Origin of the sequence: Paraburkholderia fungorum, from assembly GCF_046026025.1 — a bacterium.
Lineage (GTDB): Bacteria > Pseudomonadota > Gammaproteobacteria > Burkholderiales > Burkholderiaceae > Paraburkholderia > Paraburkholderia fungorum_E.
Genome location: NZ_JAQQFL010000049.1, coordinates 1 through 54118, shown reverse-complemented (window position 1 = coordinate 54118; position 54118 = coordinate 1). Strand labels below are relative to the sequence as shown.

Annotated in this window: 54 protein-coding genes; 37 read left to right on the top strand and 17 right to left on the bottom strand. The window is 62.9% G+C overall.

Features of this window, described 5'->3' with window-relative positions; translation table 11 throughout:
- Positions 1-10: 10 nt before the first annotated feature.
- Complete coding sequence (locus PQR67_RS35375) at positions 11-1159, bottom strand: flagellin (RefSeq protein ID WP_408467432.1); 1149 nt, start codon at positions 1157-1159, stop codon at positions 11-13.
- 268 nt (positions 1160-1427) lie between these two features.
- On the opposite strand from PQR67_RS35375, the gene PQR67_RS35370 reads away from it, so the two are divergent.
- Both PQR67_RS35370 and rpsU read left to right on the top strand, forming a co-directional pair.
- Positions 1428-2369 carry an aldo/keto reductase gene (locus PQR67_RS35370; RefSeq protein ID WP_408467431.1) on the top strand — a complete coding sequence of 314 codons (942 nt, stop codon included), beginning with the start codon at positions 1428-1430 and terminating at the stop codon, positions 2367-2369.
- A gap of 358 nt (positions 2370-2727) precedes the next feature.
- Positions 2728-2940 carry a 30S ribosomal protein S21 gene (gene rpsU, locus PQR67_RS35365; RefSeq protein ID WP_006050883.1) on the top strand — a complete coding sequence of 71 codons (213 nt, stop codon included), beginning with the start codon at positions 2728-2730 and terminating at the stop codon, positions 2938-2940.
- Positions 2941-3127: 187 nt separating this feature from the next.
- Here the strand turns inward: rpsU and PQR67_RS35360 are convergent, their stop codons facing one another.
- Positions 3128-3724, bottom strand: coding sequence for a DNA-3-methyladenine glycosylase I (locus tag PQR67_RS35360; RefSeq protein WP_408467430.1), 597 nt, complete (start codon positions 3722-3724; stop codon positions 3128-3130).
- Positions 3725-3864: 140 nt separating this feature from the next.
- Here PQR67_RS35360 and PQR67_RS35355 point away from each other — a divergent pair, with 140 nt between their 5' ends.
- Together PQR67_RS35355 and PQR67_RS35350 are read left to right on the top strand one after the other, a co-directional pair.
- Entirely contained in the window at positions 3865-4746 is an 882-nt protein-coding gene (locus PQR67_RS35355) for a glucosamine kinase nucleotide-binding domain-containing protein (RefSeq protein ID WP_408467429.1), read from the top strand.
- Between the two features lie 87 nt (positions 4747-4833).
- Positions 4834-5655: a Cof-type HAD-IIB family hydrolase gene (locus tag PQR67_RS35350; protein WP_408467427.1), complete on the top strand. Its 822-nt coding sequence runs from the start codon at positions 4834-4836 to the stop codon at positions 5653-5655.
- A 51-nt stretch (positions 5656-5706) separates the two neighbouring features.
- Here PQR67_RS35350 and PQR67_RS35345 read toward each other — a convergent pair whose 3' ends face one another.
- On the bottom strand, positions 5707-6402 hold the full coding sequence (locus tag PQR67_RS35345) for a histidine phosphatase family protein (RefSeq protein WP_408467426.1): 696 nt from the start codon (positions 6400-6402) through the stop codon (positions 5707-5709).
- Positions 6403-6558: 156 nt separating this feature from the next.
- Complete coding sequence (aqpZ, locus tag PQR67_RS35340) at positions 6559-7299, bottom strand: aquaporin Z (protein ID WP_408467425.1); 741 nt, start codon at positions 7297-7299, stop codon at positions 6559-6561.
- Between the two features lie 290 nt (positions 7300-7589).
- On the opposite strand from aqpZ, the gene PQR67_RS35335 reads away from it, so the two are divergent.
- A complete protein-coding gene (locus tag PQR67_RS35335) occupies positions 7590-7892 on the top strand; it encodes an H-NS histone family protein (RefSeq protein WP_120346544.1) in 303 nt (100 codons plus the stop codon).
- Positions 7893-8197: 305 nt separating this feature from the next.
- Here PQR67_RS35335 and PQR67_RS35330 read toward each other — a convergent pair whose 3' ends face one another.
- Positions 8198-9262 carry a glycosyltransferase family 4 protein gene (locus PQR67_RS35330; RefSeq protein ID WP_120346543.1) on the bottom strand — a complete coding sequence of 355 codons (1065 nt, stop codon included), beginning with the start codon at positions 9260-9262 and terminating at the stop codon, positions 8198-8200.
- Positions 9263-9954: 692 nt separating this feature from the next.
- Here PQR67_RS35330 and flhD point away from each other — a divergent pair.
- The 20 genes from flhD (at position 9955) to PQR67_RS35230 (ending at position 32362) form a co-directional block, all read left to right on the top strand.
- Positions 9955-10275, top strand: coding sequence for a flagellar transcriptional regulator FlhD (gene flhD / locus PQR67_RS35325; RefSeq protein ID WP_006050893.1), 321 nt, complete (start codon positions 9955-9957; stop codon positions 10273-10275).
- 51 nt (positions 10276-10326) lie between these two features.
- Complete coding sequence (gene flhC, locus PQR67_RS35320) at positions 10327-10887, top strand: flagellar transcriptional regulator FlhC (RefSeq protein ID WP_106355136.1); 561 nt, start codon at positions 10327-10329, stop codon at positions 10885-10887.
- A 239-nt stretch (positions 10888-11126) separates the two neighbouring features.
- Entirely contained in the window at positions 11127-11987 is an 861-nt protein-coding gene (motA, locus tag PQR67_RS35315; protein WP_408467424.1) for a flagellar motor stator protein MotA, read from the top strand.
- Positions 11988-12008: 21 nt separating this feature from the next.
- Positions 12009-13016, top strand: coding sequence for a flagellar motor protein MotB (gene motB, locus PQR67_RS35310; protein ID WP_408467423.1), 1008 nt, complete (start codon positions 12009-12011; stop codon positions 13014-13016).
- 83 nt (positions 13017-13099) lie between these two features.
- Positions 13100-13477, top strand: a complete 378-nt coding sequence (locus tag PQR67_RS35305; RefSeq protein WP_030102387.1) for a response regulator — start codon at positions 13100-13102, stop codon at positions 13475-13477.
- Positions 13478-13585: 108 nt separating this feature from the next.
- Positions 13586-15895 (top strand): chemotaxis protein CheA, encoded by a 2310-nt coding sequence (gene cheA / locus PQR67_RS35300; RefSeq protein WP_408467422.1) that lies wholly within the window; start codon positions 13586-13588, stop codon positions 15893-15895.
- A gap of 51 nt (positions 15896-15946) precedes the next feature.
- A complete protein-coding gene (cheW, locus tag PQR67_RS35295; protein ID WP_408467421.1) occupies positions 15947-16483 on the top strand; it encodes a chemotaxis protein CheW in 537 nt (178 codons plus the stop codon).
- 49 nt (positions 16484-16532) lie between these two features.
- Entirely contained in the window at positions 16533-18395 is a 1863-nt protein-coding gene (locus PQR67_RS35290; protein ID WP_408467420.1) for a methyl-accepting chemotaxis protein, read from the top strand.
- 204 nt (positions 18396-18599) lie between these two features.
- Positions 18600-19616: a CheR family methyltransferase gene (locus PQR67_RS35285; RefSeq protein ID WP_408467419.1), complete on the top strand. Its 1017-nt coding sequence runs from the start codon at positions 18600-18602 to the stop codon at positions 19614-19616.
- Complete coding sequence (cheD, locus tag PQR67_RS35280; protein ID WP_408467418.1) at positions 19613-20380, top strand: chemoreceptor glutamine deamidase CheD; 768 nt, start codon at positions 19613-19615, stop codon at positions 20378-20380. Before PQR67_RS35285 ends, cheD begins: the two co-directional genes overlap by 4 nt.
- 5 nt (positions 20381-20385) lie before the next feature.
- Positions 20386-21474: a protein-glutamate methylesterase/protein-glutamine glutaminase gene (locus tag PQR67_RS35275; protein WP_408467417.1), complete on the top strand. Its 1089-nt coding sequence runs from the start codon at positions 20386-20388 to the stop codon at positions 21472-21474.
- A 114-nt stretch (positions 21475-21588) separates the two neighbouring features.
- Positions 21589-21984 carry a chemotaxis response regulator CheY gene (cheY, locus tag PQR67_RS35270; protein WP_408467416.1) on the top strand — a complete coding sequence of 132 codons (396 nt, stop codon included), beginning with the start codon at positions 21589-21591 and terminating at the stop codon, positions 21982-21984.
- Between the two features lies 1 nt (position 21985).
- Positions 21986-22696: a protein phosphatase CheZ gene (cheZ, locus tag PQR67_RS35265; protein ID WP_408467415.1), complete on the top strand. Its 711-nt coding sequence runs from the start codon at positions 21986-21988 to the stop codon at positions 22694-22696.
- A 311-nt stretch (positions 22697-23007) separates the two neighbouring features.
- The gene (locus tag PQR67_RS35260) at positions 23008-23562 is read left to right on the top strand and encodes a DUF2844 domain-containing protein (protein WP_408467414.1); all 555 of its coding nucleotides are present in this window, start codon (positions 23008-23010) and stop codon (positions 23560-23562) included.
- A gap of 15 nt (positions 23563-23577) precedes the next feature.
- Positions 23578-24864 carry a DUF3443 domain-containing protein gene (locus PQR67_RS35255; protein WP_408467413.1) on the top strand — a complete coding sequence of 429 codons (1287 nt, stop codon included), beginning with the start codon at positions 23578-23580 and terminating at the stop codon, positions 24862-24864.
- A 262-nt stretch (positions 24865-25126) separates the two neighbouring features.
- Entirely contained in the window at positions 25127-26350 is a 1224-nt protein-coding gene (gene flhB / locus PQR67_RS35250) for a flagellar biosynthesis protein FlhB (RefSeq protein WP_408467412.1), read from the top strand.
- Complete coding sequence (gene flhA, locus PQR67_RS35245; protein WP_408467411.1) at positions 26347-28449, top strand: flagellar biosynthesis protein FlhA; 2103 nt, start codon at positions 26347-26349, stop codon at positions 28447-28449. The genes flhB and flhA overlap by 4 nt, the downstream gene beginning before the upstream one ends.
- Before the next feature lie 353 nt (positions 28450-28802).
- Positions 28803-30731: a flagellar biosynthesis GTPase FlhF gene (gene flhF, locus PQR67_RS35240; RefSeq protein WP_408467410.1), complete on the top strand. Its 1929-nt coding sequence runs from the start codon at positions 28803-28805 to the stop codon at positions 30729-30731.
- On the top strand, positions 30724-31593 hold the full coding sequence (locus PQR67_RS35235; RefSeq protein WP_408467409.1) for a MinD/ParA family ATP-binding protein: 870 nt from the start codon (positions 30724-30726) through the stop codon (positions 31591-31593). Before flhF ends, PQR67_RS35235 begins: the two co-directional genes overlap by 8 nt.
- Before the next feature lie 28 nt (positions 31594-31621).
- Positions 31622-32362 carry an RNA polymerase sigma factor FliA gene (locus PQR67_RS35230; RefSeq protein WP_408467408.1) on the top strand — a complete coding sequence of 247 codons (741 nt, stop codon included), beginning with the start codon at positions 31622-31624 and terminating at the stop codon, positions 32360-32362.
- 64 nt (positions 32363-32426) lie between these two features.
- On the opposite strand, the gene PQR67_RS35225 is transcribed toward PQR67_RS35230, so the two are convergent.
- The 5 genes from PQR67_RS35225 to flgA all read right to left on the bottom strand — a co-directional run bounded on the left by PQR67_RS35225 (position 32427) and on the right by flgA (position 35929).
- Positions 32427-32837, bottom strand: a complete 411-nt coding sequence (locus tag PQR67_RS35225) for a type II toxin-antitoxin system HicB family antitoxin (RefSeq protein WP_408467407.1) — start codon at positions 32835-32837, stop codon at positions 32427-32429.
- Positions 32834-33016 (bottom strand): type II toxin-antitoxin system HicA family toxin, encoded by a 183-nt coding sequence (locus PQR67_RS35220; protein ID WP_408467406.1) that lies wholly within the window; start codon positions 33014-33016, stop codon positions 32834-32836. The genes PQR67_RS35225 and PQR67_RS35220 overlap by 4 nt, the downstream gene beginning before the upstream one ends.
- A gap of 323 nt (positions 33017-33339) precedes the next feature.
- Positions 33340-33786 (bottom strand): flagella synthesis protein FlgN, encoded by a 447-nt coding sequence (locus tag PQR67_RS35215; RefSeq protein ID WP_408467405.1) that lies wholly within the window; start codon positions 33784-33786, stop codon positions 33340-33342.
- A gap of 94 nt (positions 33787-33880) precedes the next feature.
- Positions 33881-34234 carry a flagellar biosynthesis anti-sigma factor FlgM gene (gene flgM / locus PQR67_RS35210; RefSeq protein ID WP_408467404.1) on the bottom strand — a complete coding sequence of 118 codons (354 nt, stop codon included), beginning with the start codon at positions 34232-34234 and terminating at the stop codon, positions 33881-33883.
- 216 nt (positions 34235-34450) lie between these two features.
- Complete coding sequence (gene flgA / locus PQR67_RS35205; protein ID WP_408467403.1) at positions 34451-35929, bottom strand: flagellar basal body P-ring formation chaperone FlgA; 1479 nt, start codon at positions 35927-35929, stop codon at positions 34451-34453.
- Between the two features lie 217 nt (positions 35930-36146).
- On the opposite strand from flgA, the gene flgB reads away from it, so the two are divergent.
- From flgB to flgL, 12 genes are all read left to right on the top strand, one after another.
- Entirely contained in the window at positions 36147-36641 is a 495-nt protein-coding gene (flgB, locus tag PQR67_RS35200) for a flagellar basal body rod protein FlgB (protein ID WP_408467401.1), read from the top strand.
- Positions 36642-36866: 225 nt separating this feature from the next.
- Positions 36867-37292, top strand: a complete 426-nt coding sequence (flgC, locus tag PQR67_RS35195; protein ID WP_074281879.1) for a flagellar basal body rod protein FlgC — start codon at positions 36867-36869, stop codon at positions 37290-37292.
- A gap of 67 nt (positions 37293-37359) precedes the next feature.
- Positions 37360-38049: a flagellar hook assembly protein FlgD gene (locus tag PQR67_RS35190; RefSeq protein ID WP_408467433.1), complete on the top strand. Its 690-nt coding sequence runs from the start codon at positions 37360-37362 to the stop codon at positions 38047-38049.
- A gap of 43 nt (positions 38050-38092) precedes the next feature.
- Positions 38093-39637: a flagellar hook-basal body complex protein gene (locus PQR67_RS35185; protein ID WP_408467400.1), complete on the top strand. Its 1545-nt coding sequence runs from the start codon at positions 38093-38095 to the stop codon at positions 39635-39637.
- A gap of 19 nt (positions 39638-39656) precedes the next feature.
- Positions 39657-40415, top strand: coding sequence for a flagellar basal-body rod protein FlgF (gene flgF, locus PQR67_RS35180; RefSeq protein WP_408467399.1), 759 nt, complete (start codon positions 39657-39659; stop codon positions 40413-40415).
- Positions 40416-40456: 41 nt separating this feature from the next.
- Positions 40457-41245 (top strand): flagellar basal-body rod protein FlgG, encoded by a 789-nt coding sequence (gene flgG / locus PQR67_RS35175; RefSeq protein WP_028198511.1) that lies wholly within the window; start codon positions 40457-40459, stop codon positions 41243-41245.
- Between the two features lie 36 nt (positions 41246-41281).
- A complete protein-coding gene (flgH, locus tag PQR67_RS35170; RefSeq protein WP_408467398.1) occupies positions 41282-41980 on the top strand; it encodes a flagellar basal body L-ring protein FlgH in 699 nt (232 codons plus the stop codon).
- Positions 41981-41982: 2 nt separating this feature from the next.
- On the top strand, positions 41983-43143 hold the full coding sequence (locus PQR67_RS35165) for a flagellar basal body P-ring protein FlgI (protein WP_408467397.1): 1161 nt from the start codon (positions 41983-41985) through the stop codon (positions 43141-43143).
- A gap of 12 nt (positions 43144-43155) precedes the next feature.
- Positions 43156-44151, top strand: coding sequence for a flagellar assembly peptidoglycan hydrolase FlgJ (gene flgJ, locus PQR67_RS35160; RefSeq protein WP_408467396.1), 996 nt, complete (start codon positions 43156-43158; stop codon positions 44149-44151).
- Positions 44152-44600: 449 nt separating this feature from the next.
- The gene (locus PQR67_RS35155; protein WP_408467395.1) at positions 44601-45374 is read left to right on the top strand and encodes a flagellar brake protein; all 774 of its coding nucleotides are present in this window, start codon (positions 44601-44603) and stop codon (positions 45372-45374) included.
- A gap of 97 nt (positions 45375-45471) precedes the next feature.
- A complete protein-coding gene (gene flgK, locus PQR67_RS35150; protein WP_408467394.1) occupies positions 45472-47454 on the top strand; it encodes a flagellar hook-associated protein FlgK in 1983 nt (660 codons plus the stop codon).
- A 10-nt stretch (positions 47455-47464) separates the two neighbouring features.
- Entirely contained in the window at positions 47465-48685 is a 1221-nt protein-coding gene (gene flgL, locus PQR67_RS35145) for a flagellar hook-associated protein FlgL (RefSeq protein ID WP_408467393.1), read from the top strand.
- Positions 48686-48757: 72 nt separating this feature from the next.
- Here the strand turns inward: flgL and fliR are convergent, their stop codons facing one another.
- The 7 genes from fliR to fliL form a co-directional block, all read right to left on the bottom strand.
- Positions 48758-49540: a flagellar biosynthetic protein FliR gene (gene fliR / locus PQR67_RS35140; protein ID WP_408467392.1), complete on the bottom strand. Its 783-nt coding sequence runs from the start codon at positions 49538-49540 to the stop codon at positions 48758-48760.
- A 46-nt stretch (positions 49541-49586) separates the two neighbouring features.
- Positions 49587-49856 carry a flagellar biosynthesis protein FliQ gene (gene fliQ, locus PQR67_RS35135; protein ID WP_028198519.1) on the bottom strand — a complete coding sequence of 90 codons (270 nt, stop codon included), beginning with the start codon at positions 49854-49856 and terminating at the stop codon, positions 49587-49589.
- 80 nt (positions 49857-49936) lie between these two features.
- Positions 49937-50779, bottom strand: a complete 843-nt coding sequence (gene fliP, locus PQR67_RS35130) for a flagellar type III secretion system pore protein FliP (protein ID WP_408467390.1) — start codon at positions 50777-50779, stop codon at positions 49937-49939.
- A complete protein-coding gene (gene fliO, locus PQR67_RS35125) occupies positions 50779-51471 on the bottom strand; it encodes a flagellar biosynthetic protein FliO (protein WP_408467389.1) in 693 nt (230 codons plus the stop codon). The genes fliP and fliO overlap by 1 nt, the downstream gene beginning before the upstream one ends.
- Positions 51468-51932, bottom strand: coding sequence for a flagellar motor switch protein FliN (gene fliN, locus PQR67_RS35120; protein ID WP_408467388.1), 465 nt, complete (start codon positions 51930-51932; stop codon positions 51468-51470). Before fliN ends, fliO begins: the two co-directional genes overlap by 4 nt.
- On the bottom strand, positions 51925-52923 hold the full coding sequence (gene fliM, locus PQR67_RS35115; protein ID WP_408467387.1) for a flagellar motor switch protein FliM: 999 nt from the start codon (positions 52921-52923) through the stop codon (positions 51925-51927). Before fliM ends, fliN begins: the two co-directional genes overlap by 8 nt.
- Before the next feature lie 50 nt (positions 52924-52973).
- Positions 52974-53480, bottom strand: a complete 507-nt coding sequence (gene fliL, locus PQR67_RS35110) for a flagellar basal body-associated protein FliL (RefSeq protein ID WP_408467386.1) — start codon at positions 53478-53480, stop codon at positions 52974-52976.
- Positions 53481-54118 lie beyond the last annotated feature (638 nt).

Sequence of the window (54118 nt, the reverse complement as noted above, 5' to 3'; positions counted from 1 at the left end):
ACGTCAGCTCTTATTGCAGGAGCTTCAGAACTTGCTGCGGGTTCGAGTTAGCTTGCGCCAACACCGAGATACCAGCTTGTTGCAGCACTTGCGCCTTGCTCAGGTTCGCCGTTTCTTGTGCGAAGTTGGCGTCCGTGATTTGCGATTGTGCCGACGACAGGTCGGTCGATTCAGCTTGCTGCGACGATGCGATTGCCGTGAAGCGGTTTTGCGCGGCACCCAGCGATGCTTGCAGGTTGTTCACCGTTTGCAGTGCATTGTCGATCGAGACCATCGCTTCGTTCGCGCCGGTGACCGTGCTGATGTTGAGGCCCGACACCGTCGGCGGAACGTTGATCGCGTTGATTTGCGCGACTGCCGATGCCTGAGCGGCGGAACCCGCACCTGCCGTTGTGTAAGCAGCGGCCTGGAGTGCCAGCGGTGCGACGGCGACGCCGGTGCCCGATGTTGCGCCCGCGCCGAAAACTGCGGCTGCGACGGTCTCTGCGATTGCCTGGTTGTTCTGGTCGGTGAACGTGTAGCCGCCTTGGCCGTCCGACAGCACGTTGATTGCCGTGATTGCCGGGTTGGCAGCCGACGTGTAGACACCTGCCGTCGTCAGGCTGACGTTGACCGAGCCGACCGTTTGACCCGTTTGCACCAGGCCGCCACCGATCTTCGCTGCCGACATCGATTGGCTCAGGTTCAGGCTGATGGTCTGGCCAACGTTCGCGCCGACCTGGAACGTCACGTTACCTGCCGAGCCGTCCAGAATGTTCGTGCCGTTGTACGTCGTTTGCGACGCGATACGGTTCACTTCCGAGATCTGTGCCGAAACTTCCTGTTGCAGTGCGGCCTGGTCGCTCGACGACAGCGTGCCGGTCGATGCCTGCACAGCCAGCTGACGAATACGTTGCAGGCTGGAAGTCAGCGAGGACAGTGCGCTCGATGCGGTTTGGATCATCGACACGCCGTCGTTCGCATTCGACACGCCCTGGTTCAGGCCGTTGATCTGCGTTTGCATACGCGTCGAGATCGCCAGACCTGCTGCGTCGTCCGCTGCGCTGTTGATGCGCTTGCCCGACGACAGACGGGTGATGGCTTGCGAAAGGGCGCTTTGCGAGCCATTAAGGTTTTGCTGTGCAACCAGCGAGTTGATGTTGCTATTGATTCCGAGCATGGAAAATCTCCTAAATAAGCCTTGAGCCCAATACGCCACGTTGGCATCGGCGGAAGCACTCGTTCATTGCTGGCCGCCTCAGTGAAGGTTGACGGCGCGTCTAAAAAAAACTTGAGGGACTTTGTGCTATAGCGACCCAATTGTTTTTACGGCGGGTTACGCGTTCACTCGTCTGCAAGCCGCTTGCAGCCTTGTTCGGGCGCTCCGCTGCACGTATTGAAAAGACGGCGTATTCTCCTTTTCTCTTGAGGCAAACCCTGGAAAAATCATGCAAAAGCGCCGGATTGGACGTTCCGAATTAGAGGTCGCGCCGCTTATGTTCGGTGGCAATGTATTTGGCTGGACCGCCGATGAAGCCACCTCGTTTTCGATCCTCGATGCATTTGTCGATGCGGGACTCAACTTCGTCGATACCGCCGATGTCTATTCCGCGTGGGCGCCGGGCAACCAGGGCGGCGAATCGGAAACCATTATCGGCAAGTGGTTCAGGCAGAGCGGCAAGCGTGACAGGATCGTGCTCGCCACCAAGGTTTCCAAGCATCCGCAGCGCAAGGGTTTATCTGCTGCGAATATTCAGGCGGCAGTCGAAGATTCGCTGCGACGCTTGCAGACCGATTACATCGATGTCTATTTTTCTCACGACGACGATACTGAAACGCCTTTGGTCGAAACGCTTGGTGCCTATCAGAAGCTGATCGAGGCGGGCAAAGTGCGGGTGATCGGTGCGTCGAACTATAGCGGGGCGCGTATCGAGGAAGCGCTCGCCGTATCCCGGCAGCACGGGCTGCCTGAGTATCAATTGCTGCAGCCGGAGTACAACCTGTACGACCGTGCTGAGTATGAGCGCGACACCGAGCCGGTGGCGCTCGCCAATCAGCTCAGCGTGGTGGTGTACTGGAGTCTTGCAAGCGGCTTTCTGTCCGGCAAGTACCGGTCACAGGCCGATCTGGCCAACAAGGCACGTGGCAGCCGGGTCGAGAAATATCTGAACGAACGGGGTTTACGGATTCTGGACGCGCTCGAGCGGGTCGCCGAACGGCACGGCAGCACGCCCGCCACCGTCGCACTGGCATGGCTGATTGCCCGCCCAAGTGTAACGGCCCCAATTGCCAGCGCGACCTCGGTCGACCAGCTCAAAAGCCTGGCCGCCGCCGTCCATCTGATGTTGACCGGCGCGGATATCCGCGAACTGGACGAGGCGAGCGCCTGAGCGCGCAAGGGACCTGGCGCAATCGCTAAACCCCTGGTAGGATGGTGTGTTTCCTGATATCATCGAGAGTGAATTGAGATCTTTGCCTGTTTCGTCAATGTTTTTCATTGATGAAAGGTTGGCGAAACGGCAGCAGGCGTGGCTTTGGCATTACGTCTGTCCGCGTTCCGCGGTGAACTCCCCACCTCTCTTTTCCGGCCTCCGTGGCCGTTGTGCCTTTCGTTTCATTCGTGGTTTGGCCGGGTTTTTCCCGCGTTTGCCTGTTACTGGCCATGAATCGAAACGACCGGAGGGCCGGCGCGTGAGCGGTATCCCGCCACGCAATTTACCCCTATCAAGTGATTGAGTTAGGAATTACATGACGACGATTCTTCTGAAAGAAAATGAGCCGTTCGAAGTGGCGATTCGCCGCTTTCGTCGCGCAATCGAAAAGAATGGCCTGATCGCTGAACTGCGTGAACGTCAATCGTACGAAAAGCCGACCACGGCACGTAAGCGCAAGAAGGCTGCTGCTGTGAAGCGCCTGCACAAGCGCCTGCGCAGCCAGATGCTGCCGAAAAAGCTGCACTAAGCACGCTTTTCCGCGCTGCATTTCGCGCACTGTACGCCGAACGGCGGTGTGAGCTTCGAAAGAAGCCACATCGCCGTTTTGCTTTTGGGGTGCCGGTTGGCTTTGGGTCCTGGCGGTTGAGCGGGTTTGGTTTCGGTCGCCGGTGTGTTGCGTCAGGCGCCGGCGAGCGGCGGCGACCGCTGCCGCCTCAGCCCGCTTTGCGATTGCGTCCCTTCTTGCCGAGCGCCGCGCATCGCGCGCGGCACATGCAGCTCGCCTCGTGGTCGTTCACCAAGCCGACCGCCTGCATAAACGCGTAGCAGATCGTCGAGCCGACGAATTTGCAGCCATAGCGCTTCAACCCCTTGCTGAGCGCGTCCGAAATTTCCGTGGATGCCGGCGCCTGTTTGTACGATGCCCAATCGTTCTGGATCGGCGTCTGATCGACGAACGACCATATGAAGTTGGCGAGCGAGCCATGCTCGGCCTGAATTTCCTGCACTGCGCGTGCGTTGGTAATGGCGGATTCGATCTTGCCGCGATGACGCACAATGCCTTCGTCCAGCACCAGCGCGTCGACCTGTTTGGGGGTAAAGCGCGCGACCTTATCGATGTCGAAATCGGCGAATGCACGACGATAGCCGGTCCGTTTGTTGAGAATCGTCGACCATGACAAACCCGCCTGAGCCCCCTCCAGCACAAGCATTTCGAACAGATGCTGATCGTCGCGCGAAGGCACGCCCCATTCGGTGTCATGGTAGTGTGCGAGCGATTCGCTCGATACCCAGTTGCATCGCTGTGTCACTTTCGCGCTCCCGTGTGGTCATGTCGCTCGTCAGCATAGCCGAAGCCGGGAGTCCTGCAAGCTGGCCATTCGGCCGATTGCAGGATCGAAACTGACCTGCCACGCTATGCGGTATTCACCACCTGAACTCACTCAATTCGATGAATAAAGACCTCTTTCTGATCGGCATCGACGGCGGCGGTAGCGGTACGCGCGTCGTACTCGGCAACGCGCAAGGCCGCGAACTTGCACAGGCTGCGGGCGGGCCATCGGGGTTGGGTCTCGGTGTGGAGCGCGCGTGGCAGGCCATCGGAGACAGTTGCGCCCAAGCATTTGCACGTGCCGGCGTGCCGCTGGATTGGTCGCGCTGCGTACTCGGTTGCGGCTTGGCTGGGGTCAATAATCGCGACTGGCTGGCCGCCTTTCGTGCGCATGCGCCGGCGCTAGCCGGGCTCGCGGTGGAAAGCGATGTGTACACCACCTTGCTCGGCGCGCACGGCGGCGCGCAAGGCGTGGTCGTCGCGCTCGGCACGGGCAGTCAGGCGGCCGTTCTCGACGCCGATGGCGAATGCCGGGTCGCCGGCGGCTTCGGCTACCCATCCGGTGACGAAGCGAGCGGCGCCTGGCTCGGATTGCGGGCCATCGTACACGCGCAGCAGGCGCTCGACGGGCGTGTGCCCAATGACGATCTGGCCCAGGTGCTGCTCGCCCACACCGGCGCACATGATCGCGACAGCCTCATCGTCTGGCTGTGCGAAGCCAATCAGACCGCTTATGCGAAGCTTGCGCCGCTTGTCATCGCGCACCGTACGCACCCTTTCGCGGCGCATTTGCTTGGCGAGGCCGGCGTGGACGTGGGCAAGATGATTGCGGCGCTCGACCCTTCGGCAGGCCTGCCGGTCGCGCTGTGCGGCGGCCTCGGTGCGCCCTTGCGTGAGTACGTGCCACAGATTTATCAGGCCCGTTTGCGCGAGCCGCTGGCCGACTCGGCACATGGCGGGTTGCAGCTAGCGCAGCGCGAAGCGGTTCGCGTCGCCGGTTAAGACTGCTGGAGCGCGCGGGTCGCGATCTCGCGGATGCCGCGCACAACGGTAAAATGTAATCTTTGACGCTGCCCGGCTGCTCACATTATGTACAAAGTCATTGCCACAGACCTCGACGGCACCCTGCTCAACGCCGATCATCAGGTGGACCCGTTCACGATCGCGACCGTGCGTAAGCTCGAAAGCGAGGGGCTGCACTTCGTGATCGCGACGGGGCGCCACTACTGCGACGTTGCGGCTATTCGCGATCTGCTGGGCATCAACCCGTATCTGATCACGTCGAACGGCGCACGCATTCACGCGCCGGACAACACGGTGCTCCACGCCGACGACTTGCCGCCGGCCATCGTGCAACGCCTGGTGCTGCCGGAAATCGTTGGCGCGCATGGCCGTGTGATCGTCAACCTGTTCGCCGACGAGGCGTGGTTGATCGACCGGGATGCGCCAGACCTGTTGAAATTCCACCAGGATTCCGGCTTCACGTACGAAGTGACCGATCTGCCCAGGCACGACGGTGCCGACATCGCGAAGGTCCTTTACATTGGGGACCCCGCAGATCTCGCGCAGATCTCGGTCAATCTGGCGCGCGAATTCGGCGACGCGTTGTATGTCACCTATTCGTTGCCGGATTGTCTGGAAGTGATGACGTCGAACGTATCGAAGGGGCGCGCGTTGCAAATCGTGCTCGAACGCCTCGGCGTCGCCGCCTCGCAATGCGTGGCGTTCGGCGACAACATGAACGATATCGATCTGCTTGAGACAGCCGGCCATCCGTTCATGATGAACAACGCCAATCCCGATCTCATCACGCGCCTGCCGAACGTGCCGCGCATCGGCAACAACTTCGAAGCGGGCGTCGCGCGTCATCTGCGCAAACTTTTCTCGCTCGACGACGAACTGATGTCCTGAAAACGGACTGCCGCGCCGGTAACCACGCCTTATATCATCTGCATTGCCCGATTAATCGGCGGAGCTCGCGGAAGCCCCGGCCGCAGCCGCTGAAGGGGCACCCGGCAGCGCGGCGCAAGGGCAATCCGTAGCGCGGCCGTTCAGTCCCTGGTGGTCAAGCTTGAAGCTGGCGCGGGCCGTGCCGTTTTGCCAGTTGAGGCGAACAATGTAAATGCTGTCGAAGTCGTCGCTGTGCCAGTTGGGGACATCGGCGGCGTTGCCGCCGTGCGCGCTCATCATCTGACGCAACAACTTCACAATCAGCTTGTGCTCCCACGCAACGACAATCAGCTTATTGCGATTGGACGGCTCGACGAGTGCCGTGCCGAGTTGATCGATCTGGGCGAACCCGTACGGGGTTTGCACCGGCATCTGAAACTGGATGGCGGTCGGCTCGATGGTCGCTAGCGGCCGAATATAGTAGTAGGGGTGGCCGCTGTCGTCCTTTTGCTGGCCGGGATCGGGCGCATAGATCGCATCCGGCTTGCCGAACTTGGCGGCGATGACCGCCGGCAGCGCCAGCGCCCGGTTGAGCCCCTGGCAATTGAGCTGGCCATAGCCCTTGGCGGGTTTCTCGCCGTGGCGTACGAATACGAGCGTTTCAGTATTGCTGTCCGCCGCATGGGCCGCGGGGAGTGCCAGTGCGCCCACACACAAGCCGCCGATGGAGAGTGCGACGCCTTGCAGGAATCCGCGGAAACGGGTCATGGGTAGAACCTGTGCGAGCTTGGAAAGTCGCACGATTCTAGCAGCGGACCGTTGGTACACCACTGGGTTGCCCGTCTGGTGCGTACAAAGTCAGAGCGGGCGCCGTAGCCCCCGCTCTGACTGTTCCGGATACGCACACCTGGCGAACCCGTTGACTCAGTTGAGCACCGGCTCCTGCGAATTGCCGCGGCGGCTTTCGGCAATGACCGGGTACAGCACGCCTGCGATCACCGCGCCGAGAATCGGTGCGAGCCAGAACATCCACAGTTGATCGACCGCTGCGCCGCCAACGAACAGCGCCGGGCCGGTCGAGCGCGCCGGGTTGACTGACGTGTTGGTGACTGGAATCGAGATCAGGTGAATCAGCGTCAGGCACAGGCCAATGGCGATCGGTGCGAAACCGGCCGGCGCGCGCTTGTCGGTTGCGCCGAGGATCACGAACAGGAAGAAGCCGGTCATCACCACTTCGCAAATGAACGCGGCCGCGAGCGAGTAGTGGCCCGGCGAGCGATCACCGTAACCGTTGCTGGCGAAACCGCTGGCGACGAGGTCGAAACCCGGCTTGCCCGATGCGATCAACGACAGCACCAGCGCACCTAGCACCGCGCCGATTACCTGCGCGACGATGTACGGCAGCAGGTCGCGCGCCGGAAAGCGGCCGGCGACGGTCAGGCCGACGCTCACCGCCGGATTCAGGTGGCAGCCGGAAATGTGGCCGATCGCATAAGCCATGGTCAGCACGGTGAGGCCGAAGGCGAACGCGACACCCACGAAGCCGATGCCGAGTCCGTGGACCGGGCCCGCGAAGTTAGCGGCGAGGACGGCGCTGCCGCAGCCCCCGAGCACGAGCCAGAAGGTGCCGAACAACTCGGCCGCGAGACGCTTTGACAATTGCATGATTGGTAATCCTAAAATGTTTGGCGCTTGGAGTGGCAGGAGCGCTAAGCGCAGATGCATGCCATTGAGCGCGCAATTCTAGGGAAAGACTGCCGGATTAGGTGTCAAGAATTGTCAATGTGGAGTCTCCTTTACCTATTATTCTGCGATAAAGATGCCGTTTTACAATTCATCGACGCTTAATAATTATCAGATGATTTCTTCATAAATCGGTATTATTATCCATTGCGAATTTTTATAATTGCAGCTAGTCTGCGAGCGAATGAGTTCTAAAAAAGGGGAGAACCGAAATGTCTCAATATGCAGACCTCAAGGCGCAGATCGCCAAATTGCAGGCACAGGCTGACGAAGCACGGCGTACTGAAATCGATAACGTTGTCGCTGACATCCGCCAAAAGATCGCTGAATACGGTCTAACCGCGCAAGATCTCGGTTTTGCAGTTGCCGCACGGCGCGGACGCCCGCCGAAGAAGGCGCCGCTGCCGGCCAAGTACCAGGACCCGAAATCGGGTAATACCTGGAGTGGGCGCGGCAAACCGCCAAAGTGGATTGTCGGCAAGAACCGCGAACGCTTTGTGATTGGCGCAGCTTGAATATCCCGCCGGCCCAGGTGAAAGCCAACTGAAGGTTGATTGGTGCGGGGTTGTTAATTTTTGCTGCGCTAATCCGGGATGGAAGCGTATCCACGTCGGCATTAAAAAAGCCGCCTCTGAAGGGCGGCTTTTCCGAAGCGGAAGCGGGTTAACTCACGCTAACCACTCGCGCAAACGATTCACAAGAAAAATTTACTCACGATTGGCGTGCAAACTGGAAACCGGCGTAAGCGCTGGAAGTACGGCTTAAGCGGCTGGGCGCATAAATACGCCAGTCGCTTAAGCGCGTCGCACAGCCCCAGCCCTTATCCCATTGCTACCTGGCGCAACACCGGGCGGCGCGTCGCATTGATCAGCGTCGAATAGCCGTCAACGTAATTCTGAGCCATCGTTTTCGAGCTGAAGCGGCGTTCGAACTGGGCGCGGATCTCGGTGCGCGACAGTTCGTCCAGGCGCTGCAGCGCGGCGACCGCGCCTTGAACGTCCTCGACAATGTAGCCGGTCACGCCGTGGTCGATCACTTCAGGCACCGAACCGCGGTTGAATGCGATCACCGGCGTGCCGCACGCCATGGATTCGATCATCACGAGGCCAAACGGCTCCGACCAGTCGATCGGGAACAGCAGCGCCTTGGCGCCCGACAGAAACTCGGGCTTTTGCGCCTCGTTGATTTCGCCGACGAACTCCACGTGCGCCATGGAAAGCAGCGGTTCGATTTCCTTCTTGAAGTATTCCTGGTCGACCTTGTCCACCTTGGCGGCGATCTTCAGCGGCAAACCGCTCTGTGCAGCGATCTTGATAGCTGTATCGACGCGCTTCTCCGGACAGATGCGGCCGAGAAACGCCAGGTATTCCGGCTTCTTGTGCGTTTGCGGCGTGAGCAGTTGCTCGGGCAGGCCGTGGTAAATCGTGTTCAGCCAGTTGGCCTGAGGCAGCGGCGCGCGCTGTGAATCCGAAATCGACACGACCGGCACATTCGAGAATGCGTCGAACACCGGTTGGAGTTCCGGTAAGTCCAGGCGGCCGTGAAGCGTGGTCACGAACGGCGTGTCCATGGTGGTGAAGAGCGGGAACGGCAAGTAGTCGAGGTGAAAGTGCAGCACGTCGAACTCATGGGCGACCTTGCGCACTTTTTCCATCATCAGGACATGCGGCGCCAGCGCATCGCGGATCGTCGGGTCGAGGCGCAACGCACGAGGCCAGCAGGCGTCGAGGTTCGCGGAGGTGACCGAGTCGCCGCTCGCAAACAGCGTGACGTCGTGGCCGAGGTCGACCAGCGCTTCAGTCAGATACGAGACGACGCGTTCGGTGCCGCCGTAGAGTTTCGGCGGGACAGCTTCGTATAAGGGCGCAATCTGTGCGATTCGCATGCGTTTCTCCTGTTCAAAACGGCTTCGCACAGCGACGCTCGGGTAGAGCGGGGAGCGAATGCCTGACGGACGGTTGGGCGCGGTAGGCCGCCGCCCGGGGGTGCTCCGAACCTGCATCGGGTAATCCCTGAGCCTCATTATCGGGATCGACCACGTTAATTCGAGTTATTTTTCAAACGCTTAATGTTGTTACAGCGCGAAACATGATGCGTTACAGGTCGGCAGGAGGGCTCCCCGGAGAGCCGGGAAGCACGACTGGTGGATTTTCAAACGCTGAAGAAGCCCAGCAAGGAGCGGTCCCGGAGCACCTGGGAGGCGCGTTGCGCAGAAGTGAAAACGTCTTATAATTCTTCCTCACCGCTGCAAGGTGCGGATGGCGAGTCGCTCAAAACTCACCATTTGGTTCACATTTCCGCCGAAGAATCATCCATAACGCATCGCGAAGTCCAAGCTGCGCGGCGTCTCACCTGCCTCAGCCATTTTCCAGACAGCCTCCGTGTAGGAAAAATTCCTACACGAATGACGGATTAATCCGTCAGATAGGCAGGGTGTCTGTCCGATTTTCGTCCGCTCCCCCTTTCGACACAATGCTCGCAAGACCAGAAACGAGCCGATTCGTGCGGTTTAAGTGCGCGCGTTCGAGCAAACGTTTCCGTAACGGCCTGACCAGCCAGATACACCCCGGGGGAATCATGAGCGCGACAAGCGAAATGCTCAATGAGATCAGAGAAGTCAACCTGTCTTATCTCCTGCTCGCACAGCGTCTGCTGCGCGAAGACAAGCCGATGGGCATGTTTCGCATGGGGATTTCGGACCAGTTGGCCGACGTGCTCGCCAATCTGTCGTTGGCGCAGACCGTGAAGCTGGCGGCGTCCAATCAGGTGTTGTGCCGTTTTCGTTTCGATGACCATGCCGTGCTGTCCGCCCTTGCGGACAAAGGCAAATCCAGCGCCGTGGCTCAGGCGCATTCCGCGATCCTGATGGCAAGCCAGCCAGTCGAGCAACTCGGCTGACGGCAGCTTTTAGTTCAAATAAAGCGATCAGGACCGGGGAAATGCAAACGCATGGCGTACAAAAGTGTGGTGCAGGAAGTCAGGGAAATCACCCTGGCCATCGAGCTGATCGAACTCGGCGCGCGGTTGCAACTGCTGGAAGCTGAAACCAGCCTGTCGCGCGACCGGCTTATCAAGCTGTACAAGGAACTGAAAGGGGTGTCGCCACCCAAGGGCATGTTGCCCTTTTCGACCGACTGGTTCATGACCTGGCAGCCGAACTTTCACTCATCGCTGTTCTATAACATCTACCGTTTCATGGCCGGCCACGGCGGCTGTCTGACGATCCAGTCGATCGTGAAGAGCTACCGGCTCTACCTCGAACACGTCCAGATGCACGACGACGAGCCCGTGCTCAGTCTCACGCGTGCCTGGACGCTAGTGCGTTTCTTCGACTCCGGAATGCTGCAAATGACCGCCTGTTGCCGGTGCGGCGGACATTTTGTCGCGCATGCGCACGATCCGCAGCACGCCTTCGTCTGCGGGCTGTGCCAGCCCCCTTCGCGCGCGGGTAAGACAAAGAAATTTGCCGACGCCCGGGCTCGCGAAAGCCTTGCCGCGCTTGAGGTTTGACCTATAAAGCGGCATCGGCCCAAGGCTCGCAACCCGGTGCAGATGCCGTCATACGCGTTCAAACCGCCATCCGGCGGGCATTCCGGCCCCATTGGCCCGCGCCAGGCCTTGGCGGCCGGGTTTAACCCGCCTCTGGTTTACACCGGAGTGACGCGCCGCTTTTCCGTCAAAGTTTTCTGCTCCGTTGCCGTAAACCAGATTAACGACGGTCACCGTCGCTTCTTTGTGAGGGCTCGGCAGTGCTGATTTTCGTGGGAACACTCGTGACGCTATTGTCCGTTTTCGGCGGTTACGCGCTGGAAGGCGGCCATCTCGGCGCGCTGCTGCAGCCTGTCGAAGTGCTGATGATCGTCGGCGCCGGCGTTGGCGCGTTCATTCTCGGCAACGGGATGAAGACGATCAAGGCGACACTGCGCGTCATTCCGACCCTGTTCAAGGGCGCGAAGTACAACAAGGACGTGTATATGGAGCTGATGGCGCTCCTGTACGTCCTGCTGGCCAAGGCGCGCAAAGAAGGCACGCTGACGCTGGAAGCCGACATCGACGATCCGGCAAAGAGCCCGATCTTCACGCAATACCCGAAGATTCTTGCCGACAAGCACATTATCGAATTCCTGACCGACTACCTGCGGTTGATGGTGGGCGGCAACATGAACGCGTTCGAGATCGAAAGCCTGATGGACGAGGAGATCGAGACGCATCACCAGGAAGGCGAGGCGCCCGCGCACGCCCTGAACAAGGTCGGCGACGCCATGCCGGCGTTCGGGATCGTGGCCGCGGTGATGGGCGTGGTGCACACCATGGCCTCGGCCGACAAGCCGCCCGCGGTGCTCGGCGAGATGATCGCCCAGGCGCTGGTCGGCACCTTCCTCGGGATTCTGCTTTCGTACGGCCTGATCGGACCGCTCGCGAGCGTCGCCGAACAGCGCGTGACCGAGTCGACCAAGATGTTCCAGTGCATCAAGGTGACGATTCTCGCGAGCCTGAATGGCTATGCGCCGGCTATTGCCGTCGAATTCGGCCGCAAGGTGCTCTTCTCGACTGAACGCCCGTCGTTCGCCGAGCTGGAAGAGCACGTGCGCCGAGTCAAAGCCAAGTAACGGGCGCCGGGAACCGATTCGATGAGCAAGGACAAAGACCGCGCCATTATCGTCAAGCGCTCCGCGCCGGCCAAGAAAGGCCATCACGGCGGCGCATGGAAGCTCGCGTATGCGGACTTCATGACCGCGATGATGGCGTTCTTCCTGCTGATGTGGCTGCTGAGTTCGGCTTCCACCGTGCAGTTGAAGGGCATCGCCGATTACTTCAACCAGCCGTTGAAGATCACGTTGTGGGGCGGCGATCGCAGCGCCGAGGACTCGAGCATTCTGAAGGGCGGCGGCCGCGACATTTCGACCGACGCGCAGGGCGTGACCCGCTCGACCGATGGTTCGAGCGCGCGCGCCGAGCGCACGGTCTCCCATAGCAACGACGACTCGGACAAGCAGTCGCAGGGCGAGCTGGAACGTCGCGAACAGGTCCGTCTGCACGACCTGCAGGTCAAGCTGATGGCCGCGATCGAAGCGAATCCGATACTGCGCCAGTTCAAGCAGCAGATCCGCATCGATTCGACGCTGACCGGCCTGCGCATCGAAATCGTCGACTCGCAGAAGCGGCCGATGTTCGCGACCGCGAGAGACGTGGTTGAACCGTACATGCGCGACATCCTGCGCGAAATCGGCCACACGCTGAACGACGTGCCGAACCGCATCATCGTGCAAGGGCACACCGACGCCGCGCAGTACGCCGGCGGCGAGAAGGGCTACAGCAACTGGGAACTGTCCGCGGACCGCGCCAACGCGTCGCGTCGCGAGCTGATCGGCGGCGGCATGGACGAAGCGAAGGTGATGCGCGTGCTGGGCCTCGCGTCGACGCAGAACCTGAACAAGGCGGACCCGATGGACCCGGAGAACCGCCGCATCAGTATCATCGTGCTGAACAAGAAGTCGGAGGAGGCGCTTGACCATGACGACTCCACCACGACCACCTTGTCGGACGACGCGGCCGGCTCCAAGCCGCTGCTGCAAAAGCTTGCGCAACCGGTGACGGTTGCACCGAAGGCACCGGTGGTAGCGCCGGCGGCCCCGTAACAGACAACGATCGCCTGGCTGGCGTGGCGCCGATGTGGCGCGGACTGCCCGGCGATCCATAGCGTAAGTGCAGCGAGGTTTTCATGATCAGGCACATCCTGGCAATCGACGATTCGGCATCGATGCGGCAAATCCTTGCCGCAACGCTGACGACGGCAGGCTATGAAGTGACGCTCGCGGCGGATGGCAATGAGGGGCTCGAAAACGCGCTCGCCATGTCGTTCGACCTCGTGCTGACGGACCAGCACATGCCGGGTAAGACCGGCCTCGATCTGATTACCGAACTGCGCGGCAACCCGGCTTACGAGGCGACACCCATCCTCGTCCTCACGACGGAATCGGGCGAGCCCTTCAAGGCGGCGGCACGGGCAGCGGGGGCGACCGGCTGGATCGAAAAGCCACTCGACCCCGACATGCTGACCGAACTGGTGGCGGCGTTGGCCGAACCGGGTGAGGCATGAGCGCCGGCAGGCACCCCATAAGCGCCACCTTTAGACAAGTTATAGAAGCTCTCGACGCGGCGGCACGACAGCCCAAGCGTAGACAGGAACTCTCGCGGTGACCCAGGCATGACACTCGACATCACTCAGTTCTATCAGACCTTCTTCGACGAAGCGGACGAACTGCTCGCGCAGATGGAGCAGTTGCTGCTCAATCTGGATATCGCCCACCCGGACCCCGAAGACCTCGCGGCGATTTTCCGCGCGGCGCATTCGATCAAGGGCGGCGCGGCGACGTTCGGCTTTACCGCGCTGACGGAGACGACCCACATTCTCGAATCGCTGCTCGACCGCGCGCGCAATAACGAACTCGTGCTGCGCAAGGACATGATCGACACGTTCCTCGAAACCAAGGACGTGTTGTCGGGCCAGCTCGCCGACTATCGCGCGAGCGCCGAGCCGGATGCGGCCGTCGCCAAGGCGATCTGCGCGAAGCTCGAACAGTTGCATGCGGAAAGCCGCTTCGATGCCGCACCTGCCGGAGTGCCGGCGGCGGCGCCCGTGGCAACGGCGCCATTGGAAACGCAAACAGCAGGTCAAGGCGGTACGCCGCCCGAGCACGTCGTCGAACAGGTGGTGCAGGCGGCGGGGGAATGGACTGACGGCGAACCGGCACAGACCGGGCAAGCCGCGGGCGCTGGCGGTGACGCCGGCCCCCATCTGAAAATTACGCTACGGGGCGTAGGTGAGAAGGACCAGGAACTGCTGGCCGAAGAGCTCGGCAACCTGGGCAACATCGTCGGGCAGGTCAAGAGCGGCGGCGAATTGACGCTGTGGCTCCAGACCGATGTGACCTCCGACGACATTACCGCCGTGTGCTGCTTCGTGATCGACGAAAGTCAGATTTCGATCAGCCGTGGCACAGCACCGGCGGACGAGACGCAGCAAGGCGAACCTGGAACGCCCGACGCTGCCGATTCGACCCCGGTGCAAGCAGCACAGGCAGCACAGTCCGCACCAGCAGCACAGGCGGAGCGCGCAGCATCGTCGGCACCGGCGGCCCACACCGCTGCGCCCGCTCAAGCCGCAGCCACGCACGGACTGTTCGATACCCCGGCCTCGCCTGCAACGAGCCCGGCGTCCGCCGCGACAGCACCCGCACCGGCGGCAAGCACGGCAGCCAGTACCGCTGCGCCCGCCGAGCAGGACCGCAAGGCCGGCGCGCGTCCGACCGCGGCGGCAGGCGGCGCGGAAGGCAGCTCGATTCGCGTTGGCGTCGAGAAGGTCGATCAACTGATCAACCTGGTCGGCGAACTGGTGATCACGCAGGCGATGTTGGCCGAGACCACCAGCACCTTCGATCCGGCGCTGCACGATCGCCTCTTCAACGGCATGGCCCAGCTCGAGCGCAACGCCCGCGATCTGCAGGAAGCGGTGATGTCGATCCGCATGATGCCGATGGATTACGTGTTCAGCCGCTTCCCGCGTCTGGTGCGCGATCTGGCGGCGAAACTCGGCAAGGAAGTGGAGCTCGTCACCTTCGGTCAGGCGACCGAACTCGACAAGAGCCTGATCGAACGGATCATCGATCCGTTGACTCACCTCGTGCGCAACAGTCTCGACCACGGCATTGAAACCGTGGAAGCGCGGCGCGCGGCGGGTAAGGATTCGACTGGCCAGCTCGTGCTGTCGGCGGCTCACCATGGCGGCAACATCGTCATCGAGGTGAGCGACGACGGCGCCGGTTTGCGCCGCGACAAGATTCTCGCGAAGGCCGCGAAGCAGGGCATGCAGGTCAGCGAAAGCATGACCGACGAAGAAGTCTGGAACCTGATTTTCCTGCCGGGCTTTTCAACGGCGGAGCAGGTTACGGACGTCTCCGGCCGCGGCGTCGGCATGGACGTGGTGAAGCGCAACATCCAGTCGATGGGTGGTCACGTGGAGATCACCTCGCATGCGGGCAAGGGCAGCACCACACGCATCGTTTTGCCGCTCACGCTGGCGATTCTCGACGGCATGTCGGTCAAGGTCGGCAACGAGATTTTCATTTTGCCGCTGAACTTCGTGATGGAGTCGCTGCAGCCGCAAGCCGAGGACATCTACACGGTGGCCAACGGCGAACGCGTGGTGCGCGTGCGCGGCGAGTATTTGCCGCTCGTCGCGCTGCACGAAGTATTCACGGTCGACGACGCGAAGCAGGAACCGACCCAGGGCATCGTCACCATCATGCAAACCGAAGGGCGCCGCTTTGCGATGCTGATCGACGAGCTGGTGGGGCAGCAGCAGGTGGTCGTGAAGAATCTGGAAACGAATTACCGCAAGGTGCATGGCATTTCCGCCGCAACCATTCTCGGCGACGGCAGTGTCGCGCTGATCGTGGACGTGGCGGCGCTGAACCGCGAAACGCGCCATGCGCACGGCGCGATGAGCCTCGCATGACACTCATAGAACTCACTCAACTCATTTCATCCCAACCGTTTGGGGGCTAACGTGGCAGAAGTCCAATCCATCAATTCGAGCGTCGCGAACGCGAGCGGTACGAATGGCCGCCGCGCTGCGCAGCAGGCAGACGCCGGCGGTCAGGAATTCCTCGTCTTCACGCTCGGCGCCGAAGAGTACGGCATCGACATTCTCAAGGTGCAGGAAATCCGCGGCTACGACAACGTGACGAGGATCGCCAATGCACCTGAGTTCATCAAGGGCGTGATCAATCTGCGCGGCATCATCGTGCCGATCGTGGACATGCGCATCAAGTTCCATCTGGGCCGTGTCGAGTACGACCACCAGACGGTGGTGATCATCCTGAACGTCGCGCATCGCGTGGTCGGGATGGTGGTGGACGGTGTGTCGGACGTACTGACGCTCGCCACCGACCAGATCATGCCGGCGCCGGAATTCGGCGCGACGCTGACGACCGAGTACCTCACGGGTCTGGGCACCGTGGACGGCCGCATGCTGATCCTGATGGACATCGAGAAGCTGATGACCAGCCGCGAAATGGCGCTGATCGAAACGCTCAGCGCGTAAGCATCGCTACGCGCCAGTACGAAAGACAGATCGAACAGGGAGCATCAAGATGCTGAGCAGGTGGTCGATTCGCACATCGTTGACGATGGTGGGGATCATTCTGGTCGCGCTGACCGTGGTGGTCGGCGCGCTGGGTCTAACCGCGTTGAACGACGCGAGCCGGTCGCTCGACCGGATCGCGCGCGGCGACCTGGTCGCCATTCATGCGCTCGACGATGCGTCGTCGTACCTGTTGCGTTCGCGCGTCTCGCTGGACCGTTTCAATGCGTTGAGCGCGGCCGGCAACGCTGAGCAGGCGAAGAAGGTCCTCGATCGCGCGCAGGAACTGTACGGCATGGGTAACCAGAGCTGGCAGACCTATCTCGACACGCCGAAGAACGGCGTGACCCAGGCGCAACTGGATGAACTGGTGACGCGTCGCACGTCCCTGATGCGCGACGGCATGGAGCCTGAATTCGCCGCCTTGCGGGCGAACGATCTGGCGGCTTATCACGCCATCGCCGATACGAAAATCAGCCCGTGGTTCGTTTCGTACGACAGCGCCGCATCCGCGGTCGTCAAGGCGCTCCAGCAGCACGCCGTGGATCAGCAGTCGAGCGCGCAATCGGACATATCGCTGATGACCACGTTGATCATCGCCGTCACCGTGCTCGCGTTGCTGGTGGTAGTCGGCATCCGTTTCGCACTGCGCGGCCTGATCGTGCAGCCGCTGAACGATGCGACGGCATGCTTCGAACGGATGGCCTCGGGCGATCTGTCCCAGCCGATCGAAGTATTCAGCCGTAACGAAATCGGCCGCCTGTTTTCCGGCATCAAGCGGATGCAGGAAAGCCTCGCCACGATGGTGACGGCGGTTCACAGCAGCACCGAATCGATCGACACCGGCGCGCGCGAAATCGCCATGGGCAACACCGATCTCTCGCAACGCACCGAACAGCAGGCCGCGTCGCTGCAGGAAACCGCCTCGAGCATGGAGCAACTGACCGGCACCGTGCGGCAGAACGCCGAGAACGCGCGTCAGGCGAGCCAACTGGCGGTCAGCGCGTCCGATATCGCGACCCGCGGCGGCGACGTGGTGAATCAGGTTGTCACGACCATGCAGGGTATCGCGACCAGTTCGAACAAGGTCGTCGACATCATCGGCGTGATCGAAGGCATCGCCTTCCAGACCAATATTCTCGCGCTGAACGCGGCGGTCGAAGCCGCGCGGGCCGGCGAGCAGGGCCGCGGTTTCGCGGTGGTCGCGGGCGAAGTGCGCAGCCTCGCGCAGCGCAGCGCCAGCGCCGCGAAGGAAATCAAGGAACTGATCGGCGACTCGGTCGACAAGGTGCAAAGCGGTTCCGCGCTGGTCGGCCGGGCGGGCACCACGATGGACGAGATCGTGCAGGCGGTGCGCCGCGTGACCGACATCATGGGCGAAATCAGCGCGGCTTCCGAAGAGCAGTCGGGCGGCATCGAACAGGTGAATCGCGCGGTCGTGCAGATGGACGAAGTCACGCAGCAGAACGCCGCGCTGGTCGAACAGGCAGCCGCTGCGGCGGCGTCGCTCGAAGAGCAGACGCGTCAATTGCAAGCGGTGGTGAACGGCTGGAAGGTGGGCGGCGAGGCGCGTGGCAACGTGACGGCGACCCGTGCGCAGGCGGCGGCACGCCCGAGCGTCGGCAAGCGTGGCAGCCAGCATGGACAGCCGGCAAAGGCAGCGCCGCAAGCGTCCGCTCATGCCGCGGCACACCCGGCAGCGGGCAAGGCGGCCAGCACGGCAAGCCATGCTGCAGCACCGGCTTCGGCCACGCCCGGTGCCGACACCTCACGTGTCGAGCCGGCTCTCAAACCGAAGACGGCCCGCGCCGCATCCGAATCTGCAGCACGACCTGCCCCGGCAGGATCGGACGCGGACTGGGAAACGTTCTAGAAAGTGACACGAAGACATGCGGTCATTCGGCATCTCGCTCCCTGAGGGGCGAATCATCGAAGCACGCTTAAGAGGCGTGTCGCGGGCCGATCGCGTGTTGGCAGAACTCGCGGGCGGGCGCGACCCCGCGAACTCAATCCCTTTCGGCAGAAGCAATCCTTTTGACGAAAAGCCGGATGGCTCGTATCGCAGGCAGGAACTCACATGACGGCAACGCGCGCACAGCAACATCCGCAACCGGCACGTCCGCAACCGGCACGTCCGCAACCGGCACGGCCCGAGCGGGCGGAGCCGGCCAGATCCGGCGAGCAAGGACGGGATTTCGAATTCACGTCGGCGGATTTCGCTCGTATTCGCGATCTGATTCATCGCAGCGCGGGCATTTCACTGTCGGATCACAAGCGCGACATGGCGTACAGCCGGCTGGCACGCCGCCTGCGCGCCCGTGGCCTCGAGACCTTCAAGCAGTACCTCGATCTGCTCGAAGCGGAAAACGATCCGGCCGAGTGGGAAGCGTTCACCAATGCGCTGACCACCAACCTGACCGCGTTCTTTCGCGAAGCGCACCATTTCCCGATCCTCGCCGAGTTCGCGCCGCGCCGCGCGCAGCCAGTTTCGGTGTGGTGCTCGGCGGCCTCGACCGGCGAGGAGCCGTATTCGATCGCGATGACGCTGATCGAAGCGCTCGGCGACAGCGGCGCGCGCCAGGCCACCGTGCTCGCGACCGACATTGACACGCAGGTGCTGGCGAAAGCCGAAGCCGGCATGTATCAGTTCGACCAGGTGAAGCACCTGTCGCCCGAGCGCCTCAAGCGCTTCTTCCTGAAAGGCACCGGCGCGCATGCCGGGATGGTCAAGGTCCGTCCGGAAGTGCGCGCGATGGTGCGCTTCGAGCAACTGAACCTGACCGATCGCGACTACCAGTTGCGCTCGCAGTTCGACGCGATTTTCTGCCGCAACGTGATGATCTATTTCGACAAGCCGACGCAGGCCCAGGTGCTCGCGCGCTTCGAGCCGGCGATGAAATCGGGCGGTTTGCTGTTTGCCGGCCACTCGGAAAACTTCACCTATGTGACGCAGGCGTTCAAGCTGCGCGGCCAGACCGTTTATGAACTGACGCGCGACGCGGGCGCCGGCGGACGCACGCCAGCACGTGCGTCGAATCATGCGGGCCATGCTACGGGCAACGCTACAACAGCCGCGAATGGGGTGACCGCATGAGCAGCACTCTGCCGATCGCCAGCAATCTGTACTTCGACAATCACTTCCAACGCCCTGGCGTGAAGCTGTTGCCGAACGAGTTCTACACAACGAGTGAAGACATGGTGCTCGTCACCGTGCTCGGCTCGTGCGTTGCGGCCTGTATTCAGGACCGCACGGCCGGCATTGGCGGCATGAATCACTTCATGCTGCCGGACGACGGCGCGGATGTCGCGCAAGCCGCGTCGGATTCGATGCGCTACGGCGCGTATGCGATGGAAGTGCTGATCAACGAACTGATCAAGGCCGGTGGCCGGCGCGAGCGTTTCGAAGCCAAGGTGTTCGGCGGCGGCGCGGTGCTGGCCGGCATGACGACGATGAATATCGGCGATCGCAATTCGGAATTCGTACGCCGCTATCTGGCGCTCGAAAAGATCCGCATCGTCGCCGAGGATTTGCAGGGAAATCATCCGCGCAAGGTCGCTTTCATGCCGCGCACCGGCCAGGTGATGGTGAAGAAGTTGCGCTTGCAGCAGGAAGCGGGCGTGGCCGAACGCGAACAGGCGCTGATGCGCCAAAGCGCCGAAGCGCGTGCCGAGCGGCTCGCCGCGGCACGCAAACGGGTCGAATTGTTCTCGACGCCGGCCGCCACGCGGCCCAAGGTCGAACTGTTCGGCGCAGCGGGCGGTGCGGGCGCAGGCAGCCCGAAGCCGCGCATCGAGCTGTTCGGCGGCGGCCCGCGCCCGATTAAATCAAACAACGCCAGAACTACAGAGGAGGCGTGAGCGCTGTGCAAAAGATCAAAGTACTGTGTGTCGACGATTCGGCGCTGATTCGCAGCCTGATGACGGAAATCATCAATGGCCAGCCGGACATGACCGTCGTGGCGACCGCACCCGACCCGCTGGTCGCGCGCGATCTCATCAAGCAACACAATCCGGACGTGCTGACGCTCGACGTCGAAATGCCGCGCATGGACGGTCTCGATTTCCTCGAGAAGCTGATGCGTTTGCGGCCGATGCCGGTCGTGATGGTGTCGTCGCTGACCGAGCGCGGCAATGAAATCACGCTGCGCGCGCTGGAGCTGGGCGCGGTCGACTTCGTCACCAAGCCGAAGGTCGGCATTCGCGACGGCATGCTCGACTACTCGGAAAAGCTCGCCGACAAGATTCGCGCCGCGGCCCGCGCGCGGGTGCGCCAGGCCGCGCCGGTGCATCACGCGGCCACGCAGGCTGCGCATGCGCCTGTCGCCGCCGCGCCGCTGTTCAACAATCCGCTGCTCAGTACCGAGAAGCTGATCATCGTCGGTGCATCGACGGGCGGCACTGAAGCGATCCGCGAAGTGCTCGTGCCGTTGCCGCCGGACGCGCCTGCCGTGCTGATCGCGCAGCATATGCCGCCGGGTTTTACAAAATCTTTTGCGCAACGCCTTAATGGTTTGTGTCGGATTACCGTTAAAGAGGCAGAGCACGGCGAACGCGTGTTGCCGGGACATGCGTATATCGCGCCTGGCCATGCTCACCTGTTGCTGGCCCGCAGCGGCGCGAACTATATTGCTCACCTGTCGGACGAGCCGCCGGTGAACCGGCATCGGCCGTCGGTGGATGTGCTGTTCCGTTCGGCCGCGCAGCACGCGGGCAAGAACGCGGTCGGCGTGATCCTCACGGGGATGGGGCGCGACGGCGCTGCCGGGCTGCTGGACATGAGGAAAGCGGGGGCGTATACCCTCGCGCAGGACGAAGCGAGCTGTATCGTGTTCGGCATGCCGCGCGAAGCCATTGCGCTCGGTGCAGCGGACGAAATCGCGTCGCTGGCGGAGATGAGCCGTCGCGTGATGGCGCGTCTGTCGGCAATGGGTGATCGCGTACAGCGGGTATGATGCGGGCCTGAAGGGGAGCGCCAGGCATGGGATGGAGTGACCAACTCCGGTCGACAAGAGCCTGATAGAACTGGCGGTCATGCGCCGCATCAAGGATCAAGCAAAGGGAATGAAATGGATAAGGGAATGAAGATTCTGGTGGTTGACGACTTTCCGACGATGCGCCGGATTGTCCGCAACCTGCTCAAAGAGCTCGGCTACTCCAATGTCGACGAGGCGGAAGACGGTCAGGCCGGCCTCTCGCGTTTGCGCGGCGGTACGTATGACTTCGTGATCTCCGACTGGAACATGCCGAATCTCGACGGTCTGGCCATGCTCAAGGAAATCCGCGCCGACGCCCACCTGACGCATCTGCCGGTGCTGATGGTGACGGCCGAGTCGAAGAAGGAAAACATCATCGCGGCGGCGCAAGCCGGCGCGAGCGGTTATGTCGTCAAGCCGTTCACGGCCGCGACGCTCGACGAGAAGCTCAACAAGATTCTCGAGAAGATGGCGAAAGCCGGGAGCTGATGTGAATTTGCCGACCAACGCGCAAGGCGCCGAAGCGGCGACCGAGATCGGCGACTTCGCGTCCGACCGCATCCTCGCCCGTATCGGACAACTGACGCGCACGCTGCGCGACTCGATGCGTGAGCTCGGGCTCGACAAGCATGTCGAGCGTGCGGCGGAAGCCGTGCCCGATGCCCGCGACCGTCTGAAGTACATCGCGAACATGACCGAGCAGGCCGCCGAGCGCGTGCTGTCGTCGATCGAAATCGCCAAGCCGATCCAGACGCAATTGCAGCAGGACGCAGCAGAGCTCGATGCGCGCTGGGAAAAGTGGTACGAGGCACCGATCGAGCGCGACGAAGTGCGCGCGGTGATCAAGGACACGCGCGCTTTCCTGCATGGCCTGCCCGAAGCCACCAGCGCGACCAACGCGCAACTGATGGAGATCATGCTGGCGCAGGACTTCCAGGATCTGACCGGCCAGGTCATCAAGAAGATCACGGATGTCGTGTACCTGATCGAGCAGCAGTTGCTCGGCGTGCTGGTCGAGAACATCGCGCTCGAACGGCGCGAGCAGTTCGCGGCGAATGCGGCGGCGCTGGCGGCCGAGCCGTCGTCCACCGGCAGCCCCGAACATCTGCTGAATGGTCCGCAGATCAATCCGGAAGGCAAGACGGATGTGATGCAGGATCAGGGGCAAGTCGACGATCTGCTGGCGAGTCTCGGCTTCTGACCGGCTGGTTGCCCGCAAGGGCGCAAGGCGGGACTGCCGTATCACCGTATCGCCGTGTCATCCGTATCGCTGGATCGGAACGGCCAGTAAGCCACGCGTTCGCGTGAGCTTACTGTTTGCCGACATAATCCACAGGCATACTACGGACTCAAGCAGCGGCACGGCTTTCCGGTGACAGGCCGTCACCGGCCGGTGGCACGGCGAGGTATTCCTTCTGTCTGCGACCGCAGCGGTGCCGTATGATCTGCATACATGCGGCCGGTTCGCACGAGGTGCGAGCCGCGCTGCAGCAGCTCGGGAGGAGCCTTGTCATGTGGAGTCGTGCACGTCGCGCCGGATTTGTCATGGCGCTTGCCTTACCTTGTTCCCTGTCTGCCGTGCAGTCCGCTCATGCGGCACTGGGCGCGGCCCCAATGACCCCACCAGCGGATGCGTCGGTTTCTTCCCGCACCGTGCAACCTGCCGCCGGTTCGGTATCGGCGGCTCAAAGCGTGATGCGTTCCGCATCCAGCGCTGCATCTTCCAGCTCGGCCGCTTTGGCGCCCTCGTCCTACACCGTGCGTGAAACCACGCTCGGCAACGGCACGGTGGTGCGCGAATACCTTGCCGCGGATGGATCGGTGTTCGGCATCGCGTGGCGCGGCCCGCAAATGCCGGATCTCAACGATCTGCTCGGCAGCTATTTTCCGCAATACGTCGCCGGCGTAAAAGCCGCGCGCGCGGCGCGCGGCGGCGCTCGTGGCCCCGTTGCGGTCGACCAGAGCAGCCTCGCGGTCCGCTCCGGCGGCCACATGGGCGCGTTCAATGGTCAGGCCTGGTTGCCGCAGGCGTTGCCTGCCGGCGTCAGCGGTTCCGACATCCAGTAAGGGCGAGGACGAACGATGCGAACCATGCAAAGTGTTGCGAAGCTCAAGGGCTGGATGCAGGCCGTCGCGGCCGTGGCGTTGATGTCGGTGCTGGTCGCCTGCGGCGGTGGTGGCGGCTCCAGTTCCAGTGGCAATAATTCATCGACCACGCTGAACGGCGGCTCGCTGCCGGCCAGCCCGACCCAGCAGCCGATCGCCGCAAACGCCGCGAATACCGTGCCGATGACGGTCGCGCAGGGAGTGAACGGCGTCATCAATATTCCGACGGTTAGCGTGACCGTTTGCCCACCCGGTACGACATCCAATTGTCAGACCATCAACAACATCCAGGTCGATACGGGCTCGTTCGGGTTGCGTCTGGTCAGCTCGGTGGTGAACACCACGTCGTTGCCGATCAGCACCCTGGCCAGCGGGGCACAACTCGCCGAATGCGCGACCTTCGCCGACGGCTACACGTGGGGCACCGTGCGCACCGCAACCGTACAGATTGGTGGCGAGACAACTGGCAGGGCCATTCCGATACAGATCATCGGCGATCCGGCCGCGGGCAGTGCGCCGACGAAGGGCTGCGGCAGCGGATCGGCGGAAAACACGGCCCAGGATCTTGGCGCCAACGGTATTCTCGGCATCGGTACGGCGCTCTACGATTGCGGCACAACCTGCGCGAATACGTCAACCGCAGCCACCTACAGCAATTACTTCACGTGTTCGGGCAGCACGTGTACCCGTGCCACGGTACCGGTCCTCCAGCAGGTCGCGAACCCGGTCGCCAATTTCGCGGGCGACAATAACGGCGTGATCGTGCAGATGCCACCGGTGTCGAACACGGGTGCACCCTCGGCCACCGGCACGCTGGTGTTCGGGATCAACACGCAGTCGAACAATGCGCTGGCGGCCTCGCAGACCTTCACTACCGATGGCTACGGCGACCTGAACAACAGCGTCTATAACGGCACGACCGTGCAGGCGTTTTTCGATTCGGGTTCGAACGCGTACTTCTTCTCCGATAGCTCGCTTCCGGTATGTAGTAACTACGCCGGGTTCTATTGTCCGTCGGCCGCGCAAACCCGGTCGATCACGCTGACCGGTCAGAGCACCACGACCGCCAGCGTCAGCATCGGCATCCTGAATGCGGCCACGCTGTTCAGCAACAGCAGCAACTATGCGTTCAACGATCTGGCCGGGCAGATCGGCGGCAGCAGCAGCTTCGATCTCGGCTTGCCGTTCTTTTATGGCCGTCACATGTATTACGGCTTCGATCAGACGGCGAGCGGCGGCCCGGCGCCTTACGTCGGCTTCTAGGCCGCGGCGCGCAAGCGTAAAAACCGGCCGGGCACCCGCACGACATAGCGCGGGTGCCCGCTGAGCCTAATCCGCGCGCCCGCGCTGGGGGGCGGTCACGCCAGCCCCGCCAGCAAACGCCGCCGCGTGCCTTACCCGCTGCCCCATCCCTTGAAATACCCCCCTTTCTCCGGCCTGATCCGCCGATCGGCGCTTGCGTCGAGCGGGAATAATCGCTCTCACTGGAAAGAGGCGCCGTGCCTCAGCCGACTGGAGAGCGTTTGTGGCAGAGGATAGCGACCTCGAAAAAACCGAATCAGCCACTCCCCGGCGCCTGCAAAAGGCGCGCGAGGAAGGGCAGATCGTGCGTTCGCGGGAGCTGTCGACGTTTGCGCTGCTGGCAGCGGGATTTTTCGGTGCATGGGGCATGTCCAGCCACATCGGCGAGCATCTGCAGGCCATGCTGCGCACGTCCTTCACGTTCGACCACGCCACCGTGTTCGAAACCCGCCGCATGATGATCGGCGCGGGCGTGGCGAGCCGCGAAGGCCTGTCCGCGCTGCTGCCGATCCTGGCCTTCACCGGCGCGGCGGCCCTGCTCGCGCCCATGGCGCTGGGCGGCTGGCAGTTTTCGTCGAAAGGACTCGAGCCCAAGTTCAACCGGCTCAATCCGATCGAAGGGCTCGGCAAGATTTTCTCGATCAACGGGCCGGTCCAGCTTGGCATGTCGTTCGCGAAGACGCTGGTGGTGGGCTGCATCGGCGGCTCGGCGATCTGGAACCGCCGTGAGGAGATTCTCGCGCTGGCCACCCAGCCGATGCACCTGGCGCTCGCCAACTCCGTGCATCTGATCGCGGTGTGCTGCGGCATGACGGTGGCGGGCATGTTCGTCGTGGCCGCGCTCGATGTGCCGTATCAACTCTGGCAGTTCCACAAGAAACTGCGCATGACGAAGGAAGAAGTGAAGCGCGAACACCGCGAAAGCGAAGGCGATCCGCACGTGAAAGGCCGGATTCGCCAGCAGCAGCGCGCGATTGCCCGCCGCCGCATGATGACCAACGTGCCGAAGGCCGACGTGGTGGTGACCAACCCGACGCACTTCGCGGTCGCGCTGCAATACACCGACGGCGAGATGCGCGCGCCAAAGGTGGTCGCCAAGGGCGTGAATCTGGTGGCCGCGCGGATTCGCGAAATCGCGGCCGAGAACAACGTGCCGTTGCTGGAAGCGCCGCCGCTCGCGCGTGCGCTGTATCACAACGTCGAACTGAACCGGGAAATTCCCGGCCCGTTGTATGGCGCGGTCGCCGAGGTGCTCGCGTGGGTCTATCAGTTGCGACGCTTCAACACCGAAGGCGGCGTGGCGCCGGTCGCGCCGACCGATTTCGACGTGCCCGCGGAACTCGACAAGGGCGGCGTGCCGGACGATGAAGCCGAGCAGGAAGCCGCCGACGTGCTCAATTCCGCCAATCAGTCAGATAACGACAACGCTTCAGGAGCCTCCGCATGAACGCTCGCGCCGGATTCCTGTCCCGACGGCCCGATGCCCTGAGCAGCACCAATTTGCGCGCCCTCGCCGGGCCGGTGCTGATCTGCATGATTCTCGGCATGATGATTCTGCCGTTGCCGCCGTTTCTGCTGGATCTGCTGTTCACCTTCAATATCGCGCTTTCCGTGATGGTGCTGCTCGTCAGCATGTACACGATGAAACCGCTCGACTTCGCCGCGTTCCCAAGCGTGCTGCTGTTCTCGACCTTGCTGCGCCTGTCGCTGAACGTGGCGTCCACACGCGTCGTGCTGCTCGAAGGCCATACCGGCCCAGACGCGGCGGGTCAGGTGATCGAGTCGTTCGGCCACTTTCTCGTGGGCGGCAACTTCGCGGTCGGTATCGTCGTTTTTATCATTTTGATGGTCATCAACTTCATGGTGATCACCAAGGGTGCGGGGCGGATCGCGGAAGTGTCCGCGCGCTTCACGCTCGATGCGATGCCCGGCAAGCAGATGGCGATCGACGCCGACCTGAACGCCGGTCTCATCAACGAAGAGCAGGCCCGCAAGCGCCGCCAGGAGGTCTCGCAAGAGGCCGAGTTCTACGGCTCCATGGACGGCGCGAGCAAGTTCGTGCGCGGCGATGCGATCGCCGGTTTGCTGATCATGGTGATCAACATCGTCGGCGGGTTGATCGTCGGGATGGTCCAGCACAACATGGACTTCGCGGCGGCGGGCAAGAACTACACGCTGCTGACGATCGGCGACGGCCTCGTCGCGCAGATCCCGTCGCTGGTGATTTCGACCGCGGCCGGCGTGATCGTCTCGCGCGTCGCGACCAACGAAGACATCGGTACGCAGCTGACCGGCCAGCTCTTCACGAACCCGCGTGTGCTGATCATCACCGGCTGCATTCTGGTGCTGATGGGCCTGATTCCGGGCATGCCGCACTTCGCCTTTCTGGTTCTCGGCGGTGGCCTGATTCAACTCGGCCGCACGATGAAAAAGCGCAGCGACACACGCAAGACCAGCGCGGCGCTCGTCGATGTCGCACCGGCCGCGATGGCGCCGACGGAAAACACCGAAGCGAGCTGGGACGACGTCACGATGATCGACACGCTCGGTCTCGAAGTGGGCTACCGGCTGATTCCGCTCGTCGACAAGAACTCGGACGGCGAACTGCTCAAACGGATCAAGAGCATCCGCAAGAAATTCGCGCAGGAAATCGGCTTCCTGCCGCCGGTGATCCATATCCGCGACAACCTCGAACTGCGGCCGAACGGCTACCGGATCGCTCTCAAGGGCGTCGAAGTGGGTGTCGGCGAAGCGTATCCGGGGCAGTGGCTGGCGATCAATCCGGGGCAGGTGTCCGCCGCGCTGCCGGGTACGCCGACGCAGGATCCGGCGTTCGGCTTGCCGGCGATCTGGATCGATACGAATCTGCGCGAACAGGCGCAGGTGTACGGCTACACGGTGGTCGATTCGAGCACGGTGGTGGCCACGCACCTGAATCACCTGGTGGTCACGCATGCGTCCGAACTGCTCGGCCGCCGCGAAGTCCAGGCGCTGCTCGAGCGGATGCAGAAGGACACGCCGTCGCTGGTCGACGATCTGGTGCCGAAGTCGCTGCCGCTCACCACCCTGCAAAAGGTGCTGCAAAATCTGCTGGAAGAAGGCGTGCCGATTCGCGATCTGCGCACGATTCTCGAAGCGCTGTCCGAACACACGCCGAAGGTCACCGACGCGCACGATCTCACTGCCGCCGTGCGCCTCGCGCTGGGGCGCGCGATCACGCAGCAGTGGTTCCCCGGCGTGGGCGACATGCAGGTGATGGGCCTCGATTCGAATCTGGAGCGGGTGTTGTCGCAGGCGCTTTCGACGGGCGCCAATCCGGGCCTCGAGCCGGGCCTCGCGCATACGCTGCTGAACGAAACGCAGAAGGCGATGACGCGTCAGCAAAACCTGGGGCTCGCGCCGGTGCTGCTGGTGCAGCATGCGTTACGCCCCATGCTCGCGCGCTTTTTGCGCCGCAGCCTGCCGCAGTTGAAGGTGCTGTCGTACGCGGAAGTGCCGGATACGCGCAATATCAAAGTGGTGAACCTGATCGGGGCGCATGGTTAAACCCGGGTGGTGAGACTTTGCCTGCTGATCCCCGGCAGTTGGCCGAACTTGTTCCAGACCGATGGTTTCCGCCGGCGCTCCTCGAGCGCCGGTTTTCATTTCGGCGTCTAACTTTTCGTGCCGCAAGCGGGTGCCGGAGGTCATGCTGCGTCCGCGAAAACGCCGCCAGACGCCGTCTCGGTGCCTGTTTAAAACCGTTGGGCACGGCGTCTCCATCGCCCGAATTGCCCACCTTTAACGGTCTTTATCCACCGATCGTCGCTCGACAGGTTTCGCAATAATGATCTCAATGGGAAGCGGTATGTTGCCGGTCCGTTAGTCCGTAAGTCCGTTTACCTCATCGGGGGTCCAGCTTGAACATTCGTAAATTTGTCGGTGCTACCAGTCGCGATGCTTTGCGTCTCGTGCGCGAAGCTTTGGGCCCGGATGCCGTCGTTTTGTCCAACCGCACGATGGACGACGGCAGCGTCGAGATCGTCGCGCTAGCCGACAGCGACCTCGCCGCCATCACGCCGAAAGCGCCGCGCCGCAGCGCAGGCGCCGCGCTGCCCGCGCCGACGAATGCCACGACTGGACAGCAACCCGCGCTCGCCGCACCGCGCGCCAACCCGATGATGCAAGCCAATCCGTATGCGAGTGGCATGCCCGATGTGTTTTCGTCCGTGTTCGGCGCGAGCCCGGAAGCGGGTACCGAGAACATGACGCCAAACGTCTCGAACGGCGCAAGCGCTTCCGGCTCGGCGGTCAAGCCTGCCGCCTTGCCGAATGCGCCTAAAGCAGCGCTGGCCGCACCCGCTGCAGGGTCGCCGTCGCAACCGGCCAGCATCGAGCAACCCAGCGCGCGCGCCGCGGCGACACGCCTCACCCAAGACATCCGTGCGGATCTGCTCAAAGCCGCCGGCGTGCCGCCAGCGTCTGGCGCGCCTGCCGCCGATACGCCGCGCACCATGGCCGAATCGAATCCCTGGCTGATCGATCACGCCCGCCGCATCGCGGCCGAACAGCAGCAGCAAGGCGCATACAGCGCGCGCCCCGCCGCGATGACACCGGCCGCCGCCATGGCCAAGGGTCTCGGCGCCGCGGTCGAACCCGGTTCGCAGCCGGTTTCACAACACGCCCCGCACTACACCTCGCAACAGCGTGCGCCAGAAGTCACCGACACGCCCGAATGGGCTCGCGAAGCCCAACAGCTCGCCGCGCGCCGCGCCGCTCAGAAGATTGCCGCGCAACAGCCCGCAAGTGACGACACCCGCACGCCTGCAACGGTCGCCGAAGCAATCAAGGCGCGCATGGAGCAGGTCGTCAACGACACCGTGATGCACGAACTGTCGTCGATGCGCGGCATGATGGAAGAACACTTCGCCGGCCTCTTGTGGGGCGACCGCCAGCGCCGTAGCCCGGCTCGCGCCGCACTCACCAAGCACCTGTTCGCCGCTGGTTTTTCCGCGCAACTCGTGCAGATGATGGTCGACAACCTGCCCGACGACGTCGACAACATGGAAGGCGGCATGGAGTGGGTGCGTTCGGTGCTCGAATCGAACCTGCCGGTGATGGAAGACGAAGACGCGCTAATGGAACGCGGCGGCGTGTTCGCGCTGATGGGCCCGACGGGCGTCGGCAAGACCACGACCACGGCGAAGCTCGCCGCGCGTTGCGTGATGCGCTTTGGCGCGAGCAAGGTGGCGCTCCTCACCACCGACAGCTACCGGATCGGCGGCCACGAACAACTGCGCATCTTCGGCAAGATTCTCGGCGTCTCGGTTCACGCGGTGAAAGACGGCGCCGATCTGCAACTTGCGCTCGCCGAGTTGCGCAACAAGCACATCGTGCTGATCGACACGATCGGCATGAGCCAGCGCGATCGTCTCGTGTCCGACCAGATCGCCATGCTGTGCCGCGCCGGTCAGCCGGTGCAGCGTCTTTTGCTGCTCAACGCGACGAGCCACGGCGATACCTTGAACGAAGTGGTGCAGGCCTATCAGCGTGCCCCGGACCAACAGCCGCTCGCCGGCTGCATCCTGACCAAGCTCGACGAGGCCACCAATCTGGGCGGTGTGCTCGATACGGTGATTCGCTACAAGCTGCCGGTGCACTACGTGTCGACCGGGCAGAAGGTGCCGGAAAACCTGTACGTCGCGACAAGGAAATTCCTGATCAAGAGCACGTTCTGCATTCCGCGCGACAACTCGCCGTTCGTGCCGCACGACGACGACATTCCGGCGCTGCTCTCCGCGCTGTCCGCACGGTCGACGGCTGAACTGCACGAGGTCCGCTTTGGATAAATTCATCTCGGATCAAGCCGAAGGATTGCGGCGCCTGTTGGCGAAAAGCGGTTCGCGCGTGATTGCCGTGACGGGTGGATCGGCCGGCGTTGGTTCTACGACCATCGTGGTGAACCTCGCCGCGGCGCTTGCGCAACAAGGTAAGGACGTGCTGGTGGTCGACGAATGCCTCGGCGACAAGTCGGTGAGCGCGATGCTCGGCGGCGTGCGCGGCGCGGGCAATTTTGCGGCGGTGATGCGTGGAGAAATGACGCTCGACGAAGCCACCGCACGGCACGTACTCGGCTTCTCGGTGCTGGCTGCCTCGCGCCACAACCGCGAAGGCCACACGGCCGCGCAGTTGGGCGCCGTGCTGCGCGGGTCCGCCGACATCGTGCTGATCGACGCGGAACTCGACGAGCACGGCCATCTGTCGGCCCTCGCGATGCAGGCGCATGACCTGATGATCGTCACGCGGGTAGCCGCGCAGGCGATCACCGACGCGTATGCCTGCATGAAACGCTTGCACTACGCACACGCCACCGCGCAGTTTCGCGTGCTGGTGAATCACGTCCAAAGCGTTGACGACGCGCATACCGCTTTTGTCAACCTGGCCGGCGTGGCAGGACGCTACCTGACGGTGGCGCTGGAAGACGCCGGTTGCATTGCCGCCGATGCGCGGATGGCGCGAGCCCTGGAGTTGTCGCGGTGTGTCGTCGATGCTTTCCCATCGACACCGGCTGCGCGCGACTTCCGGCATCTCGCTGCCGAATTGCAGTACTGGCCGATGCGGCCAGCGATGTCGTCGCAAACGCCGTGGATGGCGCCTGCGACAGTTACAGCGGCGCAACACGCCGACCAACCGTCCGCGCAGCACGCCTGAGCGGCGGCACAAGGACAAGGGGAGCACGATGTATAACGCTCAGGGAAAGATCTCCCAAGCCGATGTTCTGACAAAGTACGCGCCGCTGGTGCGTCGTCTCGGCTTGCAGCTCGTCGCCAAGATGCCGGCGAGCGTCGATCTCGACGACCTGATTCAGGCCGGCATGATCGGATTGCTGGATGCGGCGGGCCGCTACAAGGAAGATCAGGGCGCGCAGTTCGAGACGTATGCCAGCCAGCGGATTCGCGGCGCGATGCTCGACGAATTGCGCAGCAACGACTGGTTGCCGCGCAGCTTGCGGCGCACCTCGCGTGAAGTCGAATCCGCCGTGCACAAGGTTGAACAGAATCTGGGCCGCTCGGCGAGCGAAACGGAGATCGCCGAGCATCTGCAAATGCCGCTCGACGAGTATCAGTCGATGCTCCAGGATCTGCACGGCAGTCAGCTTATCTATTACGAAGACTTCGACCGTTCCGCAGACGACGAGCCGTTTCTCGACCGTTACTGTGTCGATCATTCGGACCCGCTGTCGGCGCTGCTGGACGACAGCCTGCGCTCGGCGCTGATCGAAGCGATCGACCGTTTGCCGGAGCGCGAGAAGCTGCTGATGTCGCTCTACTACGAACGCGGCATGAACCTGCGAGAAATTGGCGCGGTGATGGAAGTCAGCGAGTCGCGAGTGTGCCAGTTGCACAGCCAGGCCGTGGCGCGTTTGCGCACGCGCTTGCGCGAAATGGCCTGGGCGAACGCCGAGGCGACCGGCGCTTGATGGCCTGATGCTGGACCGGCGGCGCGCGTAGCGTCCGCCTTCTCTCGCCGGTTCTTATTTTCAGTTACGCGTCCGCCATCTCGTGCTCGGCGGCCAGCGCGAGAAACGCCGAACGCGACATGCCGCGTGCCTGGGCGTAAGCGTCGATATCGTGAACCAGCGCCTCGGGCAGCGAGATATTGATGCGCACCGCTTTTTTCAGCGCCGGGATGTTGCGCGTGGTGACAAACCCCCAAGTAAAACCCGCGTAATCCGGATTACGCCGATGTTCGTCCAGCGTTAGCCGCTCGGGAATCGGCAAGCCTTCGTCGAGCAGCGTGTCCAGATGCGCCTCGATCGCTTCTTTCGCGTTTGCGTACGCCTCTTCCAGCGAATCCCCCGCCGAATGACAACCCGCAATGTCGGGGACGACCACGCCGAACGCATGGTGCGTGTCACCAGGCTCGATTGCGATCGGGAAAATCAGGTTTTTCATTTCAGGCCCGCCTGTTTCAGGATGCTGTTCAGTGTGCCGGGCGGAAGATCTTTTTTCGGATGCGGGATGGTCACGAGACCGGCTTTTGCCGCATGCCGGAAATGGTGGTGACTGCCGGATATCCGGATCAACCGCCAGCCATCCGCTTGAATCAGTTTGACGACCTCGGCACTGTTCATATTTCACTCCTCGAATCATACACACGATTACACAACCTCGCTAGTGGGTAACGCTCCGCCTGGTTCGTCTGACGCGGCATCGAAAAGCCGCGCGCGACGGCGGAGAACCTCAGTTAGGGGAACCCGTGATTTCAACGTGGCGGAGGATTGCGCGCTACCTGGCCGGATGGCCAACGTGCGTCGGAGGAGCGCTCAGGCGCTCTGAGCGGATGGGGAAAAGCAAAAGGGCCCGTCAAAGACGAGCCCTTTTGTTCAAAGCAATCTACGCAACTATGTCAGTGCGTGAAAATCAGTGCGCGAAAAGCAGCGCGCCTGCGAAATTTTCAAACCGCTGGCTGAGCCGGAATCCGCCCATCCGGCCCATAGAAACCGGTCTTCTGCGGCACGGCCACCTGCAGCGCTGTCAGTGCGCGCTGGTTGTAGTCCATCCGCACGCGAATCAGTTCGCCGTTACTCGTATTGAAGCGCCGCGCGCGCTCGGCGGCTTTTTGCAGCAGCGCCCATTGCTCGGCGATCCGCGCATCCGCGCTGGCCGCGAGTTCCATGCCGGGCCAACCGGCCGGAAAACCCATTTCCTGGAGCAGCGCGTCGCGCGTGGCTTCGAGATTGGCGAGCGTGCCGATCAGTTCGGTTTTCTTCTCGACGATCGGCGGCAGCAGTTCCAGCGGCGACACGACGGTCAATGCCTTCGTCTCGAGCGTCAGAACCGAGGCGAATGCCTCGACGGCCGAATATTCTTCGATGAGGGTGGCAAGCAGGGCGTCTTTCATCTCAACAACTCGCTGAACACGACGGCTCGCGCATGCTTCGCGAGCCGGATTTGTCGAATGCCGCCCGGCCATTCACCGTACTTCGATGCGTCGATTAGTTGCCGGTCGACGAGGTTTTGCTTTGCAACAGTTCGCGCGCGGTATTCAGCACGCCGTCGGCGATCTTGCTCGAATCGATCGTCAGCGAGCCGTTCTTGATGGCTGCCTTGATCGACTCGACGTGCGCCGTGTCGATATCGGCCGAGCCGGACGCCGCGAGGCTGCGCAGATGCTGCGACAGACCCGACAGGCTGACGCTGGCGTCGCCCGAACCGCTGGTGGTGGTCGGCGAGCTCGTGCTCGCACTCTGCGCGTTGCTGTTCGCACTCGTCGCGTCGCTTTGTTGCGAGCGGGACACGGCGTCTTTCAACGACGGCAGATTCGAATTGGTTGTGGAATCGACTTTCACGATTGGCTTCCTGAACGATTTGATTCTGATAACGGCAACCCGTGATCAAAACTTTAGCGCAATCGCTCGAGGTTTTACCTTTCCTTTCAAGACAATCCGGCCCCACAACGGACTCCACGGCCGCCGCGGCTTCCGCGGCCTCCCGGTTTGTCGCACGGGCCGTCACGCCTGAACCCGCGCCGATGCGCGGACTGCCGGACTTGCCGCCGCGCCGCTTCATAACTGAACCTCCACCGTCGATCCGTCCTTGACGATGCCGGAGATGATCTGGCCGTTGGCCGTCTTCACCCGTATCTGCTGGCCCGGCGACGCGTTGTTCATCGCGCTGCCTTCGGCCGAAATCGCGAAACCCGCGCCCGCGGCGACAACCCGCACCGTTTGGCCGATCGACACCGCAGATGCGCTTTTCAGCATGTCGCGGCGCAGCGGCATGCCGCCGGCGATGCGCACGAGCGACACCGAGCCGAGCGCCTGCGAGGGGTCCGTGACGATCGCCTGTGGCAAACCGGTCAGGTCGCCGTCGCGCGCGACGAGGTCGGCGGCCGTGAACACTTCACCCGGCGCCATCGCGCGGGCGGCCAGATAGTAGGTGGCGCGCAGCGCAATGCGCGCTTGCAGATAGATGGTCCACGGCCGTTCGCCGGCGCAGCGCACGCCGACCGTCATCCGGCCCCACAGGCGCGCGCCGCTGGGCATGAACGGTTCGAGCGTGGTGCAGCTCGCGAGCCCGCGTGGGAACGCCGGTGCGACGGTGATTTCGACCTTGCCGGGCAAGCCCGCCGATTGCTGCTGCAGGAAGGCGAGCGCGGCGCTGCGAATCGCCTCGGCATCTTGCTGGCCGGGGAGCGGTGCGGGTTGCGCCACCGCGGCGGGTTGCAGATTCTGTTGGACGACAGCCGGCGCCACCTGGCGCGCCGACGGTGTGCGGGCGATCGTGGCGGGCGGTGTCGGCATCGGAGCGGGCGTTGGCTTCGATGCGACTGCTGTCGCCACGATGGGTTTGCCGTTCGCCCCCAACTGAGGCGGTTCGCCGCGCGACACAAGGCTGTCGAAGCCACTCGCTGCCGGCGCGCTACCGATTGCGGTTTCGATACCGGCACCGTTGGCGCCGCTGACTCCATTACCACCGTTAGCAGGCGCAAGCCCGCGTCCAGGCGCGTTGCCGAGTGCCGTTCCAGGCGCCGGAATCGTCACGATGCCGTTCATGTCGGGCTTGAAACTGGTACGGATCATCTGCGGCGCGGCAGGCGGCTCGCCCGCACCCGGAATGACAATCGAGCCGCTCGCGTTGGCGGCTCGCGTGAATTGATCGGTGTTGCGCGCAACCGGGCCGGGCACCAGCGACTGCGCGGTAGCGGCGGCGAGCGTTGCTGCGGACCCGGTCCGTTTCGCGGGCGTGGCCTGCATCTGCGCGGCCAGATCGGCGAGGGCGGCCGGATTCTTTTCACCCGGGCCGGGAATCACGATGGGGCCACCGGCGTCCTGAGCCTGTTGCGCTTGCTGGGCTTGTGTGGAGGCCGGCAGCAGCACGATACCGCCGGCGACCCATACCACCAGGTTTACGGCAAGGCGAGCCAGCAGACGGCACGCCCCACGGGATACGCCGCGCGCAGCACGCCGGACCGCGCCCGCACCCCCGCGATGCACCGCCGCGCAGCTTGCGCGGTGCGTCAGGTCGAAGGTCGGCTGGTCCATCGTGTTTCTCCATCGAATGCATCGGTACGCCTTGCATTCTAGAGAGCGCCCCCATTGCGCAAACGTTGAATAGAAGCCCCCTTTCCCGGTTATTCGTCCGATTGCCACTTGCGTTCGGCCCATAAGATGCACCTCATGCAAAAAGGTCTTTCCGGCCGCCGCAGGTCTCATGCGAGACCCGCCCGGGAAGCCTCGGGAACCGTCTCCGGAGATTTCTATGCTGGACAAACTCGATGCCGAATTCGCCTTTGGCCGCCAGGCGCTCGATGTACGCGCTTACCGGCAGGAGCTGCTGTCGTCGAATATCGCCAACGCCGATACCCCCGGGTACAAGGCGCGCGACGTCGACTTCGCTTCGTCGCTGGCCGGCGCGCTGAAGAAGGCGGGCGGCGGCGCGGGCACGGGCGCTTCGAACAATTCGACGCTTGCCATGACGCAGCCCGCGGGCGTGACGAGCGGCATGTCGATGGTGTCGACCGCGCCGGGCCACATGGCAGGCAAGGCGACGTTGACGCCGACCGGCGGCACGCCGGACGACTACGGCAATCTGCAATACCGCATTCCGACGCAACCCGCGCTCGACGGCAACACGGTCGACATCGATACGGAGCGGGTGCAGTTCGCCGACAACACGTTGCATTTCGAATCGGGCATGACGGTGCTGTCGAGCCAGATCAAAACGATGCTCGCGGCGATCACGTCGGGCTCGTAATACCAGGTAATGGACAAGCGCGGCAGACGTCGCACAAGAAGACGCAGTACGCAGGAACAATCGCTACGGGATTTAACTTGAGGCCGGGTCGAACCGTGCAACTACGTTGCATGGGACCGGAGTAAGCGCTAAAGCGCTAACTCCGATCGACCGCGATGAGGCTGCATGGGACCGGAGTAAGCGCTAATGCGCTAACTCCGATCGACATAGGAGAGGTCAGGAAACATGCCATCTTTGATGAATATTTTTGGTGTTGCAGGCTCCGCGATGTCGGCGCAGTCGCAGCGGCTCAACGTGACGGCGTCGAACCTCGCCAACGCGGACAGCACGACGGGCCCGGACGGTCAGCCGTACAAGGCCAAGCAGGTGGTATTCGCGGTTAGCCCGATCGGCGGCTCGCGCACAGCCTCCGGCCAGCAGATCGGCGGCGTGCAGGTGACCGGCGTGGTCGACGACCCGACGCCGATGAAGACCGCGTACGACCCCGGCAACCCGGCCGCCAATTCGGACGGCTACGTCACGCTGCCCAACGTCGACCCGGTACAGGAGATGGTCAACATGATCTCGGCCTCGCGCTCGTACCAGGCCAACGTCGAGACCCTGAACACCGCCAAGACGCTGATGCTGAAAACGCTCACGATCGGAACCTGAGGAGAGTTCTTTGACCACCACCATTGGCAACAACGGCCCAGCCGTATCGCAAACGCTGCTCGATACGATGAACGGTACGAACAGCGCGAGCAGCAGCACCAAGAGCACGAAGAGCGCGAGCAGTTCCACCAGTTCGACGGGCAGCACCTCGGGCACCTCGGCGACCGATCTGCAGAACACCTTCTTGCAACTGCTCGTCGCGCAGTTGAAGAACCAGGATCCAACCAATCCGATGGACAGTTCGCAGATGACTTCGCAACTGGCCCAGATCAACACGGTGTCGGGTATCAGCCAGTTGAACACGACGCTCACCTCGCTCGCCACGCAGATGTCGGCAGGCCAGCAGTCGCAAGCGGCACTGCTGATCGGCTCGACCGTGCTGGCTCCGGGCAACTCCGTGACGGTCGCGAGCGGCAAGGCCAGCTCGTTCGGCGTGCAACTCGCCAACTCGGTGGGCGATCTGCAGGTCGTCATCAAGAACTCGGCGGGCACGATCGTCAATACGCTCGACCTCGGCAAGCAGTCGGCCGGCACGATTCCGGTGGGCTGGACGCCGACCGACTCGGCTGGCAACACGCTGCCCGACGGCAGCTACACGATCAGCGCGGTCGGCACGATCAATGGCCAGCAAGCCACGGCTACCACGCTCTCGGGTGCGACGGTGCAAAGCGTCGTCATGCAAAGCAGCGGTACGCCGGGCCTCGTGCTGTCGAACGGCACGACCGTGGGCTTGAGCAGCGTCGCGGCCATCCTCTGATTCAGATTCAGTCAGTTACGACTTTCCAGATACGGAGACCGTCATGGGTTACCAACAAGGTTTGAGTGGTTTGTCCGCAGCGTCGAGCGATCTCGACGTGATCGGCAACAACATTGCCAACGCGAATACGACCGGGTTCAAGAGCGGCGCTGCGCAGTTCGCGGACATGTACGCCAATTCGGTGGCGACCGCGGTGAACAACCAGATCGGCATCGGCACCCAACTGTCCGAAGTGCAGCAGCAGTTCTCGCAAGGCACGATCACCAGCACCAACCAGGCGCTCGACGTCGCGATCAACGGCAACGGCTTCTTCCAGCTCTCGAATAACGGCTCGCTGGTGTATTCGCGCAACGGCGTGTTCCAGCTCGACAAGAACGGCAACATCACCAACGCGCAAGGCCTGCAACTGATGGGCTACGCGGCGAACAGCTCGGGCGTCATCAACACCGCGCAAACCGTGCCGCTCAGCGTGCCGACCGCGAACATCGCGCCGCAAGCCACCACCAAGATCGTCGCCGGCCTGAACCTGAACGCGCAGGACCCGCTGATGCTCGGCACGCCAGTTGTGGCGGCAGCTGCCGGCAACAGCGGTGGCCTGAGCACAACTGGCGCTACGATCACGAACACGGCCTCGGGCACGAACAACGACAATTACTCGGTCGCCTTCGACGCCACGACCGCGCCGCCGACGTACAAGGTGACGGACAGCACGCTCGGCACGGTATCCGCCGCCACGCCTTATGCGTCCGGCACAGCGATCCAGCTCGGCAACGGTCAGACCATCACGATCACCGGCACGCCAGCGACCGGCGACAGCTACACCATCAAGCCGACCCCGATCGCGTTCAACCAGAACACCTCGACGACGTACAACTACTCGACCAGCACGACGGTCTACGATTCGCTCGGCGGCTCGCAGACGGTCAACATGTACTTCGCCAAGACTTCGGCCGGCACATGGAACGTGTACGCGGGCACCTCGACCGGCACGGCAAACCTGGTGGGCCAGGCGAACTTCAATTCGTCGGGCACGCTGCTCGGCACGACCCAGGTCGTGACGCCGGTGGCGAATCCGCCCACCTTCACCGCCACCGCCACGCCGTTCGCGTACGCCTTCTCGATCCCGACCACCGACGGTTCGTCGACGCCGCAGAACCTGACGCTGAACATCGCCGGCACGACGCAGTACGGCGGCAAGGACGGCGTGAACTCGCTGCAGCCCGACGGCTACGCGGCCGGCACGCTGACGAGCTTCACGATCGGCTCCGACGGCACGCTGACCGGCAACTACTCGAACCAGCAGACCGCGGCGCTTGGCCAGATCGTGCTGGCGAACTTCTCGAACCAGAACGGGCTCGTGAACCTCGGCAACAACGAATTCCAGCAGACCTCGCAATCGGGCGTCGCGCAGATTTCGTCGCCGGGTTCGACCAACCACGGTGTGCTGCAAGGCGGCGCGCTGGAAAACTCGAACGTCGACCTGACGAGCGAACTGGTGAACCTGATCACCGCGCAACGCAACTATCAAGCGAACGCGCAGACGATCAAGACCCAGCAGACCGTCGACCAGACCCTGATCAACCTGTAAGCGACCGGGACCTCCCATCATGGATCGGCTGATCTACACCGCGATGTCGGGCAGCACGCAAGCGCTCGAGCAGCAGGCTATCGTCGCCAACAACCTGGCGAACGCCTCGACCACCGGCTTTCGCGCACAGCTTGCAACTTTCCGCGCCGTGCCGATGGCGTTCGGCGACGGCAGTTCGATCAACGACAACACCACGCGAACCTTCGTGCTGTCGTCGACGCCGGGCGCCGACTACACGCCGGGGCCGATCCAGCAGACGGGTAACCCGCTCGACGTGGCGATTCAGGGTCCGGGTTGGCTGGCGGTGCAAACCGCCGACGGCAACGAGGCTTATACGCGCGCCGGCAATCTGCACGTCGACGAAAACGGCCAACTGGTGAACGCCATGAACCAGACGGTGCTCGGCAACGGCGGCCCGGTGTCGGTGCCGCCGGGTGCGGAAATCACCATCGGCAAGGACGGTACGGTGTCCGCGCTCACACCAGGCGATCCGCCGACCGCGGTGGTGACGGTCGATCAGTTGAAGCTGGTGAATCCGGATCCGCAAACCATGACGCGCGGCGACGACGGTCTGTTTCGCACCGCCGACGGCAATCCCGCCGACGCCGATCCGGCCGTCACGCTGGCGCCGGCTTCGCTCGAAGGCAGCAACGTGAATCCGGTCGCCGCGATGGTCTCGATGATCACCAACGCGCGCCAGTTCCAGATGCAGACCAAGTTGCTGGAAAACGCGGACAAGAACGATCAGTCCGCCAACCAGCTGCTCAGCTTTAGCTAACGGGTTGTCCCGGGATTGTCCCGACACCTTGGAGAAGAATAGTGAATCGCTCGCTCTACATCGCCGCTACCGGCATGAATGCGCAACAGGCGCAGATGGACGTGATCTCGAACAACCTCGCGAACGTCAGCACCAATGGTTTCAAGGGCTCGCGCGCGGTCTTCGAGGATCTGCTGTATCAGACCATCCGCCAGCCGGGTGCGAACTCGACGCAAAACACCGAACTGCCGTCCGGCATCCAGCTCGGCACAGGTGTGCAGCAGGTCGCGACCGAACGTCTGTACACACAGGGCAACCTGCAGCAGACCGGCAACTCGAAAGACATCGCCATCAACGGCCAGGGCTTTTTCCAGGTGCAGATGCCTGACGGCACGACGGCCTACACGCGTGACGGCTCGTTCCAGACCAACGCCCAGGGCCAGCTCGTCACCTCGAGCGGCTATCAGGTGATTCCGGGCATCACGATTCCGAGCAACGCCACCTCGCTGACCATCGGCAGCGATGGCGTGGTGTCGATCACCGTGGCCGGCTCGACCAACAGTCAGCAGCTCGGCTCGATGCAGCTCGCCACCTTCATCAACCCGGCCGGTCTGGATGCGAAGGGTGAGAACCTGTTCGCGGAAACGGCTTCGTCGGGCGCGCCGAACATCGCACAACCGGGCCTGAACGGCGCGGGCAACCTCAGCCAGGGTTACGTGGAAGCATCGAACGTGAACGTGGTGCAGGAACTGGTGAACATGATCCAGACGCAGCGCGCTTACGAAATCAACAGCAAGGCCGTGACGACTTCCGACCAGATGCTGCAGACCCTCAGCCAGATGCAGGTTTAAGGCTTAGGGATCAGGAATTAACAGTCGGTAATCAAGATGTCGCACTTCTCTCGTCATCCGGTTCATTCGCGCACCGCTCAGGCTCTCGTGCAGCTCACGCTGCTCGCGACGCTGGGCGGCTGCGGTCTCGTGCCGAAGCAGCCGATCACGCAGCAGCCGATGACGGCCCTGCCGCCGATGCCGCCGCAAGCGCAATCGCCTGGCTCGATCTACAACCCGGGCTACGCGGGCCGGCCGTTGTTCGAAGACCAGCGGCCGCGCAATGTGGGCGACATCCTGACGATCGTGATTCAGGAAAACGTCAACGCGACGAAGTCGTCGGGCGCGAACGCGAATCGCTCGGGGAGCACCAACTTCAACGTGCCGACCGCGGGCTTCCTCGGCGGCCTGTTCGGCAAGACCAATCTCAGCGCCACCGGCGCGAATGTGTTCAACGGTACCGGCGGCGCCAACGCGTCGAATACGTTTAACGGCACGATCACGGTGACGGTGACCGGCGTGCTGCCGAACGGCAATCTGATGGTGAGCGGCGAGAAGCAGATGCTGATCAACCAGGGCGATGAATTCGTGCGCTTCTCCGGCGTGGTGAATCCGAACACGATTTCCAACCTGAATGCCGTGTACTCGACCCAGGTGGCCGACGCGAAGATCGAATACTCAGCGAAGGGCTATCTCAACGAGGCCGAGAACATGGGCTGGTTGCAGCGCTTCTTCCTTAACGTGTCGCCGTGGTGATCATGCGTACCGTCTTTTCCCGCCTTGGCCGCGCGTTCGCTCTCGTTGCGCTTGCCTGCGCCGCGCTGCCGGCCGCCACGCCCGCGCACGCCGAGCGTCTGAAGGACCTCGTGCAGATTCAGGGCGTGCGTGACAACCCGCTGATCGGCTACGGCCTCGTCGTCGGTCTCGACGGCACGGGCGACCAGACCACGCAGACGCCGTTCACCACCCAAACGCTCGCCAACATGCTGGCGAACCTCGGCATCTCGATCAACAACCAGGCGGCGGGTTCGACCAACCAGCAATCGTCGCTGTCGAACATCCAGTTGAAGAACGTCGCCGCGGTGATGGTAACGGCGGTGCTGCCGCCGTTCGCGCGTCCGGGCGAAGCCATCGACGTGACGGTGTCGTCGCTTGGCAACTCGAAAAGCCTGCGCGGCGGCACGCTGCTGCTCACGCCGTTGAAGGGCGCGGACGGCCAGGTGTATGCGCTCGGCCAGGGCAATCTGGCGGTCGGCGGCGCCGGCGCGAGCGCGAACGGCAGCAAGGTGCAGGTGAACACGCTCAATGCGGGCCGCATTGCCGGCGGGGCCATCGTCGAACGCGCGGTGCCGACCTCGGTATCGCAGGCGGGCACGATGCAACTCGACCTGAACGAGATGGACTACGACACCACGCAACGCGTCGTGGCCGCGGTGAACAATGCATTCGGCAGCGGCACGGCCACGGCGCTCGACGGCCGCACGGTTCAACTGCGCGCACCGTCCGATCCGGAGCAGCAGGTCGCCTTCATGGCGCAATTGCAGAACCTCGACGTCAAGCCGGCGCAAGCCGCGGCGAAGGTGATCCTGAACGCACGCACCGGTTCGATCGTGATGAACCAGATGGTCACGCTGCAAAACTGCGCGGTGGCCCACGGCAATCTGTCGGTGGTGATCAATACGCAGCCGGTGGTGAGTCAGCCCGGCGCGTTCTCGAACGGCCAGACGGTGGTGGCCAAGCAGTCGCAGATTCAGATGAAGCAGGACAACGGCGCACTGAAGATGGTGACCGCCGGCGCCAACCTCGCCGAAGTGGTGAAGGCGCTCAACGCACTCGGTGCCACGCCCGCGGATCTGATGTCGATCCTGCAGGCCATGAAAGCGGCGGGCGCTCTGCGCGCCGACCTTGAAATCATCTAAGGAAGACACAGGATGAATTCGGATACGACCAACTCCGCCAATATGGCGAACGACCTGACCCAGCGCTTCGCGCTCGACGTGCAGGGCTTCGGCAAATTGAGCGCGCAGGCCAAGGCTTCGCCGCAGGCCGGCATGAAGATGGCCGCGCAGCAGTTCGACGCGGTGTTCACGCAGATGATGTTGAAGAGCATGCGCGATGCGACGCCGCAGGACGGTCCGTTCGATTCGCACGATAGCGCCACCTTCACGTCGATGATGGATCAGCAGTTGTCGCAACAGCTTTCGCAGAAGGGCATCGGCGTGGCTGACGCGATGCTCAAGCAGATGATGCGCAATCAGGGTATCCAGACAGGCGGCAGCGGCGCGGGCGGTGGTCTCGCCGGCATGGCCAATGCGTTGGGCGGCGGCAGCGGCGGCGACGAAGGCCAGACCGCGGCGCTGAACGCGCTCGCCAAGGCCTACGGCAATGCGCAGGCCAACGGCCAGTTGGCGATGGGCAAGGGCTACTCGGCCAACAGCGCGCTGACGCCGCCGCTCAAGGGCGATGGCAGCTCGCCGAAGGTCGATGCCTTCGTCGACAAACTGGCCGAGCCGGCGCAAGCGGCCAGCGCCGCGACCGGTATTCCGGCGCGCTTCATCATCGGCCAGGCCGCGCTCGAATCGGGCTGGGGCAAGAGCGAGATCAAGAAGTCGGACGGCTCGACCAGCCACAACGTGTTCGGCATCAAGGCGACCAAGGACTGGACCGGCAAGACCGTCTCGACGGTCACGACCGAGTATGTAAACGGCAAGCCGCAGCGCAAGGTTGAAAAATTCCGTGCGTACGACTCGTATCAGGAAGCGATGTCCGACTACGTGGGCCTGCTCAAGGGCAACCCGCGTTACGCGCAGGTGATCAATTCCGCGCATGATGTGAATGGCTTTGCCAATGGCATGCAGCGCGCGGGTTACGCAACCGATCCGCATTACGCGAAGAAACTGATGTCCATCATGCAGAAAATGGGCTGAGCTGCCGTTAATACGGCGGTGCGGTTGCAAAGGATGCGCAGCCAATCAGTTTATGCAGTCTGATTTTCTCGAATAAAGTATGCACGCGACGGGGCCAGGTGCATAACAAGACGGACGAGGCCGGCCGCCCAGGGGCGGCCGGTCCACCCGCATAAGCGACGGGATTACCGACGATTGCCATGATTTCCAATGAGCGCCGCCGCTTGCCGGCTGGTTTCGATGCACCCGGATTCAGCTGATCGAATATCGGCGTTCTAACGTTTGTGGCAAATATTTCATTACACGCCCTAAATTTTGGCTGAATGCTGCCGCTAATCAGTTAGACCCGATACCGGAAAGCGTTGTAATGTCCGGTTGAATGCGCGTGCTGCGGCTTCGACGAAGACCGCGCGAAAGCCCCGGCAGGAGCCCTGGCACGCGCCCGCAAGAACATGCATACCGGCAAGCCCATGGATACTAACCAGTCGTACGGCCAGACCGACGCACCCGGCCAGTCGCACGCTCAGCTAGACGAAAACACCCCCGATTTCGGCCGCCGCAATCCGCTGGAGATCGGCGTTCAGTTGCGCAACCTCGTCAATCGAGGCGATTTCCTCACCGTCGAGTATGCGGGCGGGCAACTCGTGACGCGCCTGCTCGAGGTCGACGTGCGCGGGCGCACCTTCACGTTCGATTGGGGCGCGCTCTCCGAGCAGAACAAAGGCTTGCTGGGCGCACCGCGCTGCCAGTTCCATGCATCGCCCGACGGTGTGCGCGTCGAGTTCGGGACCGCCACGCCGCGCGAAACCCGCTACGAAGGACTGCCCGCATTCGAGGCCGACTTCCCCGAAGTCCTGTTCTACGTGCAGCGCCGCGAGTATTTCCGCGTCGATGCGCCGATTCTCGAACCGTACGTGTGCAGCGGCCGGTTGCCCGAAGGCGACACGTTCCGTTTCGAGGTGCATGACCTGTCGCTCGGCGGCGTCGGCATGCGCACCGCGGATGAACGCGTGGCCGAATTGCCGATGGGTGTGCAGTTGCAGGATTGCGAACTGTCGCTCGGTGGGTTCGGCCGGCTTTCGCTCGATCTGCAACTGGTGTCGCACCGTTCCACCGCGTTGCCGAACGGCACCCAGCGCTATCAACTTGGTTTCCGTTTTCTGACGCTGCCGGGCAGCGCCGAAAACACGCTGCAACGTCTGATCACGCAACTCGAAATGAAGCGCCGTTCATTGGTGCGCTGATGCGGGACGACCCTCAATTTTTCTTCGTGAGGGCCGTTAAACAGGATGTTCAAGTAACGCGGCGGCAAGCGGTCGGTGTCGCCCTTCAGGATGACGCATGTCGAGCAACCTCATCAATCTCGGACTCAGTGGACTGAACGCAGCCCAGTGGGGACTTACGACGACCGGCCAGAACATCAGCAACGCGTCGACGCCGGGCTACACGATCGAAACCCCGGTCTACGCGGAAAGCGCCGGCCAGTACACGGGTTCCGGCTATCTGCCGCAAGGTGTCTCGACCGTCACCGTGACGCGCCAGTACAGCCAGTATCTGACCACTCAGTTGAACAACGCGCAGAGTTCGGGCGGCTCGCTGTCGACGTACAACACACTGATCTCGCAGCTGAATAATCTGGTCGGCAGCCCGACCGCCGGCATCGCGAGCGCGATCACCAGCTATTTCACCGGTCTGCAGAACGTCTCGAACAACGCCTCCAGTCTGGCCACCCGCCAGACCGCGATGAGCGGCGCGCAGACGCTCGTGAACCAGATTAATGCCGCCGGCCAGCAATACGACGCGCTGCGCCAGAGCGTCAACACGCAGCTCGGCAACACCGTTTCGCAGATCAATAGCTATACGCAGCAGATCGCGCAATTGAACGGCCAGATTTCCCAGGCCAGCACGCAAGGGCAGCCGCCGAACCAGTTGATGGATCAGCGCGATCTCGCCGTCTCGAACCTGTCGCAACTGATCGGCGTGAACGTCGTGAACAGCAACGGCAGCTATAGCGTGTTCATGAGCAACGGCCAGCCGCTGGTGTCCTCCACCAATAGCTACAACCTGGGCACAGCGCCTTCGACGGGCGATACCAGCGAATTGTCGGTGCAGTATCTCGGCCAGGCCGGTGCAAACCCGGCTGCCGCGCCGCAAAACCTGCCCGACAGCAAAGTGACCGGCGGTACACTGGGCGGTCTGCTCGCGTTCCGCAGCCAGACGCTCGATCCGGCCGAAGCACAGCTTGGCGCGATTGCGGTGAGCTTCGCCTCGCAGGTCAACGCGCAGAACAGCCTCGGCATTACGCTCGCCGGCACCCAGGGCGGCGCGCTGTTCTCGGTGGGCGGCCCGACCGTCTACGCGAACACGCAGAATACCGGCAACGCGCAGTTGAACGTCTCGTTCGCGAATCCCGCGCAACCGACCACCGGCGATTACACGCTGGCCTTCAACGGCACCACCTACACGCTGACCGACAATTCGACCGGCAACGTGGTGGGCTCGGCGACCAATCTGACCCAGCCGATCAACGGACTGAATTTCTCGACCACCGGCGCGATGAAGGCCGGCGACTCGTTCACGGTTGAACCGACCCGCGGCGCGCTGAACAGCTTCAACAGCGCGACCGCGGACCCGTCGGCGATCGCCGCCGCCGCACCGGTGCTCGGCTCCGCGACCGCGAGCAACACCGGCACCGGCACGATCACGCAAGGCACGGTGACGGCCGGTTACACGATGCCGAACGCGACCACCACGCTGTCGTACAACGGCACCGGCCTGACCGGTTTCCCGGCCGGCTCGACAGTCACGGTGACGGCCGGCACGCCGCCGACCACCAACACCTACAACACCACCACGACGCCGGTCATTCCGTATTCGTCGACCACCGGCGCGACGTTGACCATCAACAACGCGGCGGCCGGCAGCATGAACGGCGTGTCGGTGACGATCAGCGGCGCACCGGCCAGCGGTGACACGTTCACCATTGGCCCGAACACCGGCGCGAGCAACGACGGCCGCAATGCACTGGCGCTGTCGAACCTGTCCGGCGCGAAGGCCATGGCCGGCGGCACGGTCACGCTGACGGGCGCGTACGCGAACTACGTCAACCAGATCGGCAACCAGACCAACCAGATTCAGACGTCGAGCACGGCGCAGACCGCGCTGGTGACGCAGATCACCACCGCGCAGCAGTCGGTCTCGGGCGTGAACATCAACGAAGAAGCAGCCAACCTGCTTCAGTATCAGCAGCTGTATCAGGCGAACAGCAAGGTCATCCAGACCGCGCAGACCCTGTTCCAGACGCTACTCGGCATATTCCAGTGAGGCGTTGAACATGCGTATCTCCAGCATGCAGTACTTCAACATGAACGTTTCGACGATGAGCAATCAGCAGGCTCAACTGTCGCAACTGTACGCACAGATCTCGAGCGGCGTGAGCCTCTCCACGCCATCGGACAATCCGCTCGGCGCCGCGCAGGCGGTGCAGTTGAGCTCGACGGCGGCGAACCTGGCGCAGTACACGACCAACCAGACTGTGGCGCTCTCTTCGCTGCAACAGGAAGATTCGACGCTCGGCAGCGTCAATACGGTGTTGCAGAGCATTCACACGCTGGTGCTACGCGCCGGCGACGGTTCGCTGAACGACGGCGACCGCGGTTCGCTCGCGACGCAATTGCAGAGCTTGCGCAGCCAGTTGGTAACGCTTGCCAATTCGACCGACCCGCAGGGCAACGCCTTGTTCGGCGGGTATCAAAGCACTGCGCAGCCGTACACCACCAACTCGGCCGGCGCGGTGACCTATTCGGGCGATACCGGCACGCCTGCCATGCAGATCACGCCCACGCACACCATTCAGACCGGTGACAACGGGATCGCGATCTTCAACAGCGTGGCCGCGATCGGCACCAGCTCGGTGCCGGCCGCGACGACCGGCAACTCGGGTACGGGCGTGATCAGCACTGTCAGCATGACGAACCCGACCAACCCGGCCAATGCGAACAAGTACAGTATTGCCTTCACGTCGGCGACCACCTACACGGTGACTCAAACCACGCCGTCCGGCGCGGTGACCACGGGTGGACCGCAACCGTTCACGGCCGGCTCGGCGATCACGCTTGGCGGCCAGACGGTGAACATCACCGGCGCGCCGAACGCGGGCGACAGTTTCACGGTGACCCCGGCCACGCAAGCCAGCACGGATGTGTTCGCCAACCTGAGCCAGTTGATTACCACGTTGCAAACGCCGGTATCGGGCGGCGCCTCGACGGCCAGCTACCAGAGCGCGCTGACCACCAGCATGACCCAGCTCGAAAACACGATGAACAACGTCGTGACGGCACAAGCGGCGGTGGGCGGCCGCGAGCAGGAAGTGCAGGCATTGCAGACGGTCACGCAGACCAACACGCTGCAGACGGCGAGCAACCTGGCGGATCTGACCCAAACGGACATGGTCAAGACGATCGGCCAATACACGATGGCGCAAAACGCGCTGCAGGCGGCGCAGCAGGCGTTCGTGAAAATTCAGAGCGTTTCGCTGTTCCAGTACCTGAACTGAGCGGGACAGTAGTCTGAAACAGGAAAGGGCGGAAGCCGGTGTGAGCCGGTTCCGCCCTTTGTGTTTTCCGCGTTACTTCAACCCGGCCGCCACCCGTCCCATCTGATCGATACCGACGTCGAAGAGGCGCATGAAGAATGGAATCATGTTCGGGATCATCAGTTGCAGAAGGAGCATGCCGATCAGCATCGTCAGCGGAAAGCCGATCTGGAACACGCCGATTTGCGGTGCGGCGCGGTTCAGGATACCGAGCGCGAGGTTGGTGATCAGCAGTGCGACGACCACCGGCAGTGACAGCAGCAGTCCCGCCGAAAACACCGTGCTGCCGAAATTCGCCAGAGTGCGCCAGCCGGTTGCGCCCAGGATGTTCGCCGACACCGGCACGGACTGGAAGGTGGCCAGTAGCGCGCTGATCATCTGCAGATGGCCGTCGATCACCAGAAACACCAGCATGGCGATGGTGTTCATGTAACTCGACAGCACCTGGCTCGAACTGCTCGCCTGCGCGTCGAAGAATGTTGCGAAGCCGAGGCCCATGCCGAGTCCGACGAAATCGCCGGTGGCGCTGATCGCCTGAAACACGATCTGCATCGTCATGCCGAGCGCAATGCCGATCAGGAACTGGTTGACGATGATCCACACGCCTTCGGCGGAAAACACCGTGACCTGCGGCAGCGCGCCGAGCGTGGGCGCGACGATGATCGTGATGAAAGCCGCGAGGCCAATCTTCACGCGCGTGGGCAGCGAGCGGTGGCCGAGCACCGGCGCGGTCGCCACCAGCGCGAGAATCCGCACGAACGGCCACAGGAACGCCGTGAGCCAGGCGTTCAGTTGGGCGTAGGTGACGGAAAACATGGCGGAAGGGGAGGAGGCAAGCGCCGGGCGAAGGCCTGGGCCGCGCTCAGTTGACCAGTGACGGGATGTTGGTGAGCGTCTGGCGCAGATAGTCGAGCATGGTCGTCAACATCCACGGACCGGCGATCACCATCGTAATCGCGATCGCGAGCAACTTCGGAATGAACGACAGCGTGGTTTCGTTGATCTGCGTGGCAGCCTGAAACAGGCTCACCACCAGACCGACCACCAGCGCGACCAGCAGCAACGGCGCGGCGAGCAGCAGGCCGACATACATGGCCTGGTGCGCGAGCGTCATGACGGATTCTTGATTCATGGCGATTTCGATGCGCAAGCGTGAGGGGTTGAGTGACGCAGCCGGGTGGCGCAACTAAGTGATGTACCTAAGCGAACCGGCTAAACAAAGCTCTGCGCGAGCGAGCCGAGCAGCAATTGCCAACCGTCGACCAGCACGAACAACATCAGTTTGAACGGCAGCGAGATCGTGGCGGGCGACACCATCATCATCCCCATCGACATCAGCACGCTCGCCACCACCATGTCGATGATCAGGAACGGGATGAAAATCGTGAAGCCGATCTGGAAGCCCGTTTTCAGTTCGCTCGTCACGAACGACGGCACCAGCAGCGACAGCGGCACGTCTTCCGGGCCTTGCATCGGCGCTGCGTGCGAGATACGGGCGAACAACGCGAGATCGCTTTCGCGAGTCTGGCGCAGCATGAATGTCTTGAACGGCGCGAGGCCGCGGTTGACGGCGGTCTCCATCGGCATCGAGCCTTCGGAGAAAGGTTTGTAGCCGTCGTTATAGGCTTTGTCGAGCACCGGCGACATCACGAACAGCGTGAGGAACAGCGCGAGACCGACCAGCACCTGGTTCGGCGGCGTGGTGGTCGTGCCGAGCGCCTGACGCAGCAGCGACAACACGATGATGATGCGCGTGAAGCTCGTCATCATCAGCACCATCGCCGGCAGGAACGACAGCATCGTGAGCAGCAGCATCGTCTGCACGCTCAGCGAATAGGTCGTGCCGCCGTTGGGGCCCGGGCTCGTATTGAAGGCCGGCAAGCCGGCGGCTTGTGCGAACGACAGCGTCGGCAGTGCGAGCATCAGCGCCGGCAACGCGACCGGCGCGACGCGGCGCAGAACGGCAACGACTTTCGAGGCGGCGCAAGACATGCGAGTGGTGTGCGCTCGACGATCCGATTGCACGGGTCGCACTGATTGAAGACTGAACTGCATTACCGATCCCCGTTGCCTTGCCCACTGAAACGTTTGCCTACTTCGCCGCGCAAAGCGTCGCGAAAGCGTTGGCCGAAGGTGCCGGGCAACGCGGTGTCTTTATCCGACGCACCCGAGCCACCCGAAACATCAGGCCCACCGGGTGTAGCCGCTTGCGCGCCTGCGACGGAATCGAACGCGGCTGAGCCGGCGGGCATCGTGTGCAGCAGACGCACATTGCCGGGTGCCGTGCCGAGCACGAGCCACGTGTCGCCGATCTCCACTACCGCGACCCGCTCCTTGCCGCCGAGCGAGGCGCCGCCGATCGTCTTCACGAGGCCGGCGCGATTGGCCGGCTGCAAGCCGAAGCGCCGTGCGAGCCATGCGCAGGCGAATACCAGACCGATCACCACCAGCAAGCCGACGATGGTCTGCAACACCGCGCCCACGCCGAGCGCCGGAACGGCCGTGCCGGCACCGACACCCGACGCGATGTTCGCGGCGATGTTCGCGGCGTTGTTGACCGCGTTCATGTCGGCTGCGTGCGCGGCCGATGAGGCGAAGCTCACCACGGCGACCAGTGCGAACGCCCATGCCGAAGTGGCGGCTGACGTTGTTGCCATTGCGGTCGCTGCTGCTGGCGCTGCGGGCATAGCGCGATTGAAAACATGGCGCGACGCATGCAGCATGGCGCGACCGGCAACGCGTTTCATCGATTGAGTTTCCGGATGCGTTCGGACGGCGTGATGATGTCCGTCAGACGGATACCGAACTTGTCGTTCACGACCACCACTTCGCCCTGGGCGATCAGGCAGCCGTTGACCAGCACGTCCATCGGTTCACCTGCCATGCCGTCCAGCTCCACGACCGAGCCCTGCGCGAGTTGCAGCAGGTTGCGAATCGCGATCTTGGTGCGGCCGAGCTCGACGGTCATCTGAACGGGAATGTCCAGGATCATGTCGATGTCGTTGCGCGTCGAGGTCGGCTCGACCTTCGAGAGCGGCTGGAACACACCAGCGGTGGTCGCGCTGACTTCCGTATTGTCGTTCTGCTCGGCCAGCGCGCTGGCCCAGTCGGCCATCGCCGCGTCGTCTTCGGCGCTGGCTGCGTCGGCGGCCAGTTGCGCCTCGCTGGCGGCCAGTTCGGCCTCAGTCTTTGCGTTCAGGTCACTCATATCCACCATCCTTCATCGTGTCGGCTGCGCTGATCATTTTCTGGACCCGCAACGCGTACTGACTATTGAAAATTCCGTAACCGCACTCCATCACCGGCACGCCATCGACTTTCGCCGTGATGTGTTCGGGGATGTTGATCGGCAGAACATCGCCCTTGCGCATATTCAGGATCTGTTCGAACGTGACCGGCACCTGGGCCAGGTCGGCGGTCAGCTCCACTTCCGCTGCCTGCACCTGTTGCGACAGGACGCGGACCCAGCGGCGGTCGACTTCCAGCGCCTCGCCCTGGATCGGCGACGAGAGAATGTCGCGGATCGGTTCGATCATCGAATACGGCATGCAGATGTGCAGCGTGCCGCCTGTCGTGCCGAACTCGATCGAGAACTGCGTGACGATGACGATTTCGTTCGGTGTCGCCACGTTGGCGAACTGCGTGTGCATTTCCGAGCGCACGAATTCGAACTGCAGCGGGCGCACGCTTTTCCACGACGCCGCGTAGTGCTCGAACGTGAGATTGAGCAGCTTCATGATGATGCGCTGCTCGGTTGCCGTGAAATCGCGGCCTTCGACGCGGGTATGGAAGCGCCCGTCGCCGCCGAACAGGTTGTCGACCACGAAGAACACCAGATTCGGGTCGAACACGAACAGCGACGTACCGCGCAACGGCTTGATGTGGACCAGGTTCAGGTTGGTCGGGATCGGCAGGTTGCGGGTGAATTCGCTGTACTTCACCACCTTCACCGGTCCGACGGAGATTTCCGCCGAGCGCCGCATGAAGTTGAAGATACCGACGCGCAACAGACGCGCGAAGCGGTCGTTGATGATTTCGAGGCCGGGCATCCGGCCGCGGACGATGCGTTCCTGCGTCGCGATGTTGTACGGGCGTACGCCTGCACGGTCGGTCTGCTCGGTTTCCGAGTCGGACTCACCGGTGACGCCCTTGAGGAGGGCATCGACCTCCTCCTGGGACATGAACTCTTCGTGGCCCATTCCTTATTCCTCGTGCGTCCGGCGGTTAATGATGGCGGCGTGAAGGAGGCTCACTGCACGACGAATTCGGTGAACAGCACGTCCTGGACACGGATTGGCGCGACGCCCTTATCGGTCGGCTCTTCGATCAGCGTCCGGAGTTCGGTGGCCAGTGCGCGTTTGCCTTCTAGCGGCGCGAGGTCTTCCGGGTGTTTGTTCGACAGGGCGAGGAGGATGCGGCTGCGCACTTCCGGCATATGGTCGGTGAGTTCCTGCTGGGTTTTCGCGTCGTTGAGCTTGAGCGTCAGACCGATACGCAGGAAGTGTTGCTGACCGTCGTCCGATTGCAGATTGACGGTCATTGATTCGAGCGGGAAGAACAGCGGCACGGGGAGTGGCGCGGGTGCGCTGACGGTATCCGCTGACGCGGGGGCCGGGGCGCGTTTGGACATGAAGAACCACACACCCGCGCCGGCAGCGCCTGCGGCGATGATCGCGATGAGGACGATCAGGATGATGCGCTTCAAGGGGCCCGGGGAAGCGGGCGCGACTTGCTGGTTTGCGGTCGTGGTTGCCATGAGGTTTGCTTTGCTTGCCTTTATTGCTGGTGAGGGTGATTGTTGTTGATTTGCCTGCGGCGCGATGGGTCGAAAAGAAGGGTTATTGAGGGCTATCTCTGGTTTTTGCCCATTTGGGCGGGGGGCGCCTGGCGGCGCGGGTTGGTTTGGGATTGGTTTTTGTTTTTGCTTTTTGCAGCGCTTGTTGTCTGTGCGCTTATGGGCGTGGCCTTTTCTTGCTCTGATTGCTTTGGCCTTTCCTTGCTTTCTTATCGGTTTATTAGCGTTCCCCCTGTGCGGGGGGGCACTTACTTTCTTTGCCGCCGCAAAGAAAGATAAGCAAAGAAAGCGGCTCACACCGCCAGCACATAAGCGGGTCCCTCGCGCAGCCACGATAGTGGTGCATCTGGAATCTGTGTCCTCGCGCCTTTTACGTACGTGACAAAGGGCTCATCCGTTCCCACTCCGCACTGCGTGCGTCGCGGACGGGTTTGCCGGGGAAACCGGGGGAGTGAAAACTGACGGGTGGCTTCATGAAGGACCGCTCGGCGCGCGCAGCGCCGCCGGAAGAATGACTGCTGTGTCACCAGGGCTAAATGTGCGAGAGCACGGATTCCAGATGCACCACTACCGTGGCTGCGCGGGGGACCCGCTTAAGA

Bases quoted from the DNA above. Each gene is read 5' to 3' on its own strand.
- PQR67_RS35255 (WP_408467413.1), top strand. From the start codon at position 23,578: ATGCGAACCATGCAAAGTGTTGCGAAGCTCAAGGGCTGGATGCAGGCC.
- flhD (WP_006050893.1), top strand. From the start codon at position 9,955: ATGAGCGCGACAAGCGAAATGCTCAATGAGATCAGAGAAGTCAACCTG.
- PQR67_RS35155 (WP_408467395.1), top strand. From the start codon at position 44,601: ATGGATACTAACCAGTCGTACGGCCAGACCGACGCACCCGGCCAGTCG.
- flgB (WP_408467401.1), top strand. From the start codon at position 36,147: ATGCTGGACAAACTCGATGCCGAATTCGCCTTTGGCCGCCAGGCGCTC.
- PQR67_RS35370 (WP_408467431.1), top strand. From the start codon at position 1,428: ATGCAAAAGCGCCGGATTGGACGTTCCGAATTAGAGGTCGCGCCGCTT.
- flgJ (WP_408467396.1), top strand. From the start codon at position 43,156: ATGAATTCGGATACGACCAACTCCGCCAATATGGCGAACGACCTGACC.
- fliO (WP_408467389.1), bottom strand. From the start codon at position 51,471: ATGAAACGCGTTGCCGGTCGCGCCATGCTGCATGCGTCGCGCCATGTT.
- PQR67_RS35220 (WP_408467406.1), bottom strand. From the start codon at position 33,016: ATGAACAGTGCCGAGGTCGTCAAACTGATTCAAGCGGATGGCTGGCGG.
- flhA (WP_408467411.1), top strand. From the start codon at position 26,347: ATGAACGCTCGCGCCGGATTCCTGTCCCGACGGCCCGATGCCCTGAGC.
- PQR67_RS35215 (WP_408467405.1), bottom strand. From the start codon at position 33,786: ATGAAAGACGCCCTGCTTGCCACCCTCATCGAAGAATATTCGGCCGTC.
- motB (WP_408467423.1), top strand. From the start codon at position 12,009: ATGAGCAAGGACAAAGACCGCGCCATTATCGTCAAGCGCTCCGCGCCG.
- flgL (WP_408467393.1), top strand. From the start codon at position 47,465: ATGCGTATCTCCAGCATGCAGTACTTCAACATGAACGTTTCGACGATG.
- flgH (WP_408467398.1), top strand. From the start codon at position 41,282: ATGTCGCACTTCTCTCGTCATCCGGTTCATTCGCGCACCGCTCAGGCT.
- PQR67_RS35165 (WP_408467397.1), top strand. From the start codon at position 41,983: ATGCGTACCGTCTTTTCCCGCCTTGGCCGCGCGTTCGCTCTCGTTGCG.
- PQR67_RS35185 (WP_408467400.1), top strand. From the start codon at position 38,093: ATGGGTTACCAACAAGGTTTGAGTGGTTTGTCCGCAGCGTCGAGCGAT.
- fliM (WP_408467387.1), bottom strand. From the start codon at position 52,923: ATGGGCCACGAAGAGTTCATGTCCCAGGAGGAGGTCGATGCCCTCCTC.
- PQR67_RS35355 (WP_408467429.1), top strand. From the start codon at position 3,865: ATGAATAAAGACCTCTTTCTGATCGGCATCGACGGCGGCGGTAGCGGT.
- PQR67_RS35230 (WP_408467408.1), top strand. From the start codon at position 31,622: ATGTATAACGCTCAGGGAAAGATCTCCCAAGCCGATGTTCTGACAAAG.
- fliL (WP_408467386.1), bottom strand. From the start codon at position 53,480: ATGGCAACCACGACCGCAAACCAGCAAGTCGCGCCCGCTTCCCCGGGC.
- PQR67_RS35350 (WP_408467427.1), top strand. From the start codon at position 4,834: ATGTACAAAGTCATTGCCACAGACCTCGACGGCACCCTGCTCAACGCC.
- PQR67_RS35330 (WP_120346543.1), bottom strand. From the start codon at position 9,262: ATGCGAATCGCACAGATTGCGCCCTTATACGAAGCTGTCCCGCCGAAA.
- cheY (WP_408467416.1), top strand. From the start codon at position 21,589: ATGGATAAGGGAATGAAGATTCTGGTGGTTGACGACTTTCCGACGATG.
- flgF (WP_408467399.1), top strand. From the start codon at position 39,657: ATGGATCGGCTGATCTACACCGCGATGTCGGGCAGCACGCAAGCGCTC.
- flgK (WP_408467394.1), top strand. From the start codon at position 45,472: ATGTCGAGCAACCTCATCAATCTCGGACTCAGTGGACTGAACGCAGCC.
- PQR67_RS35190 (WP_408467433.1), top strand. From the start codon at position 37,360: ATGAACGGTACGAACAGCGCGAGCAGCAGCACCAAGAGCACGAAGAGC.
- flhC (WP_106355136.1), top strand. From the start codon at position 10,327: ATGGCGTACAAAAGTGTGGTGCAGGAAGTCAGGGAAATCACCCTGGCC.
- fliN (WP_408467388.1), bottom strand. From the start codon at position 51,932: ATGAGTGACCTGAACGCAAAGACTGAGGCCGAACTGGCCGCCAGCGAG.
- flgA (WP_408467403.1), bottom strand. From the start codon at position 35,929: ATGGACCAGCCGACCTTCGACCTGACGCACCGCGCAAGCTGCGCGGCG.
- PQR67_RS35305 (WP_030102387.1), top strand. From the start codon at position 13,100: ATGATCAGGCACATCCTGGCAATCGACGATTCGGCATCGATGCGGCAA.
- PQR67_RS35225 (WP_408467407.1), bottom strand. From the start codon at position 32,837: ATGAAAAACCTGATTTTCCCGATCGCAATCGAGCCTGGTGACACGCAC.
- PQR67_RS35345 (WP_408467426.1), bottom strand. From the start codon at position 6,402: ATGACCCGTTTCCGCGGATTCCTGCAAGGCGTCGCACTCTCCATCGGC.
- PQR67_RS35285 (WP_408467419.1), top strand. From the start codon at position 18,600: ATGACGGCAACGCGCGCACAGCAACATCCGCAACCGGCACGTCCGCAA.
- PQR67_RS35290 (WP_408467420.1), top strand. From the start codon at position 16,533: ATGCTGAGCAGGTGGTCGATTCGCACATCGTTGACGATGGTGGGGATC.
- fliP (WP_408467390.1), bottom strand. From the start codon at position 50,779: ATGCAGTTCAGTCTTCAATCAGTGCGACCCGTGCAATCGGATCGTCGA.
- fliQ (WP_028198519.1), bottom strand. From the start codon at position 49,856: ATGAATCAAGAATCCGTCATGACGCTCGCGCACCAGGCCATGTATGTC.
- cheA (WP_408467422.1), top strand. From the start codon at position 13,586: ATGACACTCGACATCACTCAGTTCTATCAGACCTTCTTCGACGAAGCG.
- flgC (WP_074281879.1), top strand. From the start codon at position 36,867: ATGCCATCTTTGATGAATATTTTTGGTGTTGCAGGCTCCGCGATGTCG.
- PQR67_RS35375 (WP_408467432.1), bottom strand. From the start codon at position 1,159: ATGCTCGGAATCAATAGCAACATCAACTCGCTGGTTGCACAGCAAAAC.
- cheD (WP_408467418.1), top strand. From the start codon at position 19,613: ATGAGCAGCACTCTGCCGATCGCCAGCAATCTGTACTTCGACAATCAC.
- aqpZ (WP_408467425.1), bottom strand. From the start codon at position 7,299: ATGCAATTGTCAAAGCGTCTCGCGGCCGAGTTGTTCGGCACCTTCTGG.
- PQR67_RS35335 (WP_120346544.1), top strand. From the start codon at position 7,590: ATGTCTCAATATGCAGACCTCAAGGCGCAGATCGCCAAATTGCAGGCA.
- rpsU (WP_006050883.1), top strand. From the start codon at position 2,728: ATGACGACGATTCTTCTGAAAGAAAATGAGCCGTTCGAAGTGGCGATT.
- fliR (WP_408467392.1), bottom strand. From the start codon at position 49,540: ATGTTTTCCGTCACCTACGCCCAACTGAACGCCTGGCTCACGGCGTTC.
- PQR67_RS35260 (WP_408467414.1), top strand. From the start codon at position 23,008: ATGTGGAGTCGTGCACGTCGCGCCGGATTTGTCATGGCGCTTGCCTTA.